This is a genomic window from Streptomyces sp. NPDC029014 (assembly GCF_055564695.1).
In genome coordinates, this window is sequence record NZ_JBVHVT010000047.1 from 1 (window position 1) to 57,671 (window position 57,671).

Here is a 57,671-nt window from a genome sequence, read left to right on the forward strand (position 1 = left end):
TTCCAAGCACCGGATTGGATTCAGAGGGGGAGGTCTGCGACTTGGGTGGGGTGTTGGGCGCCTTGGCATCCCGGAACCCCCCCCTCCCCCCCCCCCCCCCCCCCCCGGGACCCCCCGCCGCGACGACCGTGAGGACCCCCGGCGCCACCTCCGGCCCCGGCTCCGCGTTCTCCGAGATCTCGACCAACGCCCACTGTGAGAGCGGCCTGATCTCCGGCGGCGGCATCGACCAGGCCATCGGCACCGGGACCTCCTCCAACGGCAACAAGGTCAACGGCACTTCGCCCAGCCCCGACGGCAGCACCCAGTACACCGGCTCGACCGGGGTCGTCGGCACCGACGTGACCTACTGGCTCGGCATCGGAGGCAGCGGCGGCGCCGTCAACGCCTCGTTCTCCTCCACACCCCGTACGCCATGTGCTTCACCAGCAACCTGATCAACCACACCCAGGTGGTCATGAACAAGACCGCCGGCCCCACCACCAACGGGACCGTGGCCCTGACCACCGCGACCTGCCCGCGTCCGTGCCCGTGGGGGCCGTCCCGGTGCGGGCCCGGGCCGGCCGGTAAGGGCGGGCCCCGCGCCGCTGCGCGCCGGGGCCACTCGTCCGCCTGCCCGGTCCGCCCCGTCCGCCCGGTCCGCCCCGTCCGCCCCTCCGCCCCGTCCACCCCGGCCGTTCACGGCCGCCCGCTATCGTCTGCCCCGGTCGGGGCCCGGTCGGGGCCCCGCAGCGAGGGGAGCGGGGCATGGTGGAGCCGGCGGACGCGGCCGGGGGGCCGGACGCGCTGCGGCGGCGGCTGGGAGTCACCGACGCGGTGGTCATCGGCCTGGGATCGATGATCGGCGCGGGGATCTTCGCCGCCCTCGCCCCCGCCGCCCGCGCGGCGGGGTCCGGGCTGCTGATCGGTCTGGCCCTGGCGGCCGTGGTCGCGTTCTGCAACGCCACCTCCTCCGCCCGCCTCGCCGCCCGGTACCCCGCCTCCGGCGGTACCTACGTCTACGGCCGCGAGCGGCTCGGGGACTTCTGGGGCTACCTCGCCGGGTGGGCCTTCGTCGTCGGCAAGACCGCCTCCTGCGCGGCGATGGCCCTGACCGTCGGCGCGTACGTCTGGCCCGGCCAGGCGCACGCGGTCGCCGTCGCGGCCGTGGTGGCGCTGACCGCGGTCAACTACGCCGGGGTGCAGAAGTCGGCCCTGCTGACCCGGGTGATCGTGGCCGTCGTCCTCGCGGTGCTCGCCGCGGTCGTCGTCGCCACCACCACCTCGGCGGCGGCCGACGCGGCCCGCCTCGCCATCGGCTCCGGCACCGGCCCCGCCGGGCTGCTCCAGGCCGCGGGCCTGCTGTTCTTCGCCTTCGCCGGGTACGCGCGCATCGCGACCCTCGGCGAGGAGGTCCGCGACCCGGCGCGGACGATCCCGCGGGCCGTTCCGATCGCCCTCGGCATCGCCCTCGTCGTCTACGTCCTGGTCGCGCTCGCGGTGCTGGCGGTGCTCGGCCCGCGGGGGCTGGCGGACTCCACCGCCCCGCTGTCGGACGCGGTCCGCGCGGCCGGCGCCGACGGGCTGGTGCCGGCCGTCCGGTCCGGGGCGGCGGTGGCCGCGCTCGGCTCGCTGCTGGCGCTGATCCTGGGCGTCTCCCGCACCACCCTGGCCATGGCCCGGGACCGGCACCTGCCGCACGCCCTGGCCGCCGTCCACCCGAGGTTCCGGGTCCCGCACCGGGCGGAGCTCGTGGTCGGCGGTGTCGTCGCGGTCCTGGCGGCGACGGCAGACCTGCGCGGTGCCATCGGCTTCTCCTCCTTCGGGGTGCTCGTGTACTACGCCGTCGCCAACGCCTCCGCATGGACCCTCACCCCCGGCGAGGGCCGGCCGCCGCGGGTCGTGCCCGTCCTGGGCCTCGTCGGCTGCCTCGTCCTGGCCTTCGCCCTGCCGGCCTCCTCGGTGGTCTCCGGGGCCGCAGTGCTCGCTGCCGGAGCGGCCGCCTACGGAATCCGGAAGGCCGCGGAACGCCGTCGTCCGTAGCCGCCGGCGTACGCCTGGGCCATGCGCCATTACCGGCCAACTCGCCGCCGCGCAAGGGGTGGTGAGAGTGTGCCGGGGGTGTGTGGTGGTGTACGGGATCTCGACATGGTCACAGGTCGCCCGGGTTCCGGAAATGGATCTTAGGGCTGCCTTACCTAAGTTGTATGGTGACGCTCGAGAACCCGAGACGGGGGAGGGACGCGGTGGCGTTAGGCGACGTCCGGCTGGTGGCGGAGGGACTCGACGTCGGGCATGCGGGCCGACCGGTGCTCAAGCAGGTGGACCTCTCGCTCCGCGCGGGGGCGATCACGGTGCTGATCGGCCCCAACGGCTGCGGGAAGTCCACCCTGTTGCGCACGGTGGCCGGACTACTGCCCCCCATCGGCGGCGAGGTGCGCATGGACGACGCGCCGCTGGGCTCCTTCGGCCGCCGGACGCTGTCCCAGCGCCTGGCCTTCCTGCCGCAGACCTCGCAGGCCCCCGCAGGGGTCACCGTGCGCGAACTCGTCCGCCACGGCCGCTACGCCCACCGCGGCGCCCTCGCCCGGCACACCGGCGAGGACACCGGGGCGATCGACTGGGCCCTCGACGTCACCGACGCCGCCCCCCTCGTCGACCGGCGGCTCGACGAACTCTCCGGCGGCGAACGCCAGCGCGCCTGGCTGGCCATGGTGCTGGCGCAGCGGGCCGGCGTGCTGCTGCTGGACGAGCCCACCACCTACCTCGACATGCGCCACCAGTTCGAAGTGCTCGACGTCGTACGCCGGCTGGCCCGCGAGCACGGCATCGCCTGCGGCGTGGTGCTGCACGACCTGATGCAGGCCGCGGCCTACGCGGACGAGGTCGTGGTCGTCGCGGACGGTGGCATCACGGCGGCGGGCGACCCCGCCGCCGTGCTGACCCCCGAGGTCATCGACCGGGCCTTCGGCCTGCGCGTGAGCGTGGTCCGCGACCCGGCCACCGGTTACCTCGCCTGCTTCCCGCAGCGGCCGCCCGCCGGGACCGAGCCGCCCGCCCGGGCCGAGTCGCCCGCGGGGTCCGCGCACTCCGCCGAGGCCGCACCCCCCGCCGGCTGAGACCGCCGCCGGCCCGGCGCCGCGCCGTCCGCCCCCACCCACTCCCACGCGCCACACCCACGCGGCATGCCCCATACGCCATGCACGCCGTGCCCGCCCCCATACGTCCCCAGGCCCCCTGCCCCTTTCGCCCGTCCCTCACCTCCCGCCCCGCCCGCCCCGCCCGTCGGCCCGTCCGGCCCGAGGGTGACGTTCACCTAGGAGATTCGCCATGCAGAGGATGTCGCGCGCCGTCACGACGGCGGGTGCCGCCCTGGCACTCATGCTGGCCGCGGTCGGCTGCGGGTCCGGGACCGTCGGCGAGACCGCGGACCCCAAGAAGAGCGGGGACGCCCCCAAGGGCGCCGCCATCGTCCTCGACACCGCCCAGGGCCAGGTCACCCTGAACAAGCCCGCCACCAAGGTGGTGGCCCTGGAATGGACGTACACCGAGGAACTGGTCGCCCTCGGCGTCACCCCGGTCGGCAACGCCGACAACAAGGGCTACGGCACCTGGATCACCGCGAAGGGGGCCGCCCTGCCCCAGGGCGTCACCGACGTCGGCACCCGCAACGAACCGAGCCTGGAGAAGATCCGGGCCCTCCAGCCCGACCTCATCGTGATCGACGACGACCGCTCCAAGGCGAACCTGAAGCAGCTCCAGCAGATCGCCCCGGTGGTGTCGTTCACGTACACCACCAAGCCGCAGCTCCGGACCATGAAGAAGAACTTCGCCGAACTGGCCAGGGCCGTCGGCAAGCAGGACGAGGCCGCCGAGGTCACCGGGCAGATCGACGCCCGGGCCGCCGACCTCAAGGCCCGCCTCGACAAGGCGGGCAAGGGCGGCCTCACGTACGCGGTCGGGCAGGGCTTCACCGCCAACGGCACCGCCACCGTCCGCATGCTCACCGACGACGCCATCGCCCCGCAGGTGCTGAACCTCGCCGGCCTGAAGAACGGCTGGAAGGGCGAGCCCGACGCCTGGGGCATGACCACCGTCGGCGTGGAGGGCCTGACCAAGGTCGAGGGCGACGCCACCTTCCTCTACGTCGCCGCCGAGAAGGACGACCCGTTCACCGGGGCCCTCGCCGCCAACGCCGTGTGGAAGGGCCTCGACTTCGTCAAGAACGACAAGGCCGTCCCGCTCGACCCCGGCACCTGGCTCTTCGGCGGCCCGCTCTCGGCGCTGCACATCCTCGACGAGACCGGCAAGGCCCTGAAGGTCTGATGGCCCCGGACACCCTGACGGCAGCAGCCGGCCCCCGGCCGGCGGCCCGCCCGCCCGCCCGGGGCCGCACGCGAGCCCTGCTCACGGTCGGCGCCCTCGCACTGCTCCTGTGCCTGGTCGCCCTGGTCCACCTCGGGCAGGGCGCCTCCGGTGTGGGGCTCGGCGACATCGCGGACCTGCTCCGCGGCCGCGGCGCCCCCCGCACCGCCGACGTCCTGCTCGGCAGCCGGCTGCCCCGCACCCTGACCGGGCTGGTCGTCGGCGTGGCGCTGGGCGTCTCCGGCGTCCTCGTCCAGGGCGCGACCCGCAACCCGCTCGCCGCGCCCGACACCCTCGGCGTCAACGCCGGGGCCTACCTGGCCGTCGTGCTGGTCGCGTTCACCGGAGTGAGCCTCGGCCCGCTGCCCGCCGGGGGCGCCGCCTTCCTCGGCGGGCTCCTCGCCGTCGCCGTGGTCCACCTGCTCACCAGCGGCGGTGTGATGACCCCCGGCCGGGTGCTGCTCGCCGGGGCCACCGTCGCGCTCGCCGGGACCGCGGCGGCGGAGTTCCTGCAGATGCTCGACGTGCAGGCGACCCGGGGGCTGTTCTTCTGGGGCAACGGCACCCTGATGCAGTCCGGGCTGGAACGGCCGCTCGTCCTCGGTGCGCTGGTCGCGGCCGGCGCGCTGACCGCCCCGCTCCTCGCCCGCCCGCTCGACCTGCTCGCCCTCGGCGACGAGACGGCCCAGGCGATGGGCGTGCGCGTGGAGCGGATCCGGCCGGCGGCCTTCCTCGTCGCCGTGCTGCTGTCCGCGGCGGCGGTCTCGCTGGCCGGGCCGATCGGCTTCGTCGGGCTCGTCGCCCCCGTCGCCGTACGCCGGCTGGGCATGCGCAGGCACGCCGAGCTCATCCCGACCGCGGCCCTGCTCGCCGCGGCCCTGGTCCTCGCGGCGGACGCGGCCGCCCAGCTGATCGCGCCCCCGTCCGCCACCCAGCCCGCGGAGATCCCGGTCGGCGTGGTCACCGCCCTGCTCGGCGGCCCCGTCTTCATGGCCCTGGCCCGCCGGATCAGCACCGGCGACGCGGACACCGGCGCGGCCGTCGCCGTCTCCGACCGGCGGCGCGCCCCCGGCTTCGCCGCCGTGCTCGCCGGCGGGCTGATCGCCCTGGCCGCAGCCGTCGTGGTGTCGCTGCGGCTCGGTGACGTGGAGGTCGGCTGGGGCCAGCTCGCCGCACTGCTCTCCGGGTCCGCCGAGCAGATCACCGAAGCGGTGGTCGGCTACCGGCTGCCGCGCGTCCTGGTGGCCGCCGTGGCCGGCGCCTGCCTGGCCGCGGCCGGCGCCGCGGTACAGGCCGTCGTACGCAACCCGCTGGCCGAGCCGGGACTCGTCGGCGTCACCGCGGGTGCCTCCCTCGGCGCGGTCACCGTCATCCTCGCCGCGCCGTCCGCGCCGGCGGCCGCGCTGCCGGCCGCCGCGGCCGCCGGCGGCCTGCTGATGCTGGTCCTCGTCGTCCTCGTGGCCCGGGGGAGTACCGGCGGGGGGCGGCCCGGACTGGACCCGACCCGCGTGGTGCTCGTCGGCCTCGGCGCCGCCGCCACCGCGATGGCCCTGGTCAACATCCTGGTGGTCGGCGCGCAGATGAACATCTCGGCCGCCCTCGGCTGGCTCGCCGGCAGCACCTACGGCCGCGATCTCTCGGCGCTCGGCTGGCTGGCCCTGCCCGCCCTGGTCGCGGTGGCGCTGGTGGTCGCGGCACGGCCGGTGGACCTGCTCGCGCTGGGGGAGGAGCTGCCGCGCGCCCTCGGTCTGGAACTGGGCCGCGCCCGGCTGCTCGTCCTCGGTGCGGGCGCGGTGCTGGCCGCGGGTACGGCCGCCGCCGTCGGCGCGGTCGGCTTCGTCGGGCTGGTCGCCCCGCACCTGGCGCGCCGCCTGGTCGGCGCCCACACCGCGCGGGCGGTGCCCGTGGCGGCGGTGCTGGGCGCGCTGTTGGTGGTCTGCTCGGACGCGCTGGGGCGCTGGCTGCTCGCACCGGTCGAGATCCCGGTGGGCGTGGTGACGGCGCTGGTGGGCGCCCCGTACCTGGTGTGGCTGCTGCGCCGCACTCAGGAGGTCTGAGGGGTACCGGCCCGGGCGGGCTTCCCGGCCGGGCCGCCGGCGGCGCCGGCCGCGCCGTCCCGGAGCGTACGGGCGGCGAGGACGCCGATCAGGCAGACGGCGGCGGAGGCCAGGCAGACGGCCGTGTAGGCGCCGGAGAACGCGGACCGGGCCAGGGGCCGGAGCGCGGGGTCGAGGAGTTCGAGGCGGCCGGTGGCGACGGCGTCCCGCGCCGGGCCGCCCGCGGCCCCACCGAGCCCGGTGTCCAGGCGGGCGGCGAACAGGGCGCCGAAGGCCGCGACACCGGTGGCGGTGCCCAGCGGGTAGCAGGCGTTGGTCAGCCCGGAGGCGAGACCCGCCCGCTCCTCGGGCACGGCGCCCACGGCGACGCCCATCAGCGGCGGGAAGATCACGGCCCCGCCGACGCCGAGCAGCACCAGCCCGGCCGTCGTGGCGGCCGCGCCCGCGCCAGCGCCAGGCGTGCCGAACACCCCCAACGCCGAGACCGCCGCTCCGGACGCCCCGGACGTCCCGGCGCCCTCCGACGCGGCGGCGGCCAGCGCCAGCAGACCCAGCCCCTGGAGTCCGAAGCCGCCCGCCACGAGGGCGTGCGGGGCGCACATCCGTTGGAGCCGGGCCACGAACAGGCCGGCCAGCAGCAGACTGCCCGTCAGCGGGAGGAGGTGCAGCCCGACCTCCAGGGGTGAGTACGCGCGGGTGCCCTGCAGCCAGAGGGTGGTGAAGGCCAGCACGCCCAGGCTGGACATCCGGGCGAGGAACCCGAGCACGGCGGCGCCGGAGAGCGCCCGGACGCGCAGCAGGGCCAGGTCGATCAGCCCGTCCCCGCGGCGTTGAACGGCCACCAGGGCCGCGGTGAGGACGATCCCGGCGGTGGCCGGGAGCAGGACGCGCGGCGAGGTCCAGCCGGCCTCGGGCCCCGCGGTCAGCGGGTAGTGCAGGGCGAGGAGGGCGGTCACGGCGAGCACCGCGCCCGGGAGGTCGATCCGGCGGCGGGCGCCCTCCCCGCCGGCGGGCGGCCGCGACCCGGGCATCCGGGCGAGCGCCCCGGCTACGGCGAGGATCCCGATCGGCACGTTCACCAGGAAGATCCAGCGCCAGCCGAGCCCGCTCACGAAGAGGCCGCCGACCACCGGTCCGAGGGCGCCGGCCGCCGAGGCGGTGGCGGCGAACGCCGCGATGGCGGCCTGCCGGCGGGCGCCCTCGTACGCGGCCGCGAGCAGCGCGAGGCTCGGTGCGAAAACCAGGGAGCCGCCCAGCCCCTGGACGGCGCGGGCGGCGACGAGGGTGCCCGCGTCCGGCGCGAGCCCGCAGGCGGCCGACGCGAGCGTGAACAGCCCCATTCCGGCCACGAACACGGTTCTGCGCCCGATGCGGTCGGAGAGGGCGCCCGCGGTGAGCAGCAGCGCTCCGAAGGCGAGGGAGTAGGCGGACACGGTCCACTGCACGCGGGCGAGACCGACGGCCAGGGATCCGGCGATATCGGCCAGTGCGACGTTCACCACCGTGACGTCCAGCGTCATCATCACGCCGCCGGCGCTGACCAGAGCGAACGTCCAGCGGGGAGAGCGGGGAGAGCGGGGAGAGCGGGGAGAGCGAGGGGAGCGAGGGGAGCCACTGCGGGAAGGCGTCACTGATTCACCCCGAGCGCGTAGACCCTTGAACGGGCATGCGAATTGGTAAGCCTAACCTAAGTTCATTCCTGAGAGAATCTCATCCGTCCCAGTATGGCCGAAAGTTGCGATTGCGACTTAGGTAAGGCTTCCCTAATCTGACCTCGCCTGGACGGATTGCCTCCGGGCGCCACGAGACGGATACAGGAGCTGCCAGATGCCCCTGCCCCCCGACCATCCCGTGCCGGACCTGCCGGACGTCTCCCCGGCGGCCTGGCGGGAAGCCAACCGCCGCCTCCTCGCCAAAGCGCTCGGCGAATGGTGCTTCGAGGACATGCTCAAGGCGGTCGAAACCGGCGACGGCCACCGCGTCGACCTCGCCAGCGGCACCACCTACGCCTTCCGCGCCGAACCCGGCGCCTACGGCTGGCTCCGCGTCGACCCGGACTCGATCACCCGCACCGCCACCGGCATGCTCGGCAACTCCCTCGCCCGACCCGCCTGGGACGTGCAGCAGTTCCTCGTCGAGGCGGCCACGACCATCGACAGCGACCCGTCGACGATCGCCACCTACCTCACCGAGCTCTCCGCCACCCTCGCCGTCGACGCCGCCCGCCTCACGCACGGCGGCGAGACCGCCGCCGAACTGCGCGCCCTCGGCCACACCGAGCTGGAGTGCCGGATGACCGGCCACAACCTGCTCGTCGCGAACAAGGGCCGGATCGGCTTCTCCGCCACCGACGTACGCCGCTACGCACCCGAGTCCGCGCAGCCGCTCACGCTCCACTGGGTGGCCGTGCACCGCGGCCTCGCCGAGTTCCGCGGCACCTGCGAACTGTCCGAACGCGAGGTCCTCGCACGGGAGTTGGACGAGGGGACCCGGGCCCGGTTCACCGCCGTCCTGGAGCGTGCCGGAGTCGATCCCGCCGCCTACGTGTGGCTGCCCGTGCACCCCTGGCAGTGGGACCACGCCGTCCAGGTCCTGCACGCCGCCGACGTGGCCCAGCGCCGCATCGTCCCGCTCGGCGAGAGCCCCGACGCGTACCTCCCGGGCCAGTCGATCCGTACGATGGCCAACGTCACCGCCCCCGGGCGGTACGACGTCAAACTCCCCCTGAAGATCCTCAACACCCTCGTCTGGCGCGGCATCCCGCCGCACTGCACGGCCGGGGCACCCGTCGTCACGCAGTGGCTGCGCGGCCTGGTGGAGCGCGACCCGTTCCTGACCGGGGAGTGCCGGACCGTCTTCCTCGGCGAGGTCGCCTCCGTCACCGTCCACCACCCCTACCTGTCCCGGCTCGACGGGGCGCCCTACCAGTACCTGGAGACCCTCGGCTGCATCTGGCGCGAACCGGTGTCGGCGCGCAAGGACCCCGACGAACGGGTCCGCACCTTCGCCTCGCTGCTGCACACCGACCACACCGGCCGCGCGTTCGCCGCCGAACTCGCCCGCGCCTCGGGCCTCGACCCGCAGGACTGGCTGCGCCGCCTGTTCGACACCCTGCTCGTACCGATCCTGCACGTCCTCTACCGCTACGGGATCACCTTCAACCCGCACGGCCAGAACACCCTGATCGGCTACGACGACCACGAGGTCCCGTCCCGCCTGTACCTGAAGGACTTCGTCGACGACGTGTGCGTGTCCTTCACCGACGTGCCCGAACGCGGCCCGGAGCCCGACGGCCACGACCACGTCCTGCCGCGCAAACACCCGTCGGTCATCCGCCAGCACGTCGTCGACCAGGTCTTCGTCGGCCACTTCCGCTACCTCGCACCGCTCTGCGCCGAGCAGCTCGGCGTGCCCGAGCGGACCTTCTGGCGGCTGGTCCGCCAGACCGTCCTCGACTTCCACGCGCGCTTCCCCGAACTGTCCGACCGGTTCGCCGAGTACGACCTGCTCACCCCCGAGATCCCCCGGTACGGCCTGAACCGCGACCGGATCGTCGTCACCCGCTACGGCGACCGGGCCCTGCGCCACGCGCTGTACCCGAACGGCACCCACCCCAGCCCGCTCGCTGCCGACTGAGGAGGCCAGAGCGTGATACCGCTGACCGCAGTACCGCCCCGGCCCGCCTCCGCACCGCCGTCGCCCGCCCTCTGCCTCGACGGGCTCGGCGAGGTCCACGGCCTGCTCGGCGAGATCATCGACACCCTGGCGGCCGCCCGCCGCCCGCCCGGCCCGGTCCCCGCCGGCGCCCCCGCCGACGTGCTCGCCGCCGCCGCGGACGCACTCGGACCGCCCCGCCTCCCCGACGAGGGACTCGGCGCCAAGGCCGCCCTCCAGCGGCTGACCGCCGTCCTGGTGGAACAGGGCCTCGACCTGGCCCACCCCCGCGCCGCCGCCCACCTCCAGCCGCCGCCGCTCGCCGTCGCGGTCGCCGCGGACACCCTCGCCGGCGCCGGCAACGCCTCCCTGGACACCTACGACTCCGGCCCCGCGGCCATCGCCGTCGAACGCTGGCTGATCGAGGCCCTCACCGGCCTCGCCGGACTCGGCGAGCACGCGGACGGCGTCCTCACCCCCGGCGGCTCCCTGTCCAACCTGATGGGACTGCTCCTCGCCCGGGACGCGGCCGCCCTCCGCCGCGGCATCGACGTCCGCTCACAGGGCGTGGCGGCCCTTCCCGCACCGGTGGTCTTCTGCTCCGAGCACGCCCACTTCTCCACCCACCGCGCCTGCGCCACCCTCGGACTCGGCGAAACCGCCGTACGCGTCGTTCCCGCCGACGAACACCGGCGCATGCGACCGGAGGCCCTCGCCGCCGCGCTCGCCTCCCTCCACCCCGACCAGACCCCGGTCGCCGTCGTCGCCACCGCCGGGACCACCGACTTCGGCTCCGTCGACCCGCTCGCCCGGATCGCCGAGATCGCGGCCGACCACGGCGCGTGGACCCACGTCGACGCCGCGTACGGCTTCGGCGCCCTCTTCTCCGAGCGCCTCGCCGACCGCCTGGCCGGACTGGAACTGGCCGACTCCGTCACCCTCGACCTGCACAAACTGGGCTGGCAGCCCGCCGCGGCCAGCGCCCTGCTGGTGGCGGACCGCAGCGCCTTCACCGCGCTCGACCGCGAGGTCGCCTACCTCAACCCGGCCGACGACACCGAGGCCGGCTACGGCGGGCTGCTCGGGCGCAGCCTCCAGACCACCCGGCGGCCCGACGCGGTCAAGGCCGCCGCCACCCTCCTCGCGTACGGGCGCTCCGGCCTGGGTCGCATGGTCGACACCTGCCACGACCTGGCCCGGCACGCCGAACGGCGCATCCGCGCCGAACCGGACCTGGAACTGGTCGCCCCGGCCGAGCTGACCACCGTGGTGTTCCGCTACCGCGGCGGCGCGGACGCGGCGGCCGCCGACGCCCTCAACGGGGCCGTCCGCCGCCGCCTGCTCCGGTCCGGCAGAGCCCTCATCGGCCGTACCGAGGCCGCGGTCGGCGCACCCGGCGAACCGCACCGGGTGTGCCTGAAGTTCACCCTGCTCAACCCCGCCGCCACCGCCGACGACATCGACGACCTCGTGGACACCGTCCTCGACGCCGGACGCACCTGCGAACGACTCATGGAGGAGACCGCCGCATGACGACCACCGCCGCGGCAGCAACCCCCACCCCACCGGCCGGCCCACCGCGCGCCGCCGACCCCCTGCATGCACCCGACGCCCGGACCGCCGCCGAACACGCGCACACCGAGGCCCTGTTGCGCTGCTGGCTGCTGGAGACCGGCACGCCCGTCGCCCCCGGCCCGCTGCGGGTCGAACTGCCCACCGCAGGACTGGCCCTCCGCACCGAGGTCACCCACCGTTCGCCCACCGGCTGGCACCGCTTCGCCCCGGTCCGCCTCGAAGGCCCCGGGGGGCCGCTCGGCGACCCCGCCGACCCCGTGACGGCCGTCGCCCTGCTCGCCGCGGAGGCGGCCGTACGGGGCGGCGCCCGCCCCGGCGGGATCCCCGCGGGCGAGGCCGCCGACCTGGTCGAACGCACCGCCGAATCCGTGCGCCGCGTCACCGCGTTCCTCACCCACCGCCGCGCCCACCCCGCCCCGCCACCCGGCACGGACGGCTTCCTCGACGCCGAACAGGCCCTCCTCCTCGGCCACTTGAACCACCCCGCCCCCAAGAGCCGCGACGGCATCTCCGACCACGACACCGCAGCCTTCTCGCCCGAGCTGCGCGGCTCCTTCCGCCTGCACTGGTTCGCGGCCGACCCCGCGGTCGTCTCGCACGACGCCGTCGCGGGCGCGCCGTCCCTGGCCGGCCGGGACACCCTCGCCCTCCTCGCCGACCTCGCCGGACGGCCCCCCGTCGACGGCCGCGTCCTGATCCCCGCCCACCCCTGGCAGGCCCGCGACCTGCTGCACCGCCCGCGCACCGCCGCCCTCGTGGCCTCCGGGGCCCTGGAACCGCTCGGTGCGCTCGGCCCCGCCTGGTGGCCGACGTCCAGCCTGCGCACCGTGTACCGGCCCGGCGCCGAGGTCATGTTGAAGCTCTCCCTCGGCCTGCGGCTGACCAACTCCCGCCGCGAGTCCACCCGTACGGAACTGCGCCGCGGCCCGGAGGTCAACCGGCTGCTCGACGCCGGCCACGCCGACGGCACCTTCCTCGCCCATCCCGGATTCACGATCACCCGCGACCCCGCCTGGATCGCCGTCGACGAACCCGGCCGCCCGGAGGGCCCCGAGGTGACCGGCCTCGACGTCGCCGTACGGGAGGTCCCGCACGGCATCGCCGACCTGCGCTGCCTCGTGGGCCTGGTCGCCCCCCGCCCCGGCCTCGGCCGCAGCGCGCTCGGCGAGCTCGTGGCCGCGCAGGGCCCCGGCGCCGCCGAGCAGTGGACGGCCGACTACACCGACCGGGTCCTCGTACCCATGCTCCACCTGTACGCCGCCACCGGCATCGGCCTGGAGGCCCACCAACAGAACACCCTGGTCCGGCTGGACGCGCAGGGCCGGGTGGCCGGCGGAGCCTTCCGCGACAACCAGGGCTACTACCTGGCCGCCTCCCACCTGCCGGAACTCCTCAAGCGCACCGGCGCCGACTCCTCCACCCTCGCCGTCGTCGACGACGCCCTCGTCGACGACCGCCTCTCCTACTACCTGCTGCGCAACCAGGCCCTGTCGGTCGTCGGCTGCCTCGCCGTCGACGGACTCGCCGCCGAGCGCGACCTCCTGGCCGTGCTCGCCGCCCGGCTGCGCGCCGCCCTCCCCGGCCTCGCCGCCGCCGGCCCGGACGGCGACCGGCTGGCGCGCCGCTGGCTGACGGCCCGCACCCTGCCCGGCAAGGCCAACCTGCTCACCCGGCTGCACGGCATCGACGAGGTCCTCGCCCCCCTCGACGCCCAGTCCGTCTACCTCGACGCCCCCAACCCGCTCCAGGAGGCCGCCGTATGACGCCCGCCCACCCGGTGCCGCCGGAAACGGACCGGCCGGGCGCCGCCGTCCCCGGCCCCCCGCTGCCCCTGCTGCCCGGACCCTGGTCGGCCCGCACCGCCCGGGCCGACGGGCCCGACCTCGACCTGGTCCACGGCTGGATGCGGGCCCCGCACGTCGACGCCTTCTGGCACCAGGCCTGGCCGCGCGAACGCTGGCACGAGGAGATCGCGGGACACCTCGACGGCGTCGCCGTCCGGCCCGTCCTCGTCGGCATCGACGGCGAGCCGCTCGCCTACGTCGAGGTCTACCGCGTGCTCCGTGACCGGCTCACCGAGCACTACGCCTACCACCCCCGCGACCTGGGCGTGCACATCGCCATCGGCGAGGAGGGACGCACCGGCAAGGGCCTCGGCCGGACGCTGCTGCGGGCCCTGGCCGAGGGGTTGCTCGCAGCCGATCCCGCCTGCCCCCGGGTGGTCGCCGAACCGGACGCGGCCAACACGGCCTCCCTCCGGGCGTTCGGCGCCGCCGGCTACCGCCGCATCCGGGAGATCACCCTGCCCGAGAAGACGGCCGTCCTGCTCTGCCGGCCGCGCCGCGAGGAGGACCTGCCCCGATGACCGGACACGATGTGATCGCGATCGGCTGCGGCCCCTTCAACCTGGGCCTCGCCGCCCTCGCCCGGGCCGTCGACGGCCTCGACCTGCTGGTCCTGGAGGAGCAGCCCGAATTCACCTGGCACCGCGGGATGATGTTCGCCGACGCCTCGATGCAGGTGAACTTCCTCGCCGACCTCGTCACGCTCGTCGCCCCCGGCCACCCGCTGTCGTTCCTGCACTACCTCCACGACATGGACCGGCTGTACGCCTTCACCGTGCGGGAGAACTTCTTCCCCTCCCGCCGGGAGTACGAGGACTACCTGCGCTGGGCCGCCGCCCGGCTGCCCTCGGTCCGCTTCTCCCACCGCGTCGAGGAGGTCCACTGGGAGCCCGGCCCCGAGCACTTCGCCGTGCACGCGGTGCGGGGCGACGGCGCCCGGCTGCGCCTGGCCGCCCGCGCCCTCGTCCTCGGCATCGGCACCGCCCCGCACGTGCCGCAGGCCTTGGCCGGCCTGCCGCGGGAGCGGCTGCTGCACACGTCGGAGTACCTGTACCGGGCGGCCGACGTGCAGGACGCCGGCAAGGTCACCGTGGTCGGCTCCGGCCAGTCGGGCGCCGAGGTCATGGTGGACCTGCTGGGCCGCAACACGGAGGGCGGTCCGGCGGCGGCCTGGCTGACCCGGACCCCGTCCTTCGCACCGCTCGACTACACGAAGATGGTCCTGGAGATGACCACGCCGGCGTACATGCAGTACTTCCACACGCTGCCGGAGCACGTACGGGACCGGCTGGCCGGCGAGCAGTGGCAGTTCTACAAGGGCATCTCCACCGACACCCTCGACCAGATCCACGAACTGCTCTACCGGCGCCAGCTGGAGCACGGCCTCGCCGACGTCGAGCTGCGCTTCGGCATCACCGTGGAGGCGGCGGCCGTCGACGGGGCGGGGCGGGCGGTGCTGACCTGCCGGCACCGCGACACCGGGGCGGTCTTCGAGCACACCACCGACCTGGTGGTGGCCGCGACCGGCTACCGCAACCGGCCGCCCGGCTTCCTCGCCCCCGTCGACCACCTGCTGCTGCGGGACGGCCGCGGCCGCCACCGGGTCCGCCCGGACCACTCCGTCGAGCTCGCCGAGGGCGTCACGGGGCGCATCTTCGTGGCCAACGCCGAGGTGCACAGCCACGGGGTCTCGGCGCCCAACCTGGACATCGGGGCGGTGCGCAACGCCACCATCCTCAACGCCGTCACCGGCCGGGAGGCATTCCGCCTCCCGAAGCGCAGCGCCTTCACCACCTTCACGCCCCCCGCCAGAACCCCTGACCCGTAGAACCGCTGACACCGCCTGCGACACCGCCCGCGCGGCCCGGGCGCGGGCACCGCGGGCACACAGCAGCCCCCGGCAGCCTTGCCGATCTCCGAGGGTCGTCGGTCGTCGCCGACGGCTCCTCCGGTCGACAGTCTCTGCCGGGGACCTGGCCAGAGCCTGGACAAGTGTCACGCGGGCTCCCGAACGTCTTCGGGAGGCGGTGTGGCTCTTTCTGGTATTCCGGTGTAAAGACCACTTTCCTCCCTCTTCCCGCCGAGTCAATAGTTTTGCCGGAATTTTCGGTCGGCGGACCCGGACGTAAAATGAAGGTGACCCGCGTCGTGTCAGGTCAGCGGCCCGACGGAGGTTCCGCGATGACGGCATGGCCCATTCCGCTCGGGTCCGGTGCCACCGGCTGGGCTCCCGAGACGGTGACGTCCGACCCGTACAACGCCCAGACACCGGCGGCCGCACTGGCCGAGCCCGTGACGCCCGTCGCCGCCCTGTTCGTCCGTGACCACTTCGGCGTTCCCGAGACCTCCCCCGACGGCTGGCGGCTGCACCTGGGCGGCGCCGCGGCCGCCCCCTTCACCCTCGGGTACCCGGACCTGCTCGCCCTGGAGCACCGGGAGCTCGACGTCCTCATGGAATGCGCGGGCAACGGCCGCACCCTGATGAACCCCCGCCCGCCCGGCCTCCCCTGGGACCAGCGGGCGGTCGGCTGCACCCGCGTCGCCGGGGTGCCGTTCGCCGTCCTGGCCGCCCGGGCCCGCTTCGACCCGCGCACCGTCGAGGTCGTCTTCACCGGGGCCGACTCCGGCAGCGTCCACGGCCGCGCCGTTCCCTTCGAACGCAGCCTGCCCCTCGACGTGGCCCTCCACCCCGACACCCTGGTCGCCACGCACATGAACGGCGTGCCGCTCACCCCCGCGCACGGGGCGCCGGTCCGCCTGGTGGTCCCCGGGCGGTACGCGGTCGCCGACGTGAAGTGGCTGGTCGGCGCCCGCGCGGTGACCGAACCGTTCACCGGCGTCTTCCAGGCCGAGGAGTACCTCTACACCGACTCCCGCGGCACCCCCGAGGGGCCCGTCACGACCGTTCGCGTGAAATCCCTGATCACCGCCCCCGAACCGGACGCGGACCTGCGCCGCGGCCACGAGACCCTGGTGCAGGGCCGGGCCTGGTCGGGCGGCGGCGTACCCGTGCGCCGGGTGGTGGTGCGCGTCGAGTACGCCGGCGACGACGCGGACGCCGCAGCCCCCGACGACGCCGCGGCCGAGGGCCCCGGCGCGGCCGAGGGCCCCGGCGCGGGCTGGCACCACGCCCGGCTCGAAGCCCCGGCCGGCCCCTACGCCTGGACCGCCTGGTCGTACCGGTGGACGCCCGTACGTCCCGGCCCCTACCGGCTGCTGGCCCGGGCGACCGACGCCCGCGGCGACACCCAGCCGGCCGGCGCCCCCTGGAACGCCCGCGGCTACGGCTGCAACCCCGTGGCCCGCGTGGACGTGGTCGTCGTCTGAAGGGCCGGTGCACCGATGACCGAGATCGAGATCATGACCACCGCCTCGCTCGGCGACACCAGCTACCTCCTCGTCAGCGGGGACGAAGCCGCCCTGATCGACCCGCAGCGCGACAGCTGGGAGCTGATGGAGTCCTGCGCCGACCGCGGCGTGCGGATCCGGTACGCCCTGGACACCCACGTCCACAACGACTACCTCTCCGGGGCGCTGGAGGTCCGCGCCGCCACCGGGGCCACCGTGGCGGGCCCCGCCCGCGCGCCGTACGCCTTCGACCACCTCGGCCTGGCCGAGGGCGACGAGATCACGATCGGGGACGCGACGCTGCGGGCGATGGAGACCCCGGGCCACACCGCCGAGCACACCTCCTACCTCGTCCTCGACGGCGCCCGCCCGGACCGCCCGGCGGCCGTGTTCACCGGCGGCAGCCTGCTGGTCGGCACCGCCGGCCGCACCGACCTCTCCGGCGCCGACCACACCGAGGAACTGGCCCGCGCCCAGTACCGCTCGCTGCGCCGCCTCGCCCTGCTCCCCGACAGCACCCGCGTCCTGCCCACGCACGGCGCCGGCAGCTCCTGCTCGGCCGGCCCGGCGGCCACCGGGCGGACCACCACCGTCGGCGCCGAGCGGCGCACCAACCCGGCGCTCACCGTCGCGGACGAGGAGGAGTTCGTCAGCGGGCGGATGGCCGGCCTGCCGCCGTACCCGGCCTACTACCACCACATGGCCCCGGTGAACCGGTCCGGCCCGCCCGTCCTGGGCGGGCTGCCCGTGCTGCGGCCGCTCACCCCCGCCGTGGTCGAGGGGCTCGCCGGCGGCGGCGCGCAGATCGTCGACGGCCGCGACCGCGCCTCCTTCGCCGCCGGTCACCTGCCCGGCTCGATCTGCGAGGAGCTCGACGACCGGTTCGCGAGCCTGGTCGCCGAGGTCGTCCCGTTCGGCACCCGCCTGGTCCTCGTCCTGCCCGAACCGGCCGGCGAGGCGGGCCGCGAGGCGGTCCGCCAGCTCCTGCGGATCGGGTACGACAACATCGCCGGGCACCTGGCGGGAGGCGTCGAGGCCTGGGCCGCCGCCGGACGGCCCCTGCGCTCCTTCCGCACCGCCGACGCCGCCGAACTCGTCGGGCACCTCGCCGACCGGCGCATCCTGGACGTCCGGCCCGAGGGCCCGGACGGCGGCGTCCCCGGCGCCCTCGTCGTACCGCTGGCCGAACTGCCCCGGCGGCTCGGGGAGCTGCCGCGGGACCGGGAGGTCTGGACGGTGTGCACCAGCGGCCGCCGGGCGACCATCGCGGCCAGCCTCCTCGACCGGGCCGGCATCCCCGTCACCGCCGTGACCCGCGGCGGAGCGGACGACCTGGTCCGGCCCGCGTGACGGCCCCCGGCGCGCCCGCGGGCGGGCGCCCCCGGCCGGAGCCCGTGGTCGGCGCCCCCGGCCGACGCCCGCGCGCGGGTCAGCGTACGGCGGCCAGGACCCGGCTGCTGCCGTACTGCCAGACCGTGCCCACATGGCGGAAGCCCGCCTCGCGCAGCAGCGCGGCGTGGGCCGACACCGGCAGGTCGTCGGCGGCGCACGGCGGGTGGCCCGCGGCGTCCGCGGAGGACAGCAGAGGGGCCAGTTCCGGGTCCGCCGCAGCCCCCGACCACCAGGACGACCAGTCCTCGTGGGTGAAGGCGAGGTGGCGCTCGCTGTGGCGGCGGTCGAGGTCCTGTGCGAGGGCCCGGACGGGCGCCTCGTCGGGGGCGATGTGGTCGCCGTTGACGAACACCCCGCCCGGGCGGAGCCGTTCGGCGAGGTCCCGGTACACGCAGCGCAGGGTGGCCCGGTCCAGGTAGTGCAGCGCCGTGGTGGAGACGGCCGCGTCCACCGGCCGGTCGAGGCCGAGCGCGTCGAGCCAGCCGGCCCCGCCGATCAGGGCCCGCACGTACCGCAGCCGGCGCCCGAAGTGCGCCCGCCCCAACTCCAGCAGCAGCGGGTCCGCGTCGACGGCCAGCACCTCGGACCCGGGCAGCCGGTCGGCCAGGCGGGCCGCCAGCGTGCCCGGACCGCTGCCCAGGTCGAGGAGGAGCCGGCGGCCGGACGTGGTGCGCGTGACGCGCTCGACCACGTCCGTGATGACCGTGAACCGCTCCTCGCGGTCCACCGCGTACCGCTGCTGCTGGCACTCCCAGCGCTCCACCCACCGCGCGGCCGTCACTGCGCTCATACCCATAGTGAAAATCATTGCAGGTTGGCGAGCACCGTCAGCAACTCCTCCATCTCTTCGAGCGTGTTGTACACGTGCAGGCTCACCCGCACCGACCCGTCCCGTACACTCCGCCCGGCCTGGCAGTGCTCGTCGGAGCGCACCATGAACCCGTGGCTGTACAGGATGAAACCCAGGTCCTGGGAACCGATCCCGTGGTGCCGGAACGTCACGATGCTGCCCCGCCGCTGCACCGGGGACCCGGCCGCCAGACTGGTCCGGCAGCCCAGCACCTCGTACGCGGGCAGTCCGGCAAGCCCATCGGTCAACACCGCCGCCAGCGCCGTCGTCCAGCGCGCGATCCGCCCCACACCGGCCTCCCGCAGCCAGTCCAGGGCGGCCGCCAGGCTCGCGATCCCGGCGGTGTTGGGCGTACCCGGCCAGCCGCCGGGGCGGAACGCCGGGCCGCGCGCTCCCCGCGCCCACACCGCGCCCGTGCCCGGCAGGGCGAGCGCCTTGTGCCCGGAGAACACCAGGAAGTCCACGTCCAGTTCGGCGAGGGAGACCGGCTGGTGCCCGACGCTCTGCGCGGCGTCCAGGCAGATCGGCACCCGCGGCCCGACCGCCCCGCGGACGCGGTGCACGTTCATGTCGGCGCCGTACACGTGGTGGACGTGCGTCGCCGCCACGAACCGGGTCCGCGGGCCCACGAGACCGGCCAGCGCCACCGGGTCGTAGTCCCCGGACCCGGCCTGGCAGGGCAGTTCCCGCACGGCGATCCGCACCCCGCGGGCGGCCAGCAGGTCCCGCGCCTCCAGCCAGGGGTCGAGGTTCGCCCGGTGGTCGCCGAACGGGACGACGATCTCGTCGCCGTCGGCGAGCAGCTCCGGCAGCCAGTCACGGGCCACGGCCCGCAGGCCCTCCGAGGCCCCGCTGGTGAAGTGCACCGACGAGCGTCCGGGCTCCGGATCCCCCAGGAACGCCTTCACCTGCTCGCGGGCGCCCTCCACCAGCGCCGTCGTCGCGTTCGCCCACGGATAGGAGCCGCGGGCCGAGTTGGCGTTGGAGGTGGTGAGGTAGGACTGCACGGCGTCCAGGACCGCCTGCGGCTTCTGCGCGGTCGCGGCACTGTCGAGGTAGGCCTGGCCGGGGTGCCCGGCCACGATGGGGAACCCGGCGCGCAGCGGGCGCTGCCAGGCGGCCAGCTCCCGCAGCTCCGCGCGCGGATCCGGCGGGGGAGGGGACCCGGCCATCAGTCGCGCACCAGCGGAGCGCCCGCGTCCCGCCAGGCGATGATGCCGCCCGCGAGGCTGCGCACGTCCGGATGGCCCATCCGGGTCAGCAGGGCCGCGTACCGCTGCGACTGCTCGCCCACCGGGCAGGCCAGCAGCACCGACCGGCTCGTGCTGAACGGCAACCCGCCGCGCACGAGTTCCGCGAACAGCTCGTCCACGATGTTGACCGAGCCGTCGATGTGCAGCGCCCGGTACGCGAACGGCCCGCGCAGGTCGACCACCAGCGGCTGCCCCGACTCCACCCACTTGCGGGCCTCGGCCACGTCCATCGCGCGTACGGCGGCCAGTTCGGCCCCGGTGACGGTGGAGGCGGAGTTGTGGACGGCGGGCCGGCCCAGCAGCTCGGGCCGCCGCTGCCGGACGTAGCCCAGATAGCTCTCGGCCCGGTCGCAGACGATGAACACGGCCGTCCGGCGCTCGGTCAGGGCGGCGTCCAGCGGCCGTAGGTGCCGGACCGCGCCGTGGTAGGCGGCCCCGCCGGTCGGGCCGGACAGCAGCCCGCAGCGGCGCAGCAGGACCAGCATCCCGTCGAGGGCCTCGTCCGCGCTCACCGCCTCGATCGCGTCGTACGCGGCCGGGTCGAACAGGCCCACCTCCTGCACCTCGTCGGCGGTGCGGATGCCCGGGATGAAGTCCGCCTTCGCGCCGACGAGCCCCACCACCCGTACGGCCGGGTCGTGGGCGCGCAGGGTCCGGGCGATCCCGGTGGAGGAACCGGCGGTGCCCACGCAGGCGATGAACCAGTCCGGGGCGCGGCCGTCCAGGTCGGCGATGATCTCCGGGCCGGTGCCCTGCGCGTGGGCCTCGGCGTTCAGCGGGTTGAAGTACTGGTCGGTGTGCAGGTGGGGGTTGCCGGGGAGGCTCAGCTCCCGGTGGAACAGGGTCAGCGGATCGGCGGTGTCCGTCGGGTCCAGGCACTCGCTCTGCCCGGGCAGTTCCTCGATCTCCGCGCCCAGCAGGAGCAGCAGGTCCTTGATCTCCGGAACGCGCATGCGGTTGGTGACGCTCTTGAACGGCAGCCCGTGCAGGCCCGCGATCAGGGCCAGGGCCTTGGCGGTGTTCCCGCTCGACAGCTCGACCACCGTCTCGCCGCCGGCCGCGGCACCGGCCAGGCGCTCGCGGACCATGTTCCAGGCGGGCCGGTCCTTCAGCGAGCCGAACGGGTTGAGCATTTCGAGCTTGGCGTAGAGATCGATGTTCCGCAGTCCGTGCACGTCCGGATCGATGCGCACCAGCGGGGTGTTGCCGATGGCGTCGGTGATGCTGTCGTACCTCATGTGCCTCATCCCCCCGTTTCCGTGACCGGCCAGTACTGCTCGTCGAGGCACCAGCGCCAGGCTCCGCCCTCCCCTCCGGCGTCGACCGCGGTGCCGCCCGCGGTGCCGCCCGGGGCGGCGGCTCTGACGGCCACCTTGCGGGCCACGGGCCGGCGTTGGGCCCGGGTGGCGGTGAAGTCCATGCAGTAGCCGGCGGTGTTGGGGAAGGCCAGCAGGTCGCCGGGGCGGGGCGGACGGGGCAGGAAGACGGTCCGGCGGGTGATCAGGTCGGCCTCCAGGCAGAGGTTGCCCATGAGGTGCACGCCGACCGCGCCGCCGCCGGGGCCGGGGTCCTGGGATGCGGTGGTCGGGCCGTCGTCGCGGGGGACCAGGACCGGGTCCACGAGCACGCCGTGCTCCTCCAGGCCGACGTCGGCCGCGTTCAGCGCGAGCCGTACCCGCGGCGGACCCCCGGCGTCGTCGCGGACCTCCATGACCCGGCCCAGGGTCAGCCCGCACTGGTCGACCAGGGCGCGGCCGGGCTCGGCGTACAGGTCGCACAGGCTCTCCAGCAGCAGCGTGCCCAGCGGCCGGCCCAGTCCCGGCGCGGGCCGGGAGAGCAGCTCGTCGAGGTAGGCGGCGCCGGCGGCCGGCCGGTACGCGGGGTAGAGGGCGGGCGCGCCCTTGAGGACGCCGTTCTCCACGCGCAGACCGTAGCCGTACCCGCCCCAGGCCAGCGGTGCACGGCGGCCGAGCACGGCCTCGGTGAGGGCGGTCGTCCAGCGTTCCCACTGGGCGGCGTGCGCGAGGTAGCTGATGCCGAAGCCGCCGCCGACATCGATCGCCCGCGGCTGGAAGCCGCGCAGCCGCAGTGCGTCCACGGCCCGCAGGCAGCCTTCGAGGGCGACCGCCTTCTCGTCCGCGCTGGTGGTGTCCAGGTGGTAGCCGACGCCGACGGGCTCCAGGGCGTCCCGCAGCCCGTCGAGCAGGTCGAGCAGCCGGTCCAGGTTCCGTTCGGGGGAGCCGAAGCGGGTCGGCCGGGACAGCGTCCGGGGGCCGCTCCCGCCGAACTCCGACAGGCGCAGCACCACGCGCAGCCGGGGCAGGCCGCACGTGCGCACCAGCCGGGCCGCCGCGGTGAGTTCGCCCGGCCCGTCGGCGTGCACGGTGGCCCCGCAGCGGGCCGCGAGCCAGAGGAAGTCGGGGTCCTTCGGCCCGGTCGTGATGATGCGGTCGCCGGTGAAGCCCGCCCCGAGGGCGTGCTGGAGCTCCTCCAGGGAGGCGGCGTCCAGCCCGGCGCCGGTGGCGGCCGCGTGGCGGACCAGGGCGCTGGAGCCGGTGGCCTTGTGCGCGAACCAGATCCGGCCGGGCAGCCGGTGCCGGCGCAGGACCTCGGCGAACGCCTCCGCGTTGCGTTCGAGCTCCGCGGGCAGGACGACGTTCAGGGGCGACCCGAGCGCGTCCACGAGGCCGTGCAGGAACGGCGCGGAGCGCAGCAGGGCCGCAGGGCCCGAGGTGAGCCGCGGTTCCAGGTACAAAGGGGCGTCGCTCATCCCGGCCGTCCCTCCCCGACGACGCATGCGGACCCGCATCCGCGATCACTCGTACGGCTCCGCCCATCATCGCTCCCCGTCTGCCGCAGCTGAAGGGGGCGTGGGAGCACGCGGGGGCGGTTGGCCGGATCGGTTCGGCCGGTTCAGAGGGCGAGGCTCATCAGGACGTCGTCCCGGTCGTCCCCGGGAGCCACGCGCAGCGCGCCCGGCCACCGGCCCACCTCCACCCACCCCAGCCGCCGGTAGAACCCCTCCAGTCCGCACCCGGACCGGGCGCTGAGCTGCAGCCGTTCCAGGCCCAGTTCGTCGCGGGCGACAGCGGCCACGCCGGTCATCAGGGCGCTGCCGACGCCGCGGCCGCGCAGGCCGGGGAGGGTCTGGAGGTGGTTGACCACCCCGCAGTGGGCCACCAGCGGGTGCGGGTCGTGGCGCAGAACCAGCCAGCCGGACAGGGCCTCGCCATCGACGGCGAGGAGGATGCGGCAGCGCAGCGGATCGAGCGAGCGCACCAGCCGGTCCACCGCGGGCGCGACGTCGGTCGCGGACACGGGCGGCATGGGCAGCTCGTGGGCGATCACCGCGCCGCCCGCGTTGACCACGGCCGTCCAGCAGGCGGTCAGCTGCCGTGCGGTGGCGGGCGGCACGCGGGCCGGGGTCGTCAGCTGGACCAGTTGCACCCCGGGCGGCTCGGGCACCTCGGGCGACTCCTGCGGCTCAGGAGGCTCGGGCGACTCCTGCGGCTCGGGCACCACACCTCGGGACGGCATGGCCCCAGCCTGCCACGGGGGACGTCAGTCGTGGGGCGCCTCACCGCTCACCCGGTGGTCGGCGTGGCTCAGCGCCTCCACGACCAGGCGGCGCAGGTGGCCGTCGCGGAGCCGGTAGTGGACGTGCCGTCCCTCCTTGCGGGACTCCACCAGCTGGGCCAGCCGCAGCTTGGCCAGGTGCTGGCTGACCGCCGTGCGCGAGGCGGCGCACTGCTCGGCGAGCGTGCCGACGTCGGACTCGTCCTGGGCGAGCAGCCACAGCAGGTGCAGGCGCGTGGGGTCGGAGAGCAGCGCGAAGACCGACGCCGCCTCGGCCAGCCGGGCGCTGTCGGGGGTCCGCAGGTGCGAGGCGGTCGCAGGTGGCAGGGGATCGCTCAGGGCCATGGGGACAGCGTAGGGCCGGGCGGTGCGGTGGTGGCCGGGGCGTGCGGGCATCAGTTCGTCATGTGCGCATCTGCGCACATGACGATACGGTGGAGGGGTGACCCCCGCCGAGCGGAAGGCCGCCCCATGCTGTCCGTCCTGCGCAACCGCACCTACCGGCACCTGTTCGCCGCCCAGGCCGTCGCCCTGACCGGCACGGGCCTGGCCACCGTCGCCCTCGGGCTCCTCGCCTGGGACATCGCGGGCCCGCGGGCCGGATCGGTCCTCGGCACCGCGCTGGCGATCAAGATGGTGGCGTACGTCGCCATCGCGCCCGCCGTCGCCGCGGTCGCCCACCGGCTGCCCCGCCGCACCCTCCTGATCGGCGCCGACCTGGGCCGGGCCGCGGTGGCCCTGTCCCTGCCGTTCGTCGACCGGGTCTGGCAGGTCTACGTCCTGATCTTCGTGCTCCAGGCCGCCTCCGCCGTGTTCACCCCCGCCTTCCAGGCCGTGGTCCCCGACGTGCTGCCCGCGGAGCGCGACTACACCCGGGCACTGTCCCTGTCCCGGCTGGCCTACGACCTGGAGAGCCTGTTCAGCCCCGCCCTCGCCGCCGCCCTGCTCGCCGTCACCAGCTACGACCGGCTCTTCCTCGGGACCGCCGTCGGCTTCCTCGGCTCCGCGGTCCTGGTCGCCTCCGTCGCCCTGCCCGGGCCGGTGGCCGCGGCCACGGCTGCCGGGGGCTCGGGTGCGGGTTCCGGCTCGGGCGCGGGCGGCGGCCCGTCCGCGGGCCGGCGCGGGCGGCGGGCGTACGCGGCCGCGACCGCGGGGGCCCGGCTCTTCCTCGCCACCCCGCAGCTGCGCGCCCTGCTGCTGCTCAACCTCACCGTGGCGGCCTCCGGCGCGCTCGTCACCGTCAACACCGTCGTCTACGTCCGCGACCGCCTGGGCCGCCCCACCGGCGACGTCGCCCTCGCCCTCGGCGCGTACGGGGCCGGCTCCATGGCCGTGGCCCTGCTCCTGCCCCGCGTCCTCGACCGGGCCGCCGACCGCACGGTGATGCTGCGCGGAGCCCTCGCCCTGACCGGCGTCTTCGCCGCCGCCGGGGCCCTGACCGCGGCCGGCTCCGGCGGCTGGCGCTGGCCCGCGCTGCTGGCGGCCTGGGCCGCGTTCGGGGCCGCGGGATCCCTCGTGCTCACCCCCGCGGGGCGGCTCATCCGCCGTGCCGTCCCGGCCGAGCGGCGCACCGAGGCCTTCGCCGCCCAGTTCTCCCTCTCCCACGCCTGCTGGCTGCTGACGTACCCACTGGCCGGCTGGGTCGGCGCCGCCGCCGGCCTGACCGCGGCCGTCGCCGTCCTCGGCGCGCTCGCCGCCGTCTCGGCCGCCGCCGCGGTCCGTCTGTGGCGCCCCGACGGGGCCGCGGAGCGGCCGCGCGGACACCGTCCCGCGGGCCCGGTTCTCCACAGGGCGGAGCGGGGTGTCGCAGGAGGTCGGTAGGCTGCCGGACATGACCCTTTCGGACGCGTCCCCCGAGACCAGCGATGCCCAGCAGGTGCTTCACCGCGTCTTCGGGTACGACTCCTTCCGCGGCGAGCAGAAGGAGATCATCGAGCACGTCAGCGCCGGCGGCGACGCCCTGGTGCTGATGCCCACCGGCGGCGGCAAGTCGCTCTGCTACCAGATCCCGGCCCTCGTCAGGGGCGGCACCGGCGTGGTGATCTCCCCGCTGATCGCGCTGATGCAGGACCAGGTGGACGCGCTGACCGCGCTCGGGGTGCGGGCCGGCTTCCTCAACTCCACGCAGGGCTTCGACGAGCGGCGCACCGTGGAGCAGCTCCTCCTCGCCGGCGAGCTGGACCTGCTGTACCTGGCCCCCGAGCGGCTGCGCACCGAGGGCACCCAGCGGCTCCTGGACCGCGCCGAGATCTCCGTCTTCGCCATCGACGAGGCGCACTGCGTCGCCCAGTGGGGCCACGACTTCCGGCCGGACTACCTCGCGCTCTCCATGCTCCACGAGCGCTGGCCCAAGGTGCCCCGGATCGCCCTGACGGCGACGGCCACCCCGGCCACCCACACCGAGATCTCGACCCGCCTCGGCCTGCAGGACGCGCGGCACTTCGTCGCCAGCTTCGACCGGCCGAACATCCAGTACCGGATCGCCACCAAGAACAACCCCGTCAAGCAACTGCTGGAGCTGATCCGCACCGAGCACGAGGGGGAGGCCGGCGTCGTCTACTGCCTCTCCCGGGCCTCCGTGGAGAAGACCGCCGCCGCCCTGGTGGAGCACGGCATCGACGCCGTCGCCTACCACGCGGGCATGGACGCGGCCACGCGCGCCGCGAACCAGGCCCGCTTCCTGCGCGAGGACGGCATCGTCGTCGTGGCGACCATCGCCTTCGGCATGGGCATCGACAAGCCGGACGTCCGTTTCGTCGCCCACCTCGACCTGCCGAAGTCCGTCGAGGGCTACTACCAGGAGACCGGCCGCGCCGGCCGCGACGGCGAACCGGCCACCGCCTGGCTGGCGTACGGGCTGCAGGACGTCGTCCAGCAGCGCAAGCTGATCGACGGCTCCGAGGGCGACGACACCCACCGCCGCTCGCTGACCGCCCACCTCGACGCGATGCTCGCCCTGTGCGAGACCGTCGAATGCCGCCGCGTACGGCTGCTGGCCTACTTCGGGCAGGAATCCGGGCCCTGCGGCAACTGCGACACCTGCCTGACCCCGGCCGAGTCCTGGGACGGGACGGTCGCCGCGCAGAAGCTGCTGTCGACGGTGTGGCGGCTGGCCCGGGAGCGGCGGCAGAAGTTCGGCGCCGGCCAGATCATCGACATCCTCCAGGGGAAGAAGACCGCCAAGGTCATCCAGTTCGACCACGACACCCTCTCGGTGTTCGGGATCGGCGCCGACCTGAGCGCCGGCGAATGGCGCGGGGTCGTGCGCCAGCTGCTGGCGCAGGGCCTGCTGGCGGTCGAGGGCGACTACGGCACGCTGGTGCTCACGGACGCCAGCGGCGAGGTGCTGGGCGGCCGGCGGCCCGTACCCCTGCGCAAGGAGACCGCGCCGGCGCCCGCCGCGGGCCGGGCCCGCAAGGAGTCCGGGGCCCGCTCCGGCAAGGGCGCCCGCGTCCCGGCCGACCTGCCGGCGGGCGCCGTGCCGGTCTTCGAGGCCCTGCGGGCCTGGCGGGCCGCGACGGCCCGCGAGCAGGGCGTTCCGGCGTACGTGGTCTTCCACGACGCGACCCTGCGGGAGATCGCGACCCGGCTGCCCGACACCGTCGAGGAGCTCGGGACGATCAGCGGCGTCGGCGAGGCGAAGCTCGCCAAGTACGGCGAGGGGATCCTGGACGTCCTCGCCGAGACCGGCGCCGCCGCGGCGCAGCCCGCAGCCCCGACCGCCGCGCAGCCCGCAGCCCCGACCGCCGCGCCCACCACACCCGCCGCACCCGCCGCACCGGGGCGGAACACGGGGCGGCACCGGGAGCCGTGGGACGACGAACCGCCCCTCGACCCGGAGGAGACGGACCCGCCCTGGGACGACTGGGAATAGTCGGCCCGCGGTCCGGGCGGCCGCGGCCACCCGGACCGCGGCCGGGACCGTTCGGCGGTCATGCTCCTGGCCCGCCCAGTATGTTGATCACATGTCTTCCGTGCTGATCGTCGGCTACGACCCGCACGCGATACCCGGCGTGGACGCACGGGCCCTTCGCGCCGCGCTCGACGCGGAGCTGGTCCGCTTCGACGAGCACGGCATCGCCGCGGCGATGACCCTGCTCGTCTTCGACGGAACGGCCGAGGCCACCCTCACCGCGGCACTGACCGACCGCCCGTGGGACGTCGTGGTCGTCGGCGCCGGGATCCGCGCGACCGAACCGCTGCTCCCGCTCTTCGAGCAGATCGTGAACCTGACCCGCCGCCACGCACCCCGGGCGGCCATCGCCTTCAACAGCGGCCTCGGGGACAGCCTCGAGGCGGCACGGCGGTGGATCTGAGGCCCGCCCGCCCGACCGCTGCCCGACCCGTACGGCCGGGGCGCCGCCGGCATCAGGGCGCCGCGGCCGGGACGGGTTCCTCCTCCTCGGAGTCCGCGTCGGCCTCCCGGTCCGGTTCGCCGTGCGCCGTGCACGGCGGGCACAGCCGGGCGTACTCCGCCATCACCTCCTCCACGGTCTCCTGCTGCTTGCGCTCGCACGCCCGGCGCCGGGTCTCCTCCTTGCACAGCAGCTCCGCCCGGGCGCCCTCCAGCACCGCGATCGCCTGCCAGCCCTTCAGGACGCACAACAGCGCCTTGCACAGGCAGTCGACGAACTCCGAGACGCTCCCGAAGCCCCGGAAGGCCTCCGCGATCCGCCGCAGCAGCACCAGCAGGCGCGCGTAGAGGCGTACGACGTCCTGGCCGAGCACCGGGTCGCAGACGTCGGCCAGCAGCTGCACCGCATCCGTCCTGATCTTCACCGCCCGCTCGGGCAGCGCCGTCACCTCGCCGTCCAGCGCCGTGAAGCAGGCCGCCGCCTTCTGGGTGTCCTGCGTGTACCGGGCGATCCGGGACGCGAGGGAGGCGACCGTGTCGTCCGGGTGGACCACGTCGGAGAACTCGCACCCGCAGTCGTCCGTGCAGCAGCCCCAACCGCCCGCGCACCTGCGGATGTCGTCGAAGACCCGGTCCACGGCCTGGGCCAGGCAGTGCCGCTGCTCGTGCCCGACCCGGCAGCGGATCTGCTCGCGGACCTTGCCGAGCGTCGCGGCCGCCTCGTCCAGATCCGCCTTCGCGGCCAGCCGGGCCCGGGTGTACCGGGTCCGGGCCCCGTTGAACTTCTCCTGGAACTCCCGCAGCTGCGGCAGGTGCTCCTGGGTTACCTCGGCCCGGCGCTGGATTCCCGTGGCGATGCAGGCCAGTTCGTCGATGGCGCCGGGGTCACAGCCGCCGGTGCTGCTGCCGGCCGGGTGGGTGTGCGCGGTGCTGCTCATACTGGCTCTCCTCGTCGATGCGGGCAGGCGCGACCCGAGTGTGGGCCGGGCGGTGTCACCGGCCCGTCGCCCGGCCATCGCGCACCGGCGCGGACGGCCGCGCCCCGGTTCGGTCGCGCGCCCGGCAACCCGTCCGGCAGCGCGCCCGGCAACGCGCCCGTGACGCGGCGGGCCGCAGCATCGCCCCATGGCTGGATACCGGGCTCTCGCCGCCGTCGGACGCAGCGTCGTCGCGCTGCTCAACCGGCGTTTCGCCGAGGAGCTCCCCACGGGGCGACGCCCGGAGGCCGTCCTCGCCGGGCCCGTCGACTTCGACAAGGTCGACACCCCGGGCTCCGTCATCCGCAACCCCGCCGTCTCCGTCTACTGCTACCGCCTGAGCATCGACCGGGAGACCCGGCCCGCCCTCGCGGCGCTGGCCGCCCAGGACGGGCTGCCCCGGCTGCCGCTGCGGATGCACCTGATGGTCGCCGCCTGGGACCAGTTCGTGGAGGCCGAGCTGGAGTGGCTCGGGCTCGTCGCCCGGATCCTGGAGACCGAGGCCCTGCTCACCGGCCCGCTCCTGCACCCGAGCGGCGACTGGCTCCCCGGCGACTCGGTGCAGATCGTCCCCGACGAGCTCGCCATGGACTCCATGAGCGAGGCCTTCCAGGCGATGACCACCGACTACCGGCTCTGCCTGCCCTACCTCGCCCGGGTCGTCCGCATCGACGGCCGGGCCGGGCCCGCCTCCGGCCCGGTCACCACCGTCGCCGCCGGTCCCGTCTCCGCGGAGCGCGCGCGATGACCGGCCCGGCCGTCGGGCGGGAGGACCCCGCCGCGCTGCCGGAGGAACCGATAGCCGTCGCCGTCGGTGAGGCCGCGGTGCTGCACCGCCTCGCCCTCGCCGTGCGGCCGCTCGACGCCCGCACCCGCGCCCCGGCCGGGCCCGGGCTGAGCGTCACCTGCGAGTACGAGCCCGTCCCCGGCCGCCGGCCGCGGCCCGGCGACCTGCTCCGGCCGCTCGAAGGACACGGAGCCACCGGGTTCGTCCTGCGGCACGGCGCCCCCGGCGCCCTGCCGCGCACCGTGACCGTACGCGTCGACGACCCCGCCCGGCGGTGGGTCCCGCGCCGCTTCCGCGTCCCGCTGTGGACCCGGCCCGAGCTCGCCGGCGCCGACGCCAGCCCGCCCACCGCCCCGTACGTCCGCGCCGACGCCCGGCTGCTGCTGCCCTGGCTGCTGCCCGGCCCGGCCCACCCCGTACCGCTCGGCACGACCGGCATCCGGCTGCGCGTCGTCACCCCCGCCGGGACACCCGTGCGCTGGCCGCGGGTGGACGCCTTCGGGCCCGGCGGCGTCCCGCTCGGCTGGGCGCACGGCGACGAGCACGGCCAGGTGCTGCTGCTGATCGACGGGGTGGGCGTGCTGCCCTCGCCGCCTCCGTCCCGGTTCGACGTCGCGCTGCGCACCCACGCCCCGGACCCGCCCGCGGGGCCGCCCGCCGATCCCCCCGCCGCCCTGCCCGCCGACCCGCTCGCCGGTCTCGTCGCCGAACCGGTCGTGCGCAGCACCTCCCCGCCCCGGCCGCAGGACCTCGACAACGCGGTGCTGCGCGGGACCGCCCGGCCGGCCGGGTACCGCACCGGCGCCGCCGACACCGTCCGCACGCTCACCGTCGGTCAGCTGGTCCATGCCGCCGACCTGCCCCACAGTCCCGCCTGACCGCGACCGAGGAGAGCCGCCGATGCCCGAGTACCTGACCCCCGGCGTGTACGTCGAGGAGACCAGCTTCCGATCCCGCTCCATCGAGGGCGTGCCGACCAGCACCTTCGGCATGGCCGGGCGCACCGAGTACGGCCCCGTGCCCTACACCCTGCCCGGCGGCCCCGCCGTCCTCCCCGCCCCGGTCCTCGTCACCGGCTTCACCGAGTACGAACGCGCCTTCGGCGGCCTGCGCATCGGCGACGAGGACTGCCCGCTCGCCCTCGCCGCCCGCGCCTTCTTCGCCAACGGCGGCCGCCGGCTCTACGTCTCCCGGGTCTTCCGCTTCCCCCGCACCGCCGCCGGCGCCATCGACGTCCCCCGCGCCTTCGCCTCCCTGGCCCTGCCCGCCCAGGGCACCCCGCTGCTGCGCTGGCGGGCCCGCTGGCCCGGCTCCGCGGGCGCCCGGATCGGCGTCGCCGTCACCTTCCGGCGCGGCAAGAACATCCTCGTCACCGGCCCCGGCGGGACACCCCGCCTGACCGGGGTCCAGGAGGGCGCCGCCCTGGAGGTCGTGCCGCTGGCCGGCGGAGCGCCGCCGGTCATCGCCGACACGGTCCCCCCGCAGCCCATCAACGTCCGGGTCGTGGCCCGGCGCGCCGACGGAGTCCTCGGCTACCGGGACGCCCAGGGCGGCTTCGAGGCCGTGACGGCCGGTTCCGCCGCCTTCCACCTGACCCTCGCCGTCACCGTACGCCTCGACGACCGCGTCGACGTGTACAACGAACTCGAACTCGACGACCGGCACCCGCGCTCGGTCGGCAACGTCCTCCAGGCGGCCGATCCGGCCGACGAGTTCTCCCTCGTCTGGCTGGAGACCGTACCGCCCGCGACGGGGGCGCCCCCGACGGCCCCCGGCGCGCGGCTCGCCGCCCTGCTCCTGCCCGGGCAGGGCGGCCTCCACCTCACCGACGGCGGCGACGGCGACCAGCTGGGCGCCGTCGACCTGGCCGGCCGGGAGGCCGACCCGGACAGCCTCGCCAACCCGGCCCTCGGGCTCGGCGCGCTCGCCGAGATCGACGACATCGCGATCGTCGCCACCCCCGACACCGTCACCCTCCTCCCGGCCGACCAGAAGACCGCCGTCGACCACCTGATCGGACACTGCGAGAAGCTCCGCTACCGGATCGCCGTCGTCGACCCGCCCCGCGACAGCTCGATCTCCGAAGTGCGCAGGTTCCGCGCCCAGTTCGACAGCAAGTACGCCGCCCTCTACTACCCGTGGGTCCGCATCACCGACCCCACCCGGCGCCCCGACCCCGGCGCCCCCGCCCCCCTCCTCGACGTCCCGCCCTCCGGATACGTCGCCGGCGTCTACGCCCGCAGCGACGCCGAGCGCGGGGTGCACAAGGCCCCCGCCAACGAAGTCCTGCTCGGCGTCGACGACTTCACCGTCAACGTCACCTACGACCGGCAGTCCGTTCTCAACCCCGAGGGCATCAACGCCCTGCGCTTCTTCGAGGGCCGCGCCCGGCGCGTCTGGGGCGCCCGCACGATGAGCTCCGACCCCGAGTGGAAGTACGTCAACGTCCGCCGGCTCTTCATCTACCTGGAGCACTCCATCGAGAAGTCCACCCAGTGGGCGGTCTTCGAACCGAACAACGAACGCCTGTGGGCGTCGGTCCGGCAGTCCGTCGAGGACTTCCTGTTCGCCACCTGGCGGACCGGCGCCCTGCTCGGCACCAAACCCGAAGAGGCCTTCTTCGTCCGCTGCGACCGCACCACCATGACCCAGAACGACCTCGACAACGGACGCCTGATCTGCCTGGTCGGCGTGGCCCCCACCTACCCCGCCGAGTTCGTCGTGTTCCGCATCGGACAGTTCACCGCCGACGCCCGGCGCAGCTGACCCGCCCGCCCCAGAACGGGAGAGACACCGCCCATGGCCACCCGCAACAACCCCTACGGCGCCTTCAACTTCCTCGTCAAACTCGGCGACACCGGCGGCGAGGACCAGATCGCCGGCGGCTTCTCCGACTTCAGCGGAGCGGGCAACGAGATCAAGTACTCCGAGTACCGCAACGGCAACGACCCCGAGAACCACGTCCGCAAGATCGCCAACACCAACACGACGAACGACGTCACCCTCAAGCGCGGCATCATCGGCGACCTGCGCCTGTTCAACTGGATCAAGGCGGTCCGCGAAGGCGCGTACGACGCCCGCACCGTCACCGTCACCCTCCACGACGAGGGCCGCACCCCCGTCTGCGCCTGGGTGCTGCACGCCGCCCAGCCGAAGAAGTGGGTCGGGCCCACCCTCACCGGCAAGGGCGGCGGAGAGGTCGCGATGGAGGAACTCCACCTCGTCGCCGAACGCATCGACTTCCAGTCCCTGTGACCGGGCCCGGACTGCGCCTCGGGGGCACCGGTGTGTACCGCGACGCCAGGCCCGCGGCGCCCGCCGCCGCGCCCGTCCGGCTCGACGTCGCGGGCTTCGTGGGCGTGGCCCCGCGCGGACCCGTCGACGAACCGGTGCCCGTCGACCGCTGGTCCGACTACGTGCGCCGGTTCGGCGGCTTCGAGGGGCCCGGACTGCTGCCGTACGCGGTCCGGGCCTTCTTCGCCCAGGGCGGGGCACGGGCGTACGTGCTGCGGGTGGCGCCGCTGCCGCGGGCCCCGCACCCCGCCGCGCAGGAGGCCTGCGCCCTGCACCGGGTCGCGCTCGTCCGCGCGGACGGGTCCCCGGGCACCGGGCCGGGCGGGGCGCCGTACGAGATCGGGCTGCGCGCCCGCGACGAGGGCGGCTGGGGCGGGCGGCTGTCGGTGCGCTGGGACTTCACCGCCGCGGAGCGGTTCGACGCCGCCGCCGACGGGCGGGAGCTGGCCCTGCCGCCCGGGCGCACCCCGCCCGCCGCATCGGTGCTGCGCGTCCGCGGCCCCGGGCTGCCGCCCGCCGGCGCGTTCTTCCGCATCCGCGAACTGGCGGAGCGGAGGAACGGCTCCGGCCCGCCGGCCGTGGTCGCCCTGCTCGACCGGGCCCCGGTCCCGGGCACGGGCCCCGGGGCGGGCGGTCCGCGCGCGGTGGCCGTCGAGGCCGAGGTCGTCACCGCGGAGGTGACCGTCGCCGACGGCGACCCCGCCCGACCCCGCCGCGAGCGGTTCACCGGGCTCGGCCTGAGCCGGGGGCACCCCCGGTACGCCGCCGCCGTACTCGCCGCCGAATCCCTGCTCGTCACCCCCGACGGGGAGTGGCCCGACGCGCTGTTCCCGCCCGACGCCTTCCTCACCTCCGCCCCCTCCCGCCCCGTCCGCCCCGGCACCGACCGGTACTCCGCCATCAGCACCGACAGCTTCCACGGCGCGCTCCCCGTCGAGCTGCTGCCCGCCACCGCGGCCGACGACGACAGCGGCGGCGACGAAGGCGACAGCGCCGCGGCCGCCGCCATCGGCACGGACCGGATGGCGCTGGTCCCCGAGATCGGGCTGCTGTCCGCCCCCGACCTGCTCTGGCAGTACGGCGAGAACGCCCCCGCCACCGAGACCCCGCCCCGCCCCCTCGGCAGCCGCTTCGCGCCCTGCCCGCCGCCCGCCGTCCCGCTCACCCTGGCCCCGGCCCGGCCCCGCCCCCTGCTGCTGGACCCCGCCACCCAGTTGCCCGAGGTCCTGCGCCGCCAGCAGCGGCTCGTCGCCCTCGCCGAGCACGGGCGCCGGTTCGTCGCCCTCCTCGACGTACCGCCCGGGCTGCCGGTCCGCTCCGTCGCCCGCTGGCGCGCCGCCTTCGACAGCAGCTACGCGGCCGCCCACCACCCCTGGCTCGGCGTCGTGGACCCCGACGACCCGGACCGCCGTGCCGTCCCCGTACCCCCCTCCGGCTTCGCGGCCGGCATCATCGCCGAGCGGGAGCGCCGCCTCGGACTGCCCTGGGGCCCGGCCAACGCCCTGGCCGCAGGGGCCGTCACCGCCGCCCAGCAGCTCGACGACGCCGACTGCGACGAACTGCACCTGCTCGGCATCGACGTGTTCCGCGCCGAACGCGACGGCTTCCGCCTCGCCTCGGCCCGCACCCTCTCCCGCGACCCCGACTACCGCCAGCTGAGCGTGCGCCGGCTGATGACCGCGCTCCGGCTCACCCTGGACCGGCAGGCCCAGGCCCTGGCCTTCGAACCCCACACGCCGCAGCTGCGCGACGAACTGCGCGGCTCCGTCCTGCAACTGCTGCGCGGCCTGTACCGGGCCGGGGCCTTCGCCGGCGACAGCGAGGACACCTCCTTCTTCGTGCGCTGCGACGAACACCTCAACCCCACCTGGTCGCAGGGGCTCGGCCGGCTCGTCGCCGAGATCGGCGTGGCCCCCGCGCAGCCCCTCGAATACCTCGTCCTGCGGATCGCACAGGACGCCGACGGCTCCGTTGACGTGAGGTGAGACCGGCCGTGCCCGAGCACCCGCCCGAACTCGTCCAGGCCTTCCGGTTCCGGATCCGCCTCGTCCGCAGCACCGCCCCCGGCCGCACCGCCCTGCCACCGCCCCGCCTCCCCGGCCCGACCGCCGCGGCCGCCCCCGGCCGGAGCGCCACGGGACCGGCCGCAGCCGGCCTCCCCGCCCGCTCCGGCGGGCCGGACCGCGCCCCCGACCGGCTGGGCGACGGCGGGTTCCAGGAGTGCTCCGGGCTGGGCCTGGAGGCCGACCTGCGGGAGTACGCGGAGGGCGGCGCCAACGACGCGGTGGTGCGCCGCGTGGGCCGGGTCCGGCTCCAGCCGCTGGTCCTGCGGCGCGGCATGCTCGTCGCCACCGACGGCGGCAGCGCCGACACCGCCCTGTGGGACTGGCTGCACGGCATGGTCGCCGGCGGCGCCCCGGTGCCCCGCTACGACGGCGACGTCGAGGTGCTCGACACCGCCGGCCGGCGGACGCTGGCGCGCTGGACGTTCAGCCGAGGCCTGCCCCTGAAGATCACCGGGCCGGCGCTCAACGCGAGGACGGGGGAGATCGCCGTGGAGGAACTGCACATCGCCCACGAGGGCCTGCGCCTGGAGCGCACCCCGTGACGGGCACCGCCCACGCCACCCTGACCCCCCTCAAGGTCACCGGCGAGCAGGGCCCGCAGCGCACGCCCCGCGTCGAAGAGGCCGGCAGCCCCCTCGAAGTCCAGTTCAACCCCACCACCCTGCGGATCTCCCGCAACAACAACGTGGACCGGGGCGGGGCGACCACCCGCACCCAGAAGGTGCAGCACCCCGCCCAGGAGGGCTCCACGCTCACCTTCGACCTGGAATTCGACACCGCCGAGCAGGGCGGCGCCGGCGGGTACGTCGACGTACGCCAATGGACCGCCCTCGTACGGCAGTTCGTCGAGCCGTCGGCGGCCGCCCCCGCCGATCCGCCGCCGCCCGTCCGCTTCGTGTGGGGGACGCTGCGCTACAACGGCATCGTCACCCAGGTCAACGAGGAGCTCGACCACTTCGCCCCCGACGGCACCCCGCTGCGCGCCAAGGTCGCGGTGACCATCGTCGAGCAGAACTTCGCCTACCAGGCCAACGCCGTGGGCCCCGGAGCCCGGGACGCCGGGGCCGCCACCGAGGCCGGCGACCAGGGCGCAGGCGCCGCGCCCGGCACCGCCGGCACCAGCCGCCCCCGGCAGGTGGTCCAGGCCCACGGCGGGGAGTCGGCCCAGCAGCTGCTGTCCCGGGTCGGACTCGACCCGGCCGCCTGGCGCGGGGCGATGAGCGGACTCGACAGCCCGCTCGGCCTGGCGGCCGGGGCCGGCGTGGTCCTGGGCGCGGAGGCCGAGGCGGGCCTGGCCGCCACCGCGGGCATCAGCCTGTCCGCGGGGTACGCGGGGGAGGCGTCGGCGACCTCCACCGCGGGCCTGGCCGCCGCCCTCGGCATCACGGGCGGCGCCACCGGAGCCGGCTCGGCCGGGGGCGGCGCACCCGCCGGTACGGCCTCGGCCGGCCCCACCGCGCAGGGCGGCCCGCGCGTTCCCGGCACACCGGGCGGCCCCGCCGGCGCGCCCCCCGGCGGACCGGACGCGGCCGCCCGGGCCGGCTTCGTCCTCAGCGCCGGCGGCGGGATAGCCGCGGCCGCGCAGACGGTCACCGCCGCCGCCGTCGACCTGGCCACCGTGCGCGCCCGCGGCTCCTTCGAGGTCCCCGCCGCCCGCCCCGCCCCGGCCGCCGGGAACGGCACCGCGCCCCCGCCCGGCCGCCTCCCGCCGGCCGGCCCCGACCCGCGGTCCACCACGTACGGCCGCGGCATACCGCTGCGCGCCCGCGCCGACCCCGGGACCCTCGCCGAGGTCCGGGCCGGCGGCGCCCGCAGCCTCGCCGACCGGGCCCGCCGCGAGGAGGTCCCCGCCCCGGCCCCCGGGGCCGCGCCCTGGGAGCGGCTCCCCGCCGACCCGCCCGGCCGGGCCGCGGCCGACTGCGAGCAACGCAGCCGTGACGCGGGCCCCAGCACCCTTGGGTGGACACCGCGAGGAGGCCCGCCATGAGCGTGTACATCGGAGAGCTGCACACCGAAGTGCTGCCCGCGGGCAGCGGCGGCCCGCCCGCCCCGGCCCGCGGTCAAGGCTCCGGTTCCGGCTCCGGCGGCAGGTGGGCGGCCGCCGACCGGCACCGGGAGGACACCGAGCGGGCCGCCTGGCTCGCCGCCCGCACCGCCGCGGAGGGCTTCGATGACTGACGCCGCCGTCGCGGCCGTCTCGCCCGTCTCGCCCGTCTTCGAGGTCGGCGGCAGCCTCGTACGGGACCTCGCCCGCGACTGCGTACGCCTGGAGGTGGCGGAGGGCACCGAGGGGCTGCGCACCCTGCGCGCCCACTTCCTCGCCGTCGGCCCGGGCGCCACCGGCCCGCAGGACCGGCTGCTGCACCTGGACGCGGCCACCGTCGGCCTCGGCAGCACCCTCAAGGCGGCCCTCGGCCCGCCGTCGGCCCGGCGGTACGTCTTCGAGGGCGTCGTCTCGGCCGTGGAGCTCGTCCTCGGCGACGGCGAGCCGCCGCTGCTCCTCGTCCACGCCGAGGACGCGCTGATGCGGCTGCGGATGACCCGGCGCCTGCGCACCTACCGCGACGTCACCGATGCCGACGTCGCCCGCGAAGTGGCCCGCGAACACGGCCTCGACGCCGACGCGGACGCCCCCGGACCCCGCTACGACGTCGTCCAGCAGCTCAACCAGAGCGACCTCGCCCTCCTGCGCGAGCGGGCCCGGCTGGTCCAGGCGGAGCTGTGGGCGACCGGCACCACCGTGCACTTCCGGCCCCGCGGCAGCCGCACCGCCCCCGCCCAGACCCTCGTCTACGGCAACCAGCTGATGTCGGTGCGGCTCGCCGCCGACCTGGCGCACCAGCGCAGCGAGGTCGTCGTCACCGGCTACGACGCCGAACGCCGCGAACCCATCGACGAGCGGGCCGGCCCCGAGGTCGTCGAGGCCGAGACGACCGGCGGCGGCCGCACCGGGGCCCGGCTGCTGGCCCGCGCCATGGGACCGGCCACCAGCCTGCGCGTCCGGGAGGCGGCCCTGACCACGGGGGAGGCCGAGAGCTGGGCCCGCGCCGAGATGCTGCGCCGCGGCCGCCGGTTCGTCACCGTGGCCGGCACCACCAACGGCAGCCCCGACCTCGTCGTCGGCGGCCGGCTCACCCTCCGCTCGGTCGGCGGCCCCTTCGAGGGCGACGGCTACCACGTCACCCGGGTCCGCCACACCTTCGACCCCGACCGGGGCTTCCGCACCCGCTTCGACGCCGAACGCCCGTCCCTGAACGAGGTGGTGTGATGTCCCTGCCCGCCCCCGCGGACGGAGCGGCCCCCGGCTACTTCGGCGTCTACCCGGCGCTCGTCACCGACATCGTGGACGAGAAGCGGCTCGGGCGCATCGAGGTCCGCTTCCCCTGGCTCGGCCGGGACGGCGACCGCGACGTGCGCGCCTGGGCCACGCTCTGCTCCCCGTACGCCGACGACCGGCAGGGGCTCCTCGTCCTGCCCGAGGTGGGCAGCCAGGTCGTCGTCGCCTTCGAGGCCGGCAACCCGCGCCGCCCGTACGTCCTCGGCGCCGCCTGGAACGGCCGCGCCGCCCTGCCCCACGAACCCGAACCCGCCAACAACGTCCGCCAGTTCAGGTCGCGGGCCGGCAGCAGTCTGGAGTTCGACGACACGGCCGGTGCGGCCCGGGTCCGGATCACCATGGCCTCCGGCCACGAGGTCGTCCTCGACGACGCCGCCCGCCAGGTCGTGGTCCGGCACGGCGGTGGCTGCACCGTCCGCCTCACCGACACCGCGGTCCAGGTCGAGGCCAACGCCTCCGTCGACGTCAAGGCGCCCACCGTCACGGTGAACGCCCCGCTGTCCACCTTCACCGGCCTGGTCAAGTGCGCGACGCTGGTCACCGACCAGATGGTGGTCTCCCCGGCCTACACGCCCGGCGCCGGGAACATCTGGTGAGCGCGACCGCCGCCGCCGGGCACGGCTTCAAGCTCCTCGCCCCCTGGTACGTGTGCGAACGCGGCGGGTTCGACCGCTTCGCCCCCGCCGCCCGCACCCCCGCCCTGCAGAAGTACGCCTCGCCCGAGTTCGTCCGCGCCCTCGTCGCCGACCCGCGGGACTCGCTGCGCTTCGACGCCACCGAGGACGTGTGGTCCTGCCCCGTGCCCGTCCCCCTCGCCGAACGCGGCCCGGGACGCGCCCGCTTCGCCACCCACCGGCTGTACCGCAGCCGGCTGCGCAAGCTGTACCAGCCCGGCCACGAGCGCTTCTACGCCGTCGTGGTCGAACTCTTCTGCGACCGGCCGGGGTGGCCCCGCCCGCAGTCCGCCGAAGGCCTGGAGGTCGGCTTCGTGATGCGGCGCAGGCAGGTGGACATGAGCGCCCCGCCGCAGGTGCTGCGCCGGCTCGCGCACCGGCTGACGGCCGGACTGGCCGCCGCCGACCGCTCCGCGGACGGCCCGGACGGCCCGGAAGGTCATGACGGCCCTGACGGCGCCCGCGGGGTGCCGTCCGGGCCGGCCCCGTACGCCTCCGAGGTCCGGGACGTCCTGTGGGCCGACCTCGCGCACCGGGAGGCCTTCGAGGACGCCAACCGCGCCCTGATCGACCAGGTCGGCCTGGAGACGGAGGTCCAGGCCTGGATGGAGGGCCCCGCGGGCGGCTCATGGCGCGAGGTCGGCGCCCCGCCGCCCGCGGGCCGCCCTCCGGACCGGGAACGGGAACTCCCGATGTGGCGGCTCCCGCCCCGCTCCGGCGACTGCCCGCAGACCGGCCCCCGGCCGCCCGAGCGCTCCCTGTGGTTCGGGGTCGTGCCGACCTGCTCCGGCGACCACGACGACCAGGGCGCCCCCCGACTCGACGACCGGTCCGTCTACGAACTGCGCTGCTTCGTCCGCCGCACCCCCGCCCCGGGCCACGAGCACTGCCCGCCGCAGGTCTCCTGGAGCGAGCCCACCGAGCCCTTCAGGCTGGCGCCGTTCTACGACCCCGAGGGCACCAAGAACCGCAGGACCTCCATCACCCTGCCCGACCTACGGGCCCTGGCCGCCCGGGCCGGCGCACCGCCCGGCCCCGGCGGGGTCGCCGTCACCAGCCCGCCCGGCTCCCAGCTGTCCTTCGACCCCGGCGGCGGCACCCCGAGCGGCGGCTCGGTCGGCGGCACCGTCCCCCGGATCTGCACCTTCGCCCTCGAACTCTTCATGATCGTGGCGTTCTTCCTGTTCAGCATGTTCCTGCCGATCGTGGTGTTCCTGTTCCAGCTGTGGTGGCTGCTCGCCCTGCGCTTCTGCCTGCCGCCCTCCGCCACGGCCATCGCCACCCTCAAGGCCCACTTCGACGCCGGACTGACCCTGAGCCAGATGGGCGACGCCGAACGGGACGCCCTCGACGGGCTCCTCGGCGCCCGCGGCGCCACGGCCCGGCTCCAGGCCGGCGAGGGCGGCTTCCGCGACGAGGACGGCAAGGACCTCTTCGAGGCCGTCACCCCGCCCGACCCGCCGCCCGTCCCCGTACGCCCCGAACCGGAGCCGCCGGTCCGCGACCCGCTGTGCGGGAGCGGGCGATGAGCGGCCGGGCGGCCCCCGTACCGGCCCCGATACCGGCCCCCGCTCCCGTCCCCGCCGCTGCTCCCGCCCAGCGTGCCGCCGCTCCGGCGGCCGTGCCCGCCCCCGCTCCTGCGCCCGCGTCCGCCGCCGCGGCCACCCGGGCCGCCGCGCCCGCCGCCGCCCCCGGCTCCGGGCCGGCCGGGGCCTCCGTACCCGCCCCGCCCGGCCGGCTCGCGGACGAGCTGGCCCGCGCCCTGCCCGCCCCCGCCCCCGACATGCCCAAGGAGGAGCTGGCCCTCGAAGGCGGCGCCCCGCTCACCCCGCCGCCCGCCGTCGCCGCGTACCTGGAGCGCAAGGGGGCTGCGGGCGGGCCCGTCCGGGTGCGCCTCGGCCGGACCGCCGCCGGCGTCCTGCACCTGTACGGCACCGACCGGGGCCCGGCCACGGCCGCCGGCGGCGCGTTCCAACCCGTCCCCCTGCTGCTCCCGTTCCTGCAGCCGCTGCGCACCGCCGGCATCGAGCCGGTCCTCGCCGTCCGCGTCCACGACGGGGTCGTCCAGGGGCACGCCTCGGTGGTGGTGCAGGGCGCCCTGCTCGGCGGCCCCCGCGCCCTCCTCGACCGGATCGAGAGCTGCGCCCGGGTCCTCGGCTGGCTCGGCGCCGGCGGCCTGAAGCTGCCCGGCGCGGAGAACGAACTGCGCGGCCCGACCCTGGTCGTGCGGGCCACCGGCATGAGCTTCACCCTCGGCGGCTTCCTCACCGCCACCGGCAGCTTCGGCCTCACCGGCGACACGGTCACCTTCGACGCGGTCGCCCGCGGCACGGTCGCCGGGCTCGGCTCGCTGGAGGTGCCCGTCGTCCGTGGCCCGGACGGCGCGGTGTCCGGCAGTGCGACCGTGGACGTGGCCCTGCGCGGCTTCTCCGGACAGGTCACGGCCGCGTACGCGGGCGGCGCGGTGGACGTCCGGGGCACCGTCGGCTACTCCAACGACCGGTTCGACGGCCAGGTGACCTTCGTCGCCACCGACCCGGCCACCGCCGCGGAACTGACGGACAGCAGGCTCGCCGAGCAGGTGAAGACCGCCAAGGCGGTCACCGGCGAGCCCGCCCCTGCGCAGGCCACCGGCCCCGGCACCCCCGACGGGGCAGCCGCCCCGCGCCCCGGCCCCCGCGTGCTCGCCGGCTGGGGCACGGTCGCCGTCCGGCTGGCCGACTGGCTGAGCGGGGAGGCCCTCGTCGTCGTCGACCACCGCGGGGACGTGACCGTCGTCGGCAAGATCGTGCCGCGGATGGACAAACCGCTCTTCGAGCAGAAGCACTACGTCAAACAGCTCGCCCGGTTCGAGGTCCGCACCCTCTACGGCATCCCGCTCGTCGGCAACGTCTTCCTCTTCGCCGGGATCGGCCTGGAGGCCGTCGCCGACTTCGGGCCCGCGACCCTCGACCGCATGGAGCTCACCGGCACCTGGTCCACCAAACCCGAGGTCCTGAAGGACTTCGGCCTGACTGGCACCCTCAACGTCTCCGCCTTCGCCGGGCTGCGCCTGAAGGCCGAGGGCGGCGCCGGCCTCCAACTCCTCGGCCACGACATCAAGGCGGGCGTCGCCCTGCACGCCCTCGCGGGCGTCCGCGGCTACGTGGAGGCCACGCCCCGCATCGGATTCCGCGAGGTCGCCGACCCCAAGGCCGGCAAGCGCGGGGAGTTCTTCCTCGCCGGACACATGGAGATCGCCGCCCAGCCGTTCCTGGCGCTCGGCGGGGACCTGTTCGTCGAACTGGACAGCCCCTGGTGGTCGCCCGCGCCGGACAAGCGCTGGGACTGGCCGGTGGGGCGGCTGGAGTACCCGCTGCCGGGGGAGTTCGGCATCGGGGCGGACGTGGAGCACGTCCTCGGCTCCGGCAAGGTTCCCGAAGTCGCCTTCAGCGAAGTGAAGTTCAGCCCCGACAGGTTCATGACCGACCTGGTCAACGACAAGGTCCCGGCGAAAACCGCTACGGAGGACCAGAAGAAGGGCGCCTGGAAGGAGCCCGGCACCCCCGCACCCCCCGGCGCCGCCGCCCCGGCCAAGGCCCCGGGCGCGGCCGCCCCGGCCGCCGCCCCCGCCAGGGCACCGGGCGCCCCCGCCCGGCCCACCGCCCGCCCGGGCCCCGCCACCGGTGCCGGCCCGGCTCCGGCCGCGCCCCGCAAGGACCCCGCGGACGTCCCCTCCCCGGCCAAGCAGGCCCGCTGGCTCTCGGGGCTCCAGGCCCTGGGGAGGATCGCGGAGAAGTCGCACTCCCACCCGTACGAGGAGGCAGACCTGCGCGCCGAACTCGCCGGGATCCGCAGGACGTACGGGTTCAGGGTGCTGGAGCCCGAGCTGCACGGCGGCACGTGGCAGGTCACGGCCGCCATGAGCCCGAAGGCGCAGAAGCTGCCGCTCATCGACGCCGCCACCAAGGGCGCGGCGAAGGACAAGGACAAGGGCAAGGACAAGGACGGGAGCGGGGCGAAGGAAGCCTCGAAGGGCGCGGCCAAGGGCCCGGCGCAGGAGGGCGGCAAGGCGGGCGTCGACCGCCGCGACCCGGCGGAGCTGCCCGCGTTCCGGGGCGGCCGCTACGACGAGCTGAAGAACCCGAAGACCGGCCTCAACTACGCCGGCACCGAGATCAACCACATCCCCCCGCACAGCGTCACCAGCCAGGTCAGCACCCTCTCGTACGGCCGCGGGCCGGCCATCCAGATGGACCGGCAGGACCACCGGGGCCGCAAGAACCCCGACGGCAACTGGAGTTCCCACCCGCGTGCCCTGAGCACGGGCAGCTGGACGGAGTCCAAGGAGCACCGCGCCCGGCAGCTGGAACTGATGGAGGCCGAACGGTTCAAGCAGGCCGTCAGGCTGGACGTCAACGACATCCGGTCCAAGTTCGGTGCCAAGTACGACGGCGCCCTCAACGAGATGAAACCGGCCCTGCGCGCCGAGGGCTGGGGATGACGGGTGGCCGGTGGCCGGTTGCCTGTGGCTGGCGGTGGCCGGCGGCTGCTGGTCGGGGCCCGTCGCGCCGGGGGAGACGGTGCGGTGACGCCCGCCGCGCAGCATGGAGCCATGGCAGCATCTGACGCCCTGACATCCGCCCCCGCCGGCGGCCCGCTCCCCGCGGCCGCGGCCCTGCCCGCGGGCGAGGCCTGGTCCGGGACCGGGATCCGGTTCCCGCTGCGGCCGCAGGACGCCTACGGCAACGGCGGTGACGGGACCGGCGCAGGCGGCGGGGCCGGCCGGCTCGGCTGGGTGGCGGGCAGCGCCGCGATCCGCCAGTCCGTGGAGACCATCCTCGACACCGAGCCCGGCGAACGCGTCATGCGCCCCACCTTCGGCTGCGGTCTGCGCCGCCACCTCATGGCCCCCAACACCCCCGCCACCCGGGCCGCGATCGCCGCCGAGATCGGCGAGGCCCTCGCCGCCTGGGAGCCCCGCATCCAGGTCACCGAGGTCTCCGTGACCCCGGGGGAGGAGCCGACCCTGGTGTGGATCGACATCGCCTACGTGCGGCTGCTCGACCTGCGCCCGGACAACCTCGTCTACCCCTTCTACCTGCGATAGAGGGCCGGGTGACGACTCCATGCCGCTGATCGGCCCCATCCTCGACGACCGCACCTTCGAACAGCTCCGCGACGAGCTGGTCAAACGGATCCCCGTCTACGCCCCCGAGTGGACCGACCACAACGCCGGCGACCCCGGCATCGCCCTCCTCGAACTCTTCGCCCACCTCGGCGAGTCCCTGCTCTTCCGCTTCAACCAGATCCCCGACGCCACCAAGGTCGCCTTCCTCCGGCTGCTCGGCGTACGCCCCCGCCCCGCGCTCACCGCCCGCACCCTCCTCACCCTGCGCACCGAGCGCCCCGAAGGGGTCCAGGTGCTGCGCGGCACCGAGGCCCGGGCCGGCGCCGTCCCCTTCGAAACCGACGACGAGACCGTCGCCTGGCCCCTGGACACCCTCGCCGCCGGCAAGACCCCCGTCGCCCCCGCCCCGCCCGGCAGCGGGGAGGGCCGCCGCCGGGACAACGCCGTCGAGGCCCTCCCGCAGGCCGAGCGCGACCGCGTCGCCGCCGGCGCGCCCGTCACCTTCTACACCACCACCCAGGTCCCCGCCGATCCCCTCGACCCGGACCGGCCGCCCCTCGACGTCAGCACCACCCTCGACCAGAGCCTGTGGATCGCCCTCCTCGCCCGCCCCACCACCGACCCCGCCCGGATGCGCGGCCAGACCCTCTTCCTCGGCGTCGTCCCCGACGAGGAGATCCGCCGCCCCTACGACCTGGTGGCCCGCGACCCCCGCGACCCCACCCGGCTGCGCGCCGGAGACCTGCTCAGCGCCCCGCCCGGCTTCCTGTGGGAGCTGTGGAACGGGCCCGGGGCCCGCACCCCCTTCACCCCCCTCGCCGTGCTCGGCGACACCACCCGCGGCCTCACCACCGCCGGCGTGGTCGGCATCGCCCTGCCCGCCGCCTTCCCCGCCCACCCGCAGGGCCCGCCCGCCGGCACCGGCGGCCTCGACAGTCCGCCGCCGCTGGACGACGGGCCGACCGCCGCCCGCGTCCTCGGCTGGCTGCGCGTGCGCCGCCCCGCCGGGGAGAACGACGCCATCCACCGCATCCGCTGGGTCGGCGTCAACGCCGTCGGCGCCGTCCAGGCCCGCACCGCCGCACCCGAACTCCTCGGCACCGGCACCGCCGAACCGGGGCAGGTCCACCGGCTCACCCAGCGCCCCGTCCTGCCCGGCACCGTCCGCCTGGAGGTCGAGGAACCCGACGGCTGGCAACCCTGGACCGAGGTTGAGGACTTCGCCGCCAGCGGCCCCCTCGACCGGCACTACACCCTCGACCCCGACGCCGGCCTCGTCCGCTTCGGCACCCGAGGCCGGCTGCCCCGGATCGGCGAACGCATCCGGGTCCTCGGCTACCGGTACGGCGGCGGCGCCGCCGGCAACATCCCGGCCGGCGCCGTCACCGCCCTCACCGGGGTCCCCGGCGTCCGGGCCGGCAACCCGCTCCCGGCCACCGGCGGCGCCGACCCCGCCTCCCTCGCCGACGCCCTAGAAGCCCTGCCCGCCGAGGTGCACCGCCGCGACCGCGCCGTCACCGCCGACGACCACCGCGCCCTCGCCCTCCAGGTCCCCGGCGTGCGCCGCGCCGAGACCCTGCCCCTGCTCCACCCCGACACCCCCGGCCGGCCCGCCGCCGGCGTCGTCAGCGTGCTCGTCTTCCCCACCGAGGACCTCCGCGACCCCGGCGCCCCGCTGCCCGACCTCGCGCTGCTGCGGCAGGTCGCCGCGTACCTCAACCCCAGGCGCCTCGTCACCGCCGAGCTGTACGTCATCCCGCCCACCTACGTGGACATCGCCATCTCCGTCGGCATCCGGACCCGGGAGGGCTACCAGCCCGACGCCGTGCGCCGCTGGACCGAGCTGATCCTGCGCCAGTACCTCGCCCCGCTGCCGCCGTACGGGCCCGACGGCGCGGGCTGGCCGCTCGGCCGGGCCGTGCGGCGCGCCGAGCTGGAGGCCGTCGCCGTCCAGGTGGAGGGGCTGGAGTACCTCGAGGGCGAACTCGCCCTGGCCCGGCGCGGCCCGGCCGGCTGGACCCCGCTGCCGCTCGTGCCGCTGAACCAGTGGGAGGTGCCGCGGCTCGCCGAGATCACCGTGGTCACCGGCAGCCCGCTGCCCGTCGGCGCCGGCTACGGCAGCCCGCCGGTGCCGCCCGGAGACCCCGTCGTCGTACCGCTCCCCCCGGAGGTGTGCTGATGCACGGCGACCGCACCACCGCCCTGATCGCCGACCCGGACCAATGGGTCCGCTGCCGCCACGAGTCCACCGCTCTGCTCGACGGCGGCGGCGTCCAACTCGCCTGGGAACCGGAGCCCGGAGCCGGAACGGGAGCCGAGGCGGGGGCGGGGGCCGAGACCGGAGCCGCCGCGACCGGGGCCACGGCGGACGGGACCGCATCCGGCTCCGGGCCCGGTCCGGGCGCCCCCGGGTACGGTCCTGCCGGGCTCGCCTTCGACCGTTGGGGGCGCGCCTACCGCTCCCACCCGCGCGCCGGACGCGTCGACGTCCTCCCGCGCGGCGCCACCGCCGCCCCTGCGACCAGCCCCGCCCCCCACCGGCCCGGCACCCTGTGCGTCCCCCGCGGCCTCGCCGTCGACGCCGGCCAGCGGCTCCACATCGCCGAATCCGGCGCCGCCGCCGTCCACGTCGTCGACCTGTGGGGCGAACGGCTCCTGCGCCGCGTCCCCGTCCGCACCCCCGCCCACCCGCACCGCCGCCCCCTCGACGTCACCGCCCACTGCGGCGCCGTCGCCGTCCTCGTTACCCGACCCGCCGGGATCGTCCTCCTCCAGGGCCGCCGCGGCCCCCTGCGCGGCCCCGCCCTGCACCGCCCGCCCGGCGCCGACGGCCTGCACCCCACCCGGATCGCCGACCACTCCGGCCACCTGTACGTCCTGTGGACCGGCCCCGCGGGCCCGGCCGGCGGCGGCCCCGCCGTCATCGCCCGCGCCGACGGCACCCGTCCCCTCGCCGTCGACGGCGCCACCGACCTCGACCTCACCCCCGACGGCACCCTCGTCGTCGCCCGCACCCCCGGCCGGCCCTTCCGCCGCTTCCGCGCCGACGGCACCACCGCCTGGGCCGAACTCGAACCGCTGCGCGCCCCCGACTACGACGGCGGCGCCCTGACCGTCGACCCCGACGGCCGCACCGCGTTCACCACCGTCGCCGGCATCGCCCGTACCGCCGGACCCGCCGCCCGTTACACCCCCACCGGCACCGTTATCTGCTACCGCCTCGACGCCGGCGAGTACCGCACCCGCTGGGGCCGCCTCTTCCTCGACGCCTGCATCCCACCCGGCACCGACGTCCGCGTCAGCTTCCTCACCGACGACGAGGACACCGTCCCCGACCCCCTGCCCTGGCAGCCCCCCGTCCGCGGACCGCGCGCCGTCCACCGCCCCGACCTCACCCCGCCGCTGCCGTCCCGCGCCGGACACGCCGCCCGCCTCCCCGCCCCCGCACCCCTGTTCCGGCGGCCCACCGGCCGCGAACTGCCCTGGACGCAGATCGACCCCGACGACGCCTACGAGACGTACGAGGCCCCCGTCCAGGCCCCGCCCGGCCGCTACCTGTGGATCGTGCTCCGGCTCACCGGCACCCTCCGCCTCACCCCCCGCGTCCGCGCCCTGCGCGTCGAACGGCCCGGACACCGGCTCTCCGCGACCCTGCCCCGGGCCTGGAGCCGGGACGAGGCCGACGCCGCCTTCCTGCACCGCTTCCTCGCCCCCGCCGAGGGACTCCTGCACGAGACGGATTCCCGCGCCGCCCTGCGCACCCTGCTCCTCGACCCCCGGACCACCCCGCAGGAAGCCCTCGGCTGGCTGGCCGGACTGCTCGGCCTCGCCCTGGACCGGCGCTGGCCCGTCGCCGCCCGACGCGAACTGATCGCCCAGGCGTACGATCTCTTCCGCATCCGCGGCACCGCCGCCTGCCTGGAACGCATCCTGCGCCTCTACCTGCCCGTCCCCGTCAGCGTCGTGGAGCACTGGCGGCTCCGCGGACTCGCCGGCACCGTCCTCGGCACCGCCCCCGGCGGCCCGCCCGCCCCCGCCGTCGGGGGCGCGGCCGCCGCCTCCGGGGCGCTGGGCCGGTTCACCGTCGGCGGCACCCGGCCCGGCGAGGACGGCTACACCGCCACCGCGCACCGCTTCAGCGTCCTCATTCCCGCGGCGCCGACCCCCGCCCAACTGGAGGTCGTACGCGGCATCGTGGAAACCCACAAGCCGGCCCACACCCGCGTCGACATCTGCCCCCTCGGCACCGGCATGCGCCTGGGCCGCACCCTGCACCTCGGCCTCACCTCGGTCGTCGGCCCCGGCGCGGCCTGGGCCCCGGCGGTAGCCGGCCACCTCACCCTGGGAGCGAACGCCGTCGTCGGCGTCCCGGCCCAGGGCTCCCGCATCGGCGAAACCACCATCCCGGGGGCGGTGCGCGTCGGATGAGCCCGAACCTGTCGGCCGGCCCCGACCGCCGCCCCACCGCAGGTCGGGCACGACGGCCCGACCACCGCACGGCCGGCCCTGCCGGCCCGAACCCCCCGGCCGCCCCCGACCGCTGCCGGGCACGACGGCCCGACCACCGCACGCCCGGCCCGGCTGCCGCGGACGCCCGCGGTGGGCCCGCCGCATTCCGCACGGGCGGGTTCCGCGCCCCGCACGATCCGGCCGAGCCGGGGGAGCGGGCGGCCCGTACGCCACTGCCCGGCGTGCGCGTCCCGGGCGACGCGCGTGACGCGGCTGTGGCGGGCCGGGGGCCGGTGGCGCGCGGTGCGCGCAGCGTTCCCGGGCTCTGCGGCCGGCCGCTCACCTCATCCGGGACGCCGGGGGCCCCCGCCCCGCACGTCCCGGCCTGCCCGCACGCGCCCGCCCCGTCCGGGACTTCGCGGGCGGCGGCCACCCCCGACCGGTCGCGTGCACCGCGACTGCCGGCCCGGCCGCACGGCACGGGCCGCTGGGGCGAAGCCGGCGCGGACGCACCCGCTGGGCAGCGGGATGTGCCCGGGACGGGCCCGGTGAACGCCGTGAACGGGCACTCCGCGCCGGGCGCGCCGTCACGGCCCGCCCGCCCGCGGTCCGCGGACGCACCGGGCATGGCGGGTGCGGCCGACCGCGCACCGCGCAGGTGCCGGCCGAGCGGGGATCCGGGTCCGGCGGGTTCGCGGCGTGCGGGCCGGACGGGTAGCGAGGTTCCGCCGGGGGTGCCCGGTGTGGAGGCGTCGCGGCGTATGCGCCGGACGGGCGCGGTGGTTCGGCCGGGTGGGGGAGCTGCGGGCGACGGGGTGGGGTGGGTGCGGTGAGCGAAGGGCGGCTGGAAGGTGCGGCGGGGCCGGCGCTGGTCGTCGGGCGGCTGTCCGCCACGCTGCGGTACGAACCCGGAGAGGCGCCGCCCGCACCGGACCGGCTGCGCGGTCCGCTGCGGCACGCCGTCGACGGCCACCTCGCGGCGGCCCTGCGCGCCCTCGCGCTGCCGCCCGGGCGGTGGTGCCTGGCCCGGCTCGACCTGACCCTGCCCCTCGACCTGGACCGCCCCGACCCGGCGCTCGCCCGCGACTGGTCCCGGGCCGTCGCCGCCGCGATCGAGCGGACCGTGCGGGAGGACCGCGGCGCCGCCGTGCACTACCGCAGCGACGCCGACCTGCTCGCCGACGCCGTCACCGGCATCGCCGCCCGGCGCCTCGAACGGCTCTGGGCCTGGCGCCAGACCGGCCTCGTCCACCCCGACGACCCTGCACCGGGGGCGGCTCCGGGCGAAGCAGTGCTCGCCGTGCTGGAGCGCCACCCGCGACAGGCCGCCGCGACCGTGCTCCGCGCCGCCGAACGCTGCGGGGTGGCTCCCCTGGACCGGGCCCTGGGGCAGCGCGGCTGGCAGCGGCTGGCCGCATTCGCGACCGACAACGTCCCCTTCCCGGCCGGCGGCACGGCCCCCGACCCCGCCACCCGTGCGCTGGCCAGGACCCTGTGGGGCGGATCCCGGTTCGCCGCCCTCGTACGGGCAGCCCGGCTGCGCCCGGCCGAACCGACCGCAGCCGCCTGGGCCGTGCTCGTCCTCGCCGAGACCGATCCCTCCGCACTGCACCGGCCGGGGGCGCGCCCGGGACTGCACCGCCTGCTCGCCGACGCGTTGGGCGCGCCCGACGGCATGCCGACCCGGTTCGGCGCCGAACCCCGGCCGTCGGCGTCGGGGCCCGAGTCGGAGCGGGAGGCTCCCACCCGACCGTCGCCCGCCGAGCCGACGGGTCGCGAGGTGCTGCCCCCGGCCCCGTACGGGGAGGCGGTGGACGGCGCGCGGCCCGACGCCCCCGACGTGGTCGGGCCCGGCCTCCGCGCCCCGGCGCCGGACACCTCCGCCGCGCGGGCACCCGTACGCGTTCCCGGGCCGGCGGACCTCCCGGCGGCGCAGACGCGCCCTGAACCCGCCCCCGGGCCGCCAGCGGAGCCGTCGCCGCCGGCCGAGGGCCTGCTGACCGACTGGGCCGGGCTGCCGTTCCTGCTGGCCACGGCGGCCGAGGCCGGTCTCCCGGACCGGGTCCTGGAGGATCCCGCCCTCGCCGCACGGCCGTTGCCCTGGGTGCTGTACGCGGTCGCGCGCGCCCTCGTACCCGCCGCGCCCGTGGACGACCCGGCCGCCCTCGCCCTCGCCGGCCTCGACCGGGCCCGGGCCGCCCGCGTCCTGGCCGCCGACCCGCCGACACCCGCCGAGCGGGCCCGGATCGACGCCCTCGCCACCGCCTGGGCCCGCTCCACCGCCACCCGCCTGACCGCAACGGCAGAGCCGTCCACGCCCGTTGCGGCTGCCGGCCCCGCCACCCCCGCCGCGACGGCCCCACCGCCCGTGCCGCTGGCGGGGACCGACCCCGCAGCCCCGGCCCTGCCGGCAGCGCCGGTTTCGGATGCGGGGTCCGGTTCCGAAGGTCCGGTGTTCGGCGGGGGTACGGGTTCCGGCATCGCCGAACCGGCCCCGGCCCCGGCCGCCACGGCACCCACGCCGGACGCAGTGCCGGCGGCGGTGGAGACCGGCATCGGGGCCCGGGCACCGTCGGCACTGCCGGATTCGGGCGTTCCGACTGCCACGTGCCACCCGGATGCGGTTCCGCTGCACGACGCGGGCACCCCGTCGGCTTCGGCGCTCGGCTTGCCGGCGTCCCCGCCGGTGTCGGGCGCGGCCGAGCCGTCCGCGTCGCCCGCGGCGTCGGGCGCGGCCGGGGGCGCGTGGGCCTCCGTTCCCGCGGTCGGCCCGGGCGGTGCGGGCAGGGCGCTCGGGCCGGGCGTTGCAGGCGGCCAGGGGGAGCCCGTGGTGGTCGGCGCGCCCTCCGACGTGGCCGCTGCGGACGCGCTCCGCGTGGTCGGCTTCGTGGCGCGGCGGCGGGGGCGGGTGGTGGCCGAGGCCGGGTGGATCGAGGTGGTGCTGGCCGTCGGGGACGCGGATCCGCGGGTGCGGCGGGCCGGGCTGGACCTCGATCCGGGCTGGGTCGGCTGGCTCGGAGCCGTCGTGAGGTACCGCTATGTCTGACCGCACCAGCCGTGACCTGTCGGTCCGGGCCGCCGCCGTCGCCGTGCGCGTCGCCGAGCTGCTGGAGGCCACGTGCAGCGAGGAGGCCGGTGCCGAGCCCGCCGCCTTCCTGCGCGACTGGGCCGCGGCGGCCGAGCGCCGCGCCCCCGGCCCGGCCGCCCCCGGCCAGGGCTCCGGATCCGCCCCCGGTCGGACGCCGTTCGAGCGGCTCGTGCGCTGGTACGGGCTCGGTGCCCTGGAGGCCGAGCTCGTGCTGTTCGCGGGGCTCCCCGAGGAGCACGAGGGCCTCGCCCGTACCTTCCGCACCATGCACCCGGCCGGCGCCCCGCACCCCAGCGTCGGCCTCGCCGGGCTCCTCATCGACTGCGCCGCCCGCACCGCCACCGGCGCCACCGGCGCCACCGGCGCCACCGGCGCCATCGGCGCCGCCGCCCCCGACCGTGTCGCCCTGCGGCGGCTGCTCCACGAGGGACCCGCCGTGCGCGCCGGGCTGCTCGCGCTGACCGGTGACGGCCCCTTCCACGAGCGTTCCCTGACCCTCGCCGACCAGCTGTGGGAGGCCCTGCACGGCCACCCCGCCCGGCCCGCCGCGCTGGAGCCGGCCGACGCCGGCGCGCCCGTGCCCGGGTTGGACGGCTGGCTCGCGCTGCCCGAGAGCGTCCGGGCGGTCGCCGCGCTACGCTCCCGCGCGCCCCGTACCCTCCTCGTCAGCGCCCGCGACGAGACCGTCGCCCTCAGCCGCTGTGCCGCCCTCGCCGACGCCGCCGGGCTCGGCGTGTTCGCCGCCCGCGCCCGCCCCGAGGACCCGGCGGCCCTGGGCCTGCTCGGGTTGCACGCCGCCGTCCGGGGAGCCGTGCCGCTGCTGGTGGTCGCCGCTCCGCCGGCCGGAGCGGGCCCGGTCACCCCCGCCGTGGACCGCATCCCGGGGCCGCTGCTGGTGTGCGCCCCGCCCGGCGCCGTACGCCCCGGCCCGCAGCGGCCCGTACTCACCGTGCCCGCCGGCCCGGTCGGGGTCGCGGACCGGCGCCGAGCCTGGCGGGCGGCGCTGCCCGAAGCCGCCGCCCGGGCACCGGAGCTGGCGGCCCGTCATCCCCTGGACCCGGCTCTCACCGCCCAGGTCGCCCTCGACATCCGCAGCCGCGCCGCCCTCGCCCGGCCCGACGGGGACAGCGGGGACGGCGGCCGGCCGGACGTGTCCGGAGCCATCCGGGCCCGGGCCGGGGCCCTGCTGCCCCCGGGCGTCGACCTGGTCGGCCCGCGGGCCCCCTGGTCCCGGCTCGTGCTGTCCGCGGAGGCCGACGGCCAACTGCGGGACGCGGTCGCCCGGCTGCGCCACCAGGCGCTGGTCCTCGACGACTGGCGGCTGCGGGAGGCCGCCCGGGCCTCGCGCGGCGTACGGCTCCTGCTGACCGGCCCGCCCGGCACCGGCAAGTCGCTGGCCGCCGAGGTGCTGGCCACCGAGGCCGGCCGGGACCTGCTGGTCGTCGACGGCTCCGAGCTGGTGTCCAAGTACATCGGCGAGACGGAGAAGAACCTGGCCGCCTGCTTCGAGGCGGCCGAGCGCACCCAGGCGGTGTTCCTGCTGGACGAGGCCGACGCCCTGTTCGGGACCCGCACCGAGATCTCCGAGGCCAACGACCGGTTCGCGAACATGGAGACCGCGTACCTGCTCCAGCGGCTCGACCGGTTCGACGGCCTGGCCGTCCTGACGACCAACCTGCGGCAGAACATCGACGCGGCCTTCATCCGCCGCATGGACTTCGTCGTGGAGTTCCCGCTGCCCGACGGGGCGGGCCGGCACCGCATGTGGGACCTGCACCTGCCGGCCGCCCTCCGGCACGCCGACGTCGACCTCGCCGCCCTCGCGCAGTGCTACCCGGTGCCGGGCGGCTGGATCCGCAACGCCGCGATCGGGGCGGCGTTCCGGGCGGCCGACGAGGCCGGGCAGGTCCGGCAGGCCCACCTGGCCGACGCGATGCGGCGCGAGTACGGCAAGGCGGGCCGGCCCTTCCCCGGGGACCCGGTCACCCCGGGCGGCCCCGGCGCGGACCGCCGGGCCGCGCAGGCACTGGCCGCGGCAGACGCGGCGAGCGACAGGCTCACCCGGAAGGAGAACCCATGACGGCCCTCGGCACCGGCGGCGCCCCGTGCGGCTGCGGCTGCAGCGGAGGCGGCGCGTCCGCCCCGGACCTGCCCACCGGACCCTCGCCCGGAAACGCCCCCTGCGGAACCGGCCCCTGCGGAACCGCCCCTTGCGGCGGGGAGGAGCTGCCCGCCAACCCCTTCCTGGCCCTGCGGGTGGCCTTCGGCATGCTCCTCGGCGAGGACGACTTCCGCGTCCTCATGGGCAATCCGCGCGGCAAGCTCATGCTCCATCACGCCTGGCTGCACGGCCCGGGCGTGATCTGGGGCCTGGGGGTCGCCCGGGACGGCGACGAACTGGCCGTCCTGCCCGGGCTGGCCGTCGACGGCCTGGGCCGCGAACTCAACCTGGAGGCGCGCTGGTGCCTCTCCCTCGGCCGGTGGGCGGCGGACTGGGCCGAGCAGAACCCGGACGGGCCCTCCACCCGACCCGCCGAGGACGAAGAGCCCTGCCCGCCGTGCCGTCGCACCGCCGAGGCCTGGGTCGTCGCCGAGTTCGCCTCCTGCCCCGACCGTCCGGTGCCGGCCCTGGCCGATCCCTGCGACGTGACGCGCCGTCACGACGACTTCTCCCGGACCGTCGAGACGGCCGCGGTCACCGTCCGCGCCCTCCCTCCCGAGCCCTGGCGCCCGTACCACCGCGTACGGGTCCTGCTCGGCCTGGAGGAGGCCGGCGAGGGTGACGCCGCCGGCCGGGAGGCGCTCCGCGAGGCGGCCGAGGTCGCCCGGGTCCCCGCGCACCAGCGGGCCCCGGCGCTGCTCGCCGCCTTCCGCCGGCTCGCCGCCGCGGACGCCACCGAGCTGGCACCGCAGTGCGAGGAGGGCGACGCCTGCCCGCCCCGGGCTCCCGTGACCGAGGAGCGGGCGGCGGTCGTCCTGGCCCGCCTCACCGTCGAGTTCACCCAGTACGACGGCTGCGTGCGCGTCGAGGAGGTGCGCGTCGACCCGTCCGTGCGCACCGCCGTCCTGCCCACCACCACCCTCCAGGAGCTGACCTGCGGCCTCGCCCCCGGGCTGGTCGGCGCCCTCCCCGAGGCGGACGCCGGCGGCCCCCGCCTGCTCCGCGACTCCGTCTCCTGGAGCCGGGAGCACACCGTGCTCACCTTCGACGTCACCGCACCCCTCGCCCCCGGCTGCGCCGAACCGGGAGGCGTCGAGATCACCTCCCTCTCCGACGGCGGCCGCGGCTGGGCCACCGACGAGGTCGCCGGGATCCGGATCTCCGCGGACGGCCTGCGCGTACGGGTCGACCTCGACCAGCGGCCCGCGTACGAGACCGTCCGCATCCGCATCCGCGGCACCGGCCCCACACCGCTGTACGGCGACGCCCCCCGCGCCCCTTTCGCCGGCCCGGCCGGCGGCCCGCCGGGCACCCTCGACGAGGGCCACGACGCCGTCGTCACCGTGCGCCTGCCGCGCGGGGCTGCCCCCGAAAGGACCGAGGAATGACGATCACCGAAGGGACCGCCGACGGCGGCATCGACCGGCTCAACGCCTTCGACGGCCTGTTCCTGCGGGCCGAACACCTCAACCTCATCCAGGACTACGCCCGGGGACTCGCCCTCGCCGTCGGCGCCGCCGCCGGCCCCGGCGTCGTCGAGGGATACGAGGTCACCGTCCAGGACGGCACGCTGCGGGTCGGCGCCGGCCTCGCCGTCAACGCAGAGGGGCGGCCGCTGCGTTCCGAGCGGCTGGTGACGATCCCGCTCACCGGTCTCACGCCCGGGCTGGACGGGTTCTGGTGGGTCGAGGTCGCCCCCGCCACCCGGGACCACGGCGACGCCCCCGTCCAGGGCAGCTACTGCGACGACCCGTGCTCCGGGACGGGCACGACCCGCCACCCGTACACCGCCGAGGGGGTGCGGATCCGGCTGGTGGAGGACCGCGAGCGCGGCCTCGACGGACAACTTCCCGCCTCCCGGCGCAACTTCCTCGCTTCACGCGTCTTCGGGGCCGAGCGCACGGCGCACTCCGCCTGGCCGTACGGCAGCGCCGCCGCCACCCTGCCGGGCACCTGGGGGCCGCCGGCCGTCGCCCCCGGCCGGCCGACGGCCGTCCGCCTCGCGGTGCTGCTGCGCGTCCCCGGCACCGCCGACGGCTTCGAGGCCGACGTGTGGACCGCCCGCCGGGACCGCGGTGCGGCCCCACCGTACCGGTACTGGCAGTCGCGGCTCGGAATGCGCCCCTGGGACGTCTACACCGCCCAGATCCTGCAGTTCCAGAGCCAGTTGGCACAGGTTCTGGGGACCCGGGCGGCGGCCCGGGCGGCTGCCCGGGAGACGCCGGGGACGGAGCCCGCGGCCGCCGGGCCCGAGTTGGGGCCGCTGCTGGAGCAGCTCGCCGTCCTCGGCGACCAGCAGTTCCTCAGGACCCACACCAAGGACCAGCTCGGCCGCGAGGTGGCCCGGATCGTCGCGGACCTCGGCGCGCACGGCGGCCCCACCGCGGCCGCGGTGGGCGCGGTACCCGCGGCGGCGGCCGAAGGCCCGTACTCGCTGGAGCAGTTGGGCATCGCCGAACTGCCGCCGGCCGGATACCTTCCGGTCCGCGCCGACGACGACCCCGAGGACGGCGACGGCGACGGCGACGGGGACGGGGACGGGGACGGGGACGGAGGTGGGGACGTCGGGAACGGTGGCGGCGCGGACCGCAGCGTGCCGGGCCGGATCGAGACCCTGCTCGGGCCGCAGGCGTACCTGCGGTACTGCCGGTGCGGCGCTGCGGACATCGCCGAGGCCGTCGAGGAAGCCCGCAACCGCGACCGGATCAGGCTCGACACACCCTCCTACCTCGACATCCTCGTCCCCGTGGACGACGAGGGGGAGCCGGCCGGCGACTGGGTCGCGTTCGTCCGCAGCCGCCGCCGCATCTGTTACAGCCCGGGCAGCTACGGTCCCGGCCGCGGCACGGCCGGCCCCGCGCGGGCGCGGGGCGGAGGCCAAGGGTGAACTGTAGCACTCGGTGACTGATCCGTGACGGTCTGCGCATAGCATGGGCGGTCGGACTTCTCTGCGGGAGGACCGCCCATGAACCAACAGTTCCTCGAGTCTCCGTCCCGTACTCCCGGGGCGGGTGAGGCGCCGATGCTCCATCTCCTCGGCGGCCCGCGCGTGGTCCACCAGGGGAGATGGCTGGACGTCCCGGAAGGGGGGAAGCGACTGCTGGCGTTCGTCGCGCTCAACGGGGGCCGGGTCGAGCGCAGGCACGCGGCGGGCACGCTGTGGCCGTCCGGGGACGACCTGCGGGCGGCGGGAAACCTGCGGTCCGCACTGTGGCGGCTCAAGGCCGCCGGCATCGACCTGCTCGACTCCGACAAGTGTTCGCTCTCCGTCCGCGAGCACACGGTGGTCGACCTGTACGTGCTGTACGGATGGGCCGGCCGGCTCATCAACGGCACCGCCACCGCCCAGGACCTCTCCGCGCTGAAATGGCGCACGGACGCCCTCGACCTGCTGCCGGGCTGGTACGACGACTGGGTGCTGCTCGAACGCGAACGGGTGCGCCAGCGGCTGCTGCACGCCCTGGAGGCGCTCAGCCGCGAA

The 57,671-nt window shown here is 76.4% G+C and carries 43 protein-coding genes (1 of these 43 running past the window's edge); 35 read left to right on the forward strand and 8 right to left on the reverse strand.

Features of this window, described 5'->3' with window-relative positions:
* Positions 1-128: 128 nt before the first annotated feature.
* From ACZ4VL_RS24655 to ACZ4VL_RS24675, 5 genes are all read left to right on the forward strand, one after another.
* Positions 129-437: a hypothetical protein gene (locus tag ACZ4VL_RS24655; protein WP_468203856.1), complete on the forward strand. Its 309-nt coding sequence runs from the start codon at positions 129-131 to the stop codon at positions 435-437.
* A 310-nt stretch (positions 438-747) separates the two neighbouring features.
* Positions 748-2,022: an APC family permease gene (locus ACZ4VL_RS24660; RefSeq protein ID WP_468203859.1), complete on the forward strand. Its 1,275-nt coding sequence runs from the start codon at positions 748-750 to the stop codon at positions 2,020-2,022.
* 203 nt (positions 2,023-2,225) lie between these two features.
* Positions 2,226-3,098 (forward strand): ABC transporter ATP-binding protein, encoded by an 873-nt coding sequence (locus ACZ4VL_RS24665; protein WP_468203861.1) that lies wholly within the window; start codon positions 2,226-2,228, stop codon positions 3,096-3,098.
* A 211-nt stretch (positions 3,099-3,309) separates the two neighbouring features.
* Positions 3,310-4,305, forward strand: coding sequence for an ABC transporter substrate-binding protein (locus tag ACZ4VL_RS24670; RefSeq protein ID WP_468203863.1), 996 nt, complete (start codon positions 3,310-3,312; stop codon positions 4,303-4,305).
* Complete coding sequence (locus ACZ4VL_RS24675) at positions 4,305-6,401, forward strand: iron ABC transporter permease (protein WP_468203865.1); 2,097 nt, start codon at positions 4,305-4,307, stop codon at positions 6,399-6,401. The genes ACZ4VL_RS24670 and ACZ4VL_RS24675 overlap by 1 nt, the downstream gene beginning before the upstream one ends.
* Here the strand turns inward: ACZ4VL_RS24675 and ACZ4VL_RS24680 are convergent.
* The gene (locus ACZ4VL_RS24680; RefSeq protein WP_468203962.1) at positions 6,389-7,924 is read right to left on the reverse strand and encodes an MFS transporter; all 1,536 of its coding nucleotides are present in this window, start codon (positions 7,922-7,924) and stop codon (positions 6,389-6,391) included. The genes ACZ4VL_RS24675 and ACZ4VL_RS24680 overlap by 13 nt on opposite strands.
* A 304-nt stretch (positions 7,925-8,228) precedes the next feature.
* On the opposite strand from ACZ4VL_RS24680, the gene ACZ4VL_RS24685 reads away from it, so the two are divergent.
* From ACZ4VL_RS24685 to ACZ4VL_RS24715, 7 genes are all read left to right on the forward strand, one after another.
* Positions 8,229-10,037 carry an IucA/IucC family protein gene (locus ACZ4VL_RS24685; protein ID WP_468203867.1) on the forward strand — a complete coding sequence of 603 codons (1,809 nt, stop codon included), beginning with the start codon at positions 8,229-8,231 and terminating at the stop codon, positions 10,035-10,037.
* A 12-nt stretch (positions 10,038-10,049) separates the two neighbouring features.
* Positions 10,050-11,588 (forward strand): pyridoxal phosphate-dependent decarboxylase family protein, encoded by a 1,539-nt coding sequence (locus ACZ4VL_RS24690; RefSeq protein ID WP_468203869.1) that lies wholly within the window; start codon positions 10,050-10,052, stop codon positions 11,586-11,588.
* On the forward strand, positions 11,585-13,393 hold the full coding sequence (locus tag ACZ4VL_RS24695) for an IucA/IucC family protein (protein ID WP_468203871.1): 1,809 nt from the start codon (positions 11,585-11,587) through the stop codon (positions 13,391-13,393). The genes ACZ4VL_RS24690 and ACZ4VL_RS24695 overlap by 4 nt, the downstream gene beginning before the upstream one ends.
* A complete protein-coding gene (locus ACZ4VL_RS24700) occupies positions 13,390-13,995 on the forward strand; it encodes a GNAT family N-acetyltransferase (protein WP_468203873.1) in 606 nt (201 codons plus the stop codon). Before ACZ4VL_RS24695 ends, ACZ4VL_RS24700 begins: the two co-directional genes overlap by 4 nt.
* Complete coding sequence (locus tag ACZ4VL_RS24705) at positions 13,992-15,302, forward strand: lysine N(6)-hydroxylase/L-ornithine N(5)-oxygenase family protein (RefSeq protein ID WP_468203875.1); 1,311 nt, start codon at positions 13,992-13,994, stop codon at positions 15,300-15,302. Before ACZ4VL_RS24700 ends, ACZ4VL_RS24705 begins: the two co-directional genes overlap by 4 nt.
* Positions 15,303-15,655: 353 nt before the next feature.
* Positions 15,656-16,801: a molybdopterin-dependent oxidoreductase gene (locus ACZ4VL_RS24710; protein WP_468203877.1), complete on the forward strand. Its 1,146-nt coding sequence runs from the start codon at positions 15,656-15,658 to the stop codon at positions 16,799-16,801.
* A gap of 15 nt (positions 16,802-16,816) precedes the next feature.
* Complete coding sequence (locus ACZ4VL_RS24715) at positions 16,817-18,172, forward strand: MBL fold metallo-hydrolase (protein ID WP_468203879.1); 1,356 nt, start codon at positions 16,817-16,819, stop codon at positions 18,170-18,172.
* A 79-nt stretch (positions 18,173-18,251) separates the two neighbouring features.
* On the opposite strand, the gene ACZ4VL_RS24720 is transcribed toward ACZ4VL_RS24715, so the two are convergent.
* The 6 genes from ACZ4VL_RS24720 to ACZ4VL_RS24745 form a co-directional block, all read right to left on the reverse strand.
* Positions 18,252-19,010 (reverse strand): class I SAM-dependent methyltransferase, encoded by a 759-nt coding sequence (locus ACZ4VL_RS24720; protein WP_468203881.1) that lies wholly within the window; start codon positions 19,008-19,010, stop codon positions 18,252-18,254.
* Between the two features lie 8 nt (positions 19,011-19,018).
* Positions 19,019-20,236, reverse strand: coding sequence for an aminotransferase class V-fold PLP-dependent enzyme (locus ACZ4VL_RS24725; protein ID WP_468203883.1), 1,218 nt, complete (start codon positions 20,234-20,236; stop codon positions 19,019-19,021).
* Positions 20,236-21,555 carry a pyridoxal-phosphate dependent enzyme gene (locus ACZ4VL_RS24730; RefSeq protein ID WP_468203885.1) on the reverse strand — a complete coding sequence of 440 codons (1,320 nt, stop codon included), beginning with the start codon at positions 21,553-21,555 and terminating at the stop codon, positions 20,236-20,238. Before ACZ4VL_RS24730 ends, ACZ4VL_RS24725 begins: the two co-directional genes overlap by 1 nt.
* 5 nt (positions 21,556-21,560) lie before the next feature.
* A complete protein-coding gene (locus ACZ4VL_RS24735; protein ID WP_468203887.1) occupies positions 21,561-23,087 on the reverse strand; it encodes a type III PLP-dependent enzyme domain-containing protein in 1,527 nt (508 codons plus the stop codon).
* Positions 23,088-23,230: 143 nt separating this feature from the next.
* A complete protein-coding gene (locus ACZ4VL_RS24740) occupies positions 23,231-23,854 on the reverse strand; it encodes a GNAT family N-acetyltransferase (protein WP_468203889.1) in 624 nt (207 codons plus the stop codon).
* A 24-nt stretch (positions 23,855-23,878) separates the two neighbouring features.
* Entirely contained in the window at positions 23,879-24,238 is a 360-nt protein-coding gene (locus tag ACZ4VL_RS24745; protein ID WP_361091968.1) for an ArsR/SmtB family transcription factor, read from the reverse strand.
* Positions 24,239-24,364: 126 nt separating this feature from the next.
* On the opposite strand from ACZ4VL_RS24745, the gene ACZ4VL_RS24750 reads away from it, so the two are divergent.
* From ACZ4VL_RS24750 to ACZ4VL_RS24760, 3 genes are all read left to right on the forward strand, one after another.
* A complete protein-coding gene (locus ACZ4VL_RS24750) occupies positions 24,365-25,714 on the forward strand; it encodes an MFS transporter (RefSeq protein ID WP_468203891.1) in 1,350 nt (449 codons plus the stop codon).
* A 10-nt stretch (positions 25,715-25,724) separates the two neighbouring features.
* Positions 25,725-27,767, forward strand: a complete 2,043-nt coding sequence (gene recQ / locus ACZ4VL_RS24755) for a DNA helicase RecQ (RefSeq protein WP_468203893.1) — start codon at positions 25,725-25,727, stop codon at positions 27,765-27,767.
* Positions 27,768-27,858: 91 nt separating this feature from the next.
* Complete coding sequence (locus ACZ4VL_RS24760; protein ID WP_468203896.1) at positions 27,859-28,209, forward strand: hypothetical protein; 351 nt, start codon at positions 27,859-27,861, stop codon at positions 28,207-28,209.
* A 52-nt stretch (positions 28,210-28,261) separates the two neighbouring features.
* Here the strand turns inward: ACZ4VL_RS24760 and ACZ4VL_RS24765 are convergent, their stop codons facing one another.
* Positions 28,262-29,185 carry a hypothetical protein gene (locus tag ACZ4VL_RS24765; protein ID WP_468203898.1) on the reverse strand — a complete coding sequence of 308 codons (924 nt, stop codon included), beginning with the start codon at positions 29,183-29,185 and terminating at the stop codon, positions 28,262-28,264.
* Positions 29,186-29,372: 187 nt separating this feature from the next.
* Between ACZ4VL_RS24765 and ACZ4VL_RS24770 the strand changes: the two genes are divergently transcribed.
* The 20 genes from ACZ4VL_RS24770 to ACZ4VL_RS24865 form a co-directional block, all read left to right on the forward strand.
* Positions 29,373-29,972, forward strand: coding sequence for a Pvc16 family protein (locus ACZ4VL_RS24770; protein ID WP_468203900.1), 600 nt, complete (start codon positions 29,373-29,375; stop codon positions 29,970-29,972).
* Positions 29,969-30,889 carry a hypothetical protein gene (locus ACZ4VL_RS24775; RefSeq protein WP_468203902.1) on the forward strand — a complete coding sequence of 307 codons (921 nt, stop codon included), beginning with the start codon at positions 29,969-29,971 and terminating at the stop codon, positions 30,887-30,889. The genes ACZ4VL_RS24770 and ACZ4VL_RS24775 overlap by 4 nt, the downstream gene beginning before the upstream one ends.
* A 22-nt stretch (positions 30,890-30,911) precedes the next feature.
* A complete protein-coding gene (locus ACZ4VL_RS24780) occupies positions 30,912-32,777 on the forward strand; it encodes a phage tail sheath family protein (RefSeq protein WP_468203905.1) in 1,866 nt (621 codons plus the stop codon).
* A 33-nt stretch (positions 32,778-32,810) separates the two neighbouring features.
* Positions 32,811-33,266, forward strand: a complete 456-nt coding sequence (locus ACZ4VL_RS24785) for a phage tail protein (protein ID WP_438310483.1) — start codon at positions 32,811-32,813, stop codon at positions 33,264-33,266.
* Positions 33,263-35,290 carry a phage tail sheath subtilisin-like domain-containing protein gene (locus tag ACZ4VL_RS24790; protein ID WP_468203909.1) on the forward strand — a complete coding sequence of 676 codons (2,028 nt, stop codon included), beginning with the start codon at positions 33,263-33,265 and terminating at the stop codon, positions 35,288-35,290. Before ACZ4VL_RS24785 ends, ACZ4VL_RS24790 begins: the two co-directional genes overlap by 4 nt.
* An 8-nt stretch (positions 35,291-35,298) precedes the next feature.
* Positions 35,299-35,913, forward strand: coding sequence for a phage tail protein (locus ACZ4VL_RS24795; protein WP_468203912.1), 615 nt, complete (start codon positions 35,299-35,301; stop codon positions 35,911-35,913).
* Positions 35,910-37,358 (forward strand): CIS tube protein, encoded by a 1,449-nt coding sequence (locus ACZ4VL_RS24800; protein WP_468203914.1) that lies wholly within the window; start codon positions 35,910-35,912, stop codon positions 37,356-37,358. Before ACZ4VL_RS24795 ends, ACZ4VL_RS24800 begins: the two co-directional genes overlap by 4 nt.
* Entirely contained in the window at positions 37,355-37,549 is a 195-nt protein-coding gene (locus ACZ4VL_RS24805) for a hypothetical protein (RefSeq protein WP_468203918.1), read from the forward strand. Before ACZ4VL_RS24800 ends, ACZ4VL_RS24805 begins: the two co-directional genes overlap by 4 nt.
* Positions 37,542-38,639: a phage late control D family protein gene (locus ACZ4VL_RS24810; RefSeq protein ID WP_468203922.1), complete on the forward strand. Its 1,098-nt coding sequence runs from the start codon at positions 37,542-37,544 to the stop codon at positions 38,637-38,639. Before ACZ4VL_RS24805 ends, ACZ4VL_RS24810 begins: the two co-directional genes overlap by 8 nt.
* Positions 38,639-39,304 (forward strand): phage baseplate assembly protein V, encoded by a 666-nt coding sequence (locus ACZ4VL_RS24815; RefSeq protein ID WP_468203924.1) that lies wholly within the window; start codon positions 38,639-38,641, stop codon positions 39,302-39,304. Before ACZ4VL_RS24810 ends, ACZ4VL_RS24815 begins: the two co-directional genes overlap by 1 nt.
* The gene (locus ACZ4VL_RS24820) at positions 39,301-40,911 is read left to right on the forward strand and encodes a hypothetical protein (protein WP_468203928.1); all 1,611 of its coding nucleotides are present in this window, start codon (positions 39,301-39,303) and stop codon (positions 40,909-40,911) included. The genes ACZ4VL_RS24815 and ACZ4VL_RS24820 overlap by 4 nt, the downstream gene beginning before the upstream one ends.
* A complete protein-coding gene (locus tag ACZ4VL_RS24825) occupies positions 40,908-43,865 on the forward strand; it encodes a hypothetical protein (RefSeq protein ID WP_468203931.1) in 2,958 nt (985 codons plus the stop codon). The genes ACZ4VL_RS24820 and ACZ4VL_RS24825 overlap by 4 nt, the downstream gene beginning before the upstream one ends.
* 111 nt (positions 43,866-43,976) lie before the next feature.
* A complete protein-coding gene (locus ACZ4VL_RS24830) occupies positions 43,977-44,471 on the forward strand; it encodes a GPW/gp25 family protein (RefSeq protein ID WP_468203935.1) in 495 nt (164 codons plus the stop codon).
* Between the two features lie 19 nt (positions 44,472-44,490).
* Entirely contained in the window at positions 44,491-46,671 is a 2,181-nt protein-coding gene (locus ACZ4VL_RS24835; protein ID WP_468203938.1) for a putative baseplate assembly protein, read from the forward strand.
* Positions 46,671-48,920, forward strand: a complete 2,250-nt coding sequence (locus ACZ4VL_RS24840) for a phage tail protein (protein WP_468203940.1) — start codon at positions 46,671-46,673, stop codon at positions 48,918-48,920. The genes ACZ4VL_RS24835 and ACZ4VL_RS24840 overlap by 1 nt, the downstream gene beginning before the upstream one ends.
* An 850-nt stretch (positions 48,921-49,770) precedes the next feature.
* Positions 49,771-51,987, forward strand: a complete 2,217-nt coding sequence (locus ACZ4VL_RS24845) for a hypothetical protein (RefSeq protein WP_468203942.1) — start codon at positions 49,771-49,773, stop codon at positions 51,985-51,987.
* Entirely contained in the window at positions 51,980-54,109 is a 2,130-nt protein-coding gene (locus ACZ4VL_RS24850; RefSeq protein WP_468203945.1) for an ATP-binding protein, read from the forward strand. Before ACZ4VL_RS24845 ends, ACZ4VL_RS24850 begins: the two co-directional genes overlap by 8 nt.
* The gene (locus ACZ4VL_RS24855; RefSeq protein ID WP_468203947.1) at positions 54,106-55,578 is read left to right on the forward strand and encodes a hypothetical protein; all 1,473 of its coding nucleotides are present in this window, start codon (positions 54,106-54,108) and stop codon (positions 55,576-55,578) included. Before ACZ4VL_RS24850 ends, ACZ4VL_RS24855 begins: the two co-directional genes overlap by 4 nt.
* Positions 55,575-57,077 carry a hypothetical protein gene (locus tag ACZ4VL_RS24860; RefSeq protein ID WP_468203949.1) on the forward strand — a complete coding sequence of 501 codons (1,503 nt, stop codon included), beginning with the start codon at positions 55,575-55,577 and terminating at the stop codon, positions 57,075-57,077. The genes ACZ4VL_RS24855 and ACZ4VL_RS24860 overlap by 4 nt, the downstream gene beginning before the upstream one ends.
* Before the next feature lie 78 nt (positions 57,078-57,155).
* Positions 57,156-57,671, forward strand: the 5' portion of a protein-coding gene (locus ACZ4VL_RS24865; RefSeq protein ID WP_468203951.1) for an AfsR/SARP family transcriptional regulator. The gene runs 279 nt beyond the window's last position; 516 of the gene's 795 nt are visible here — the first part of the coding sequence; the start codon lies at positions 57,156-57,158; its stop codon lies beyond the right edge, outside the window.

What these genes read in the sequence shown, in the direction of transcription:
- ACZ4VL_RS24780 (WP_468203905.1), top strand. Translation starts at nt 30,912, where the DNA reads ATGCCCGAGTACCTGACCCCCGGCGTGTACGTCGAGGAGACCAGCTTC.
- ACZ4VL_RS24705 (WP_468203875.1), top strand. Translation starts at nt 13,992, where the DNA reads ATGACCGGACACGATGTGATCGCGATCGGCTGCGGCCCCTTCAACCTG.
- ACZ4VL_RS24660 (WP_468203859.1), top strand. Translation starts at nt 748, where the DNA reads ATGGTGGAGCCGGCGGACGCGGCCGGGGGGCCGGACGCGCTGCGGCGG.
- ACZ4VL_RS24770 (WP_468203900.1), top strand. Translation starts at nt 29,373, where the DNA reads ATGGCTGGATACCGGGCTCTCGCCGCCGTCGGACGCAGCGTCGTCGCG.
- ACZ4VL_RS24700 (WP_468203873.1), top strand. Translation starts at nt 13,390, where the DNA reads ATGACGCCCGCCCACCCGGTGCCGCCGGAAACGGACCGGCCGGGCGCC.
- ACZ4VL_RS24835 (WP_468203938.1), top strand. Translation starts at nt 44,491, where the DNA reads ATGCCGCTGATCGGCCCCATCCTCGACGACCGCACCTTCGAACAGCTC.
- ACZ4VL_RS24680 (WP_468203962.1), bottom strand. Translation starts at nt 7,924, where the DNA reads ATGATGACGCTGGACGTCACGGTGGTGAACGTCGCACTGGCCGATATC.
- ACZ4VL_RS24775 (WP_468203902.1), top strand. Translation starts at nt 29,969, where the DNA reads ATGACCGGCCCGGCCGTCGGGCGGGAGGACCCCGCCGCGCTGCCGGAG.
- ACZ4VL_RS24675 (WP_468203865.1), top strand. Translation starts at nt 4,305, where the DNA reads ATGGCCCCGGACACCCTGACGGCAGCAGCCGGCCCCCGGCCGGCGGCC.
- recQ (WP_468203893.1), top strand. Translation starts at nt 25,725, where the DNA reads ATGACCCTTTCGGACGCGTCCCCCGAGACCAGCGATGCCCAGCAGGTG.
- ACZ4VL_RS24670 (WP_468203863.1), top strand. Translation starts at nt 3,310, where the DNA reads ATGCAGAGGATGTCGCGCGCCGTCACGACGGCGGGTGCCGCCCTGGCA.
- ACZ4VL_RS24720 (WP_468203881.1), bottom strand. Translation starts at nt 19,010, where the DNA reads ATGGGTATGAGCGCAGTGACGGCCGCGCGGTGGGTGGAGCGCTGGGAG.
- ACZ4VL_RS24850 (WP_468203945.1), top strand. Translation starts at nt 51,980, where the DNA reads ATGTCTGACCGCACCAGCCGTGACCTGTCGGTCCGGGCCGCCGCCGTC.
- ACZ4VL_RS24840 (WP_468203940.1), top strand. Translation starts at nt 46,671, where the DNA reads ATGCACGGCGACCGCACCACCGCCCTGATCGCCGACCCGGACCAATGG.
- ACZ4VL_RS24830 (WP_468203935.1), top strand. Translation starts at nt 43,977, where the DNA reads ATGGCAGCATCTGACGCCCTGACATCCGCCCCCGCCGGCGGCCCGCTC.
- ACZ4VL_RS24725 (WP_468203883.1), bottom strand. Translation starts at nt 20,236, where the DNA reads ATGGCCGGGTCCCCTCCCCCGCCGGATCCGCGCGCGGAGCTGCGGGAG.
- ACZ4VL_RS24745 (WP_361091968.1), bottom strand. Translation starts at nt 24,238, where the DNA reads ATGGCCCTGAGCGATCCCCTGCCACCTGCGACCGCCTCGCACCTGCGG.
- ACZ4VL_RS24740 (WP_468203889.1), bottom strand. Translation starts at nt 23,854, where the DNA reads ATGCCGTCCCGAGGTGTGGTGCCCGAGCCGCAGGAGTCGCCCGAGCCT.
- ACZ4VL_RS24860 (WP_468203949.1), top strand. Translation starts at nt 55,575, where the DNA reads ATGACGATCACCGAAGGGACCGCCGACGGCGGCATCGACCGGCTCAAC.
- ACZ4VL_RS24760 (WP_468203896.1), top strand. Translation starts at nt 27,859, where the DNA reads ATGTCTTCCGTGCTGATCGTCGGCTACGACCCGCACGCGATACCCGGC.
- ACZ4VL_RS24730 (WP_468203885.1), bottom strand. Translation starts at nt 21,555, where the DNA reads ATGAGGTACGACAGCATCACCGACGCCATCGGCAACACCCCGCTGGTG.
- ACZ4VL_RS24750 (WP_468203891.1), top strand. Translation starts at nt 24,365, where the DNA reads ATGCTGTCCGTCCTGCGCAACCGCACCTACCGGCACCTGTTCGCCGCC.
- ACZ4VL_RS24715 (WP_468203879.1), top strand. Translation starts at nt 16,817, where the DNA reads ATGACCGAGATCGAGATCATGACCACCGCCTCGCTCGGCGACACCAGC.
- ACZ4VL_RS24710 (WP_468203877.1), top strand. Translation starts at nt 15,656, where the DNA reads ATGACGGCATGGCCCATTCCGCTCGGGTCCGGTGCCACCGGCTGGGCT.
- ACZ4VL_RS24805 (WP_468203918.1), top strand. Translation starts at nt 37,355, where the DNA reads ATGAGCGTGTACATCGGAGAGCTGCACACCGAAGTGCTGCCCGCGGGC.
- ACZ4VL_RS24695 (WP_468203871.1), top strand. Translation starts at nt 11,585, where the DNA reads ATGACGACCACCGCCGCGGCAGCAACCCCCACCCCACCGGCCGGCCCA.
- ACZ4VL_RS24765 (WP_468203898.1), bottom strand. Translation starts at nt 29,185, where the DNA reads ATGAGCAGCACCGCGCACACCCACCCGGCCGGCAGCAGCACCGGCGGC.
- ACZ4VL_RS24810 (WP_468203922.1), top strand. Translation starts at nt 37,542, where the DNA reads ATGACTGACGCCGCCGTCGCGGCCGTCTCGCCCGTCTCGCCCGTCTTC.
- ACZ4VL_RS24825 (WP_468203931.1), top strand. Translation starts at nt 40,908, where the DNA reads ATGAGCGGCCGGGCGGCCCCCGTACCGGCCCCGATACCGGCCCCCGCT.
- ACZ4VL_RS24685 (WP_468203867.1), top strand. Translation starts at nt 8,229, where the DNA reads ATGCCCCTGCCCCCCGACCATCCCGTGCCGGACCTGCCGGACGTCTCC.
- ACZ4VL_RS24735 (WP_468203887.1), bottom strand. Translation starts at nt 23,087, where the DNA reads ATGAGCGACGCCCCTTTGTACCTGGAACCGCGGCTCACCTCGGGCCCT.
- ACZ4VL_RS24785 (WP_438310483.1), top strand. Translation starts at nt 32,811, where the DNA reads ATGGCCACCCGCAACAACCCCTACGGCGCCTTCAACTTCCTCGTCAAA.
- ACZ4VL_RS24855 (WP_468203947.1), top strand. Translation starts at nt 54,106, where the DNA reads ATGACGGCCCTCGGCACCGGCGGCGCCCCGTGCGGCTGCGGCTGCAGC.
- ACZ4VL_RS24815 (WP_468203924.1), top strand. Translation starts at nt 38,639, where the DNA reads ATGTCCCTGCCCGCCCCCGCGGACGGAGCGGCCCCCGGCTACTTCGGC.